At 50.5% G+C, this 57,671-nt stretch carries 51 protein-coding genes and 1 pseudogene (2 of these 52 cut by a window edge); 40 read left to right on the forward strand and 12 right to left on the reverse strand.

Going from position 1 to position 57,671, the window contains the following annotated elements:
- From CVV44_01740 to CVV44_01780, 9 genes are all read left to right on the forward strand, one after another.
- Positions 1–311, forward strand: the 3' portion of a protein-coding gene (locus CVV44_01740) for a patatin family protein (protein PKL41383.1). It extends 547 nt beyond the left edge of the window; the window shows 311 of its 858 coding nt (coding positions 548–858); the start codon falls outside the window, past its left edge; its stop codon occupies positions 309–311.
- Between the two features lie 37 nt (positions 312–348).
- Entirely contained in the window at positions 349–1,284 is a 936-nt protein-coding gene (locus tag CVV44_01745) for an alpha/beta hydrolase (protein ID PKL41384.1), read from the forward strand.
- Positions 1,285–1,642: 358 nt separating this feature from the next.
- Positions 1,643–2,107, forward strand: coding sequence for a hypothetical protein (locus tag CVV44_01750; GenBank protein PKL41385.1), 465 nt, complete (start codon positions 1,643–1,645; stop codon positions 2,105–2,107).
- Positions 2,108–4,060 carry a hypothetical protein gene (locus tag CVV44_01755; protein ID PKL41386.1) on the forward strand — a complete coding sequence of 651 codons (1,953 nt, stop codon included), beginning with the start codon at positions 2,108–2,110 and terminating at the stop codon, positions 4,058–4,060.
- A 46-nt stretch (positions 4,061–4,106) separates the two neighbouring features.
- Positions 4,107–4,646, forward strand: a complete 540-nt coding sequence (locus CVV44_01760; GenBank protein PKL41387.1) for a hypothetical protein — start codon at positions 4,107–4,109, stop codon at positions 4,644–4,646.
- Positions 4,647–4,728: 82 nt separating this feature from the next.
- Positions 4,729–5,502 carry a hypothetical protein gene (locus CVV44_01765; GenBank protein ID PKL41388.1) on the forward strand — a complete coding sequence of 258 codons (774 nt, stop codon included), beginning with the start codon at positions 4,729–4,731 and terminating at the stop codon, positions 5,500–5,502.
- Complete coding sequence (locus tag CVV44_01770) at positions 5,503–6,744, forward strand: hypothetical protein (protein PKL41389.1); 1,242 nt, start codon at positions 5,503–5,505, stop codon at positions 6,742–6,744. It begins immediately after the preceding gene.
- 179 nt (positions 6,745–6,923) lie between these two features.
- Complete coding sequence (locus tag CVV44_01775) at positions 6,924–7,589, forward strand: hypothetical protein (protein PKL41390.1); 666 nt, start codon at positions 6,924–6,926, stop codon at positions 7,587–7,589.
- Between the two features lie 110 nt (positions 7,590–7,699).
- Positions 7,700–8,221 (forward strand): hypothetical protein, encoded by a 522-nt coding sequence (locus tag CVV44_01780; GenBank protein PKL41391.1) that lies wholly within the window; start codon positions 7,700–7,702, stop codon positions 8,219–8,221.
- 24 nt (positions 8,222–8,245) lie between these two features.
- On the opposite strand, the gene CVV44_01785 is transcribed toward CVV44_01780, so the two are convergent.
- Complete coding sequence (locus CVV44_01785) at positions 8,246–8,995, reverse strand: hypothetical protein (GenBank protein ID PKL41392.1); 750 nt, start codon at positions 8,993–8,995, stop codon at positions 8,246–8,248.
- A gap of 273 nt (positions 8,996–9,268) precedes the next feature.
- On the opposite strand from CVV44_01785, the gene CVV44_01790 reads away from it, so the two are divergent.
- The 6 genes from CVV44_01790 to CVV44_01815 are packed head-to-tail and all read left to right on the forward strand — an operon-like array spanning position 9,269 to position 15,362.
- The gene (locus CVV44_01790; GenBank protein ID PKL41393.1) at positions 9,269–10,060 is read left to right on the forward strand and encodes a hypothetical protein; all 792 of its coding nucleotides are present in this window, start codon (positions 9,269–9,271) and stop codon (positions 10,058–10,060) included.
- A complete protein-coding gene (locus CVV44_01795) occupies positions 10,057–11,088 on the forward strand; it encodes a hypothetical protein (protein ID PKL41394.1) in 1,032 nt (343 codons plus the stop codon). The genes CVV44_01790 and CVV44_01795 overlap by 4 nt, the downstream gene beginning before the upstream one ends.
- On the forward strand, positions 11,085–12,125 hold the full coding sequence (locus tag CVV44_01800; GenBank protein ID PKL41395.1) for an ABC transporter permease: 1,041 nt from the start codon (positions 11,085–11,087) through the stop codon (positions 12,123–12,125). The genes CVV44_01795 and CVV44_01800 overlap by 4 nt, the downstream gene beginning before the upstream one ends.
- 14 nt (positions 12,126–12,139) lie before the next feature.
- The gene (locus tag CVV44_01805; GenBank protein ID PKL41396.1) at positions 12,140–13,150 is read left to right on the forward strand and encodes a radical SAM protein; all 1,011 of its coding nucleotides are present in this window, start codon (positions 12,140–12,142) and stop codon (positions 13,148–13,150) included.
- Entirely contained in the window at positions 13,132–14,277 is a 1,146-nt protein-coding gene (locus CVV44_01810) for a hypothetical protein (GenBank protein ID PKL41397.1), read from the forward strand. Before CVV44_01805 ends, CVV44_01810 begins: the two co-directional genes overlap by 19 nt.
- Positions 14,274–15,362 carry a hypothetical protein gene (locus tag CVV44_01815; GenBank protein ID PKL41398.1) on the forward strand — a complete coding sequence of 363 codons (1,089 nt, stop codon included), beginning with the start codon at positions 14,274–14,276 and terminating at the stop codon, positions 15,360–15,362. Before CVV44_01810 ends, CVV44_01815 begins: the two co-directional genes overlap by 4 nt.
- A gap of 45 nt (positions 15,363–15,407) precedes the next feature.
- Here CVV44_01815 and CVV44_01820 read toward each other — a convergent pair whose 3' ends face one another.
- Both CVV44_01820 and CVV44_01825 read right to left on the reverse strand, forming a co-directional pair.
- Positions 15,408–17,207, reverse strand: coding sequence for a hypothetical protein (locus tag CVV44_01820; protein PKL41399.1), 1,800 nt, complete (start codon positions 17,205–17,207; stop codon positions 15,408–15,410).
- A gap of 162 nt (positions 17,208–17,369) precedes the next feature.
- Positions 17,370–17,744, reverse strand: a complete 375-nt coding sequence (locus CVV44_01825) for a sulfurtransferase (protein ID PKL41400.1) — start codon at positions 17,742–17,744, stop codon at positions 17,370–17,372.
- Between the two features lie 198 nt (positions 17,745–17,942).
- Between CVV44_01825 and CVV44_01830 the strand changes: the two genes are divergently transcribed.
- The 3 genes from CVV44_01830 to CVV44_01840 all read left to right on the forward strand — a co-directional run bounded on the left by CVV44_01830 (position 17,943) and on the right by CVV44_01840 (position 21,568).
- Entirely contained in the window at positions 17,943–18,410 is a 468-nt protein-coding gene (locus CVV44_01830; protein ID PKL41401.1) for a hypothetical protein, read from the forward strand.
- Between the two features lie 109 nt (positions 18,411–18,519).
- Positions 18,520–18,696: a 4Fe-4S ferredoxin gene (locus CVV44_01835; GenBank protein ID PKL41402.1), complete on the forward strand. Its 177-nt coding sequence runs from the start codon at positions 18,520–18,522 to the stop codon at positions 18,694–18,696.
- Positions 18,697–19,195: 499 nt separating this feature from the next.
- The gene (locus CVV44_01840) at positions 19,196–21,568 is read left to right on the forward strand and encodes a hypothetical protein (protein PKL41403.1); all 2,373 of its coding nucleotides are present in this window, start codon (positions 19,196–19,198) and stop codon (positions 21,566–21,568) included.
- 248 nt (positions 21,569–21,816) lie between these two features.
- Here the strand turns inward: CVV44_01840 and CVV44_01845 are convergent, their stop codons facing one another.
- The 4 genes from CVV44_01845 to CVV44_01860 form a co-directional block, all read right to left on the reverse strand.
- Positions 21,817–22,407, reverse strand: a complete 591-nt coding sequence (locus CVV44_01845; protein ID PKL41404.1) for a hypothetical protein — start codon at positions 22,405–22,407, stop codon at positions 21,817–21,819.
- A 170-nt stretch (positions 22,408–22,577) separates the two neighbouring features.
- Positions 22,578–23,771 carry an L-2-hydroxyglutarate oxidase gene (locus CVV44_01850; GenBank protein PKL41405.1) on the reverse strand — a complete coding sequence of 398 codons (1,194 nt, stop codon included), beginning with the start codon at positions 23,769–23,771 and terminating at the stop codon, positions 22,578–22,580.
- Between the two features lie 132 nt (positions 23,772–23,903).
- On the reverse strand, positions 23,904–25,022 hold the full coding sequence (locus tag CVV44_01855; protein PKL41406.1) for an epoxyqueuosine reductase: 1,119 nt from the start codon (positions 25,020–25,022) through the stop codon (positions 23,904–23,906).
- Positions 25,023–25,092: 70 nt separating this feature from the next.
- Entirely contained in the window at positions 25,093–25,692 is a 600-nt protein-coding gene (locus CVV44_01860) for a TetR/AcrR family transcriptional regulator (protein ID PKL41407.1), read from the reverse strand.
- Between the two features lie 365 nt (positions 25,693–26,057).
- Here CVV44_01860 and CVV44_01865 point away from each other — a divergent pair, with 365 nt between their 5' ends.
- From CVV44_01865 to CVV44_01920, 12 genes are all read left to right on the forward strand, one after another.
- Complete coding sequence (locus CVV44_01865) at positions 26,058–27,323, forward strand: hypothetical protein (GenBank protein ID PKL41408.1); 1,266 nt, start codon at positions 26,058–26,060, stop codon at positions 27,321–27,323.
- A gap of 154 nt (positions 27,324–27,477) precedes the next feature.
- Positions 27,478–30,090 carry a phosphoenolpyruvate synthase gene (locus CVV44_01870; protein PKL41409.1) on the forward strand — a complete coding sequence of 871 codons (2,613 nt, stop codon included), beginning with the start codon at positions 27,478–27,480 and terminating at the stop codon, positions 30,088–30,090.
- A 157-nt stretch (positions 30,091–30,247) separates the two neighbouring features.
- A complete protein-coding gene (gene recQ, locus CVV44_01875; GenBank protein PKL41446.1) occupies positions 30,248–32,413 on the forward strand; it encodes a DNA helicase RecQ in 2,166 nt (721 codons plus the stop codon).
- Between the two features lie 245 nt (positions 32,414–32,658).
- Complete coding sequence (locus tag CVV44_01880) at positions 32,659–34,014, forward strand: NADP-specific glutamate dehydrogenase (protein PKL41410.1); 1,356 nt, start codon at positions 32,659–32,661, stop codon at positions 34,012–34,014.
- A 109-nt stretch (positions 34,015–34,123) separates the two neighbouring features.
- Positions 34,124–34,969 carry a ferredoxin-NADP reductase gene (locus tag CVV44_01885; GenBank protein ID PKL41447.1) on the forward strand — a complete coding sequence of 282 codons (846 nt, stop codon included), beginning with the start codon at positions 34,124–34,126 and terminating at the stop codon, positions 34,967–34,969.
- Between the two features lie 2 nt (positions 34,970–34,971).
- Positions 34,972–36,369 (forward strand): glutamate synthase (NADPH), homotetrameric, encoded by a 1,398-nt coding sequence (gltA, locus tag CVV44_01890; protein PKL41411.1) that lies wholly within the window; start codon positions 34,972–34,974, stop codon positions 36,367–36,369.
- 75 nt (positions 36,370–36,444) lie between these two features.
- Positions 36,445–37,641, forward strand: coding sequence for a hypothetical protein (locus CVV44_01895; protein ID PKL41412.1), 1,197 nt, complete (start codon positions 36,445–36,447; stop codon positions 37,639–37,641).
- Between the two features lie 121 nt (positions 37,642–37,762).
- Positions 37,763–37,999, forward strand: a complete 237-nt coding sequence (locus CVV44_01900) for a hypothetical protein (protein ID PKL41413.1) — start codon at positions 37,763–37,765, stop codon at positions 37,997–37,999.
- Between the two features lie 244 nt (positions 38,000–38,243).
- Positions 38,244–38,861: a TetR/AcrR family transcriptional regulator gene (locus CVV44_01905; GenBank protein ID PKL41414.1), complete on the forward strand. Its 618-nt coding sequence runs from the start codon at positions 38,244–38,246 to the stop codon at positions 38,859–38,861.
- Between the two features lie 14 nt (positions 38,862–38,875).
- Positions 38,876–39,751 carry a hypothetical protein gene (locus CVV44_01910; protein ID PKL41415.1) on the forward strand — a complete coding sequence of 292 codons (876 nt, stop codon included), beginning with the start codon at positions 38,876–38,878 and terminating at the stop codon, positions 39,749–39,751.
- Complete coding sequence (locus CVV44_01915; GenBank protein PKL41416.1) at positions 39,748–40,278, forward strand: hypothetical protein; 531 nt, start codon at positions 39,748–39,750, stop codon at positions 40,276–40,278. Before CVV44_01910 ends, CVV44_01915 begins: the two co-directional genes overlap by 4 nt.
- A gap of 222 nt (positions 40,279–40,500) precedes the next feature.
- Positions 40,501–40,683: a DUF2892 domain-containing protein gene (locus CVV44_01920; GenBank protein ID PKL41417.1), complete on the forward strand. Its 183-nt coding sequence runs from the start codon at positions 40,501–40,503 to the stop codon at positions 40,681–40,683.
- Between the two features lie 31 nt (positions 40,684–40,714).
- Here the strand turns inward: CVV44_01920 and CVV44_01925 are convergent.
- Positions 40,715–40,909, reverse strand: a pseudogene (locus CVV44_01925) (response regulator).
- Positions 40,910–41,793: 884 nt separating this feature from the next.
- On the opposite strand from CVV44_01925, the gene CVV44_01930 reads away from it, so the two are divergent.
- The 4 genes from CVV44_01930 to CVV44_01945 all read left to right on the forward strand — a co-directional run bounded on the left by CVV44_01930 (position 41,794) and on the right by CVV44_01945 (position 47,408).
- Positions 41,794–42,375 carry a hypothetical protein gene (locus CVV44_01930; protein ID PKL41418.1) on the forward strand — a complete coding sequence of 194 codons (582 nt, stop codon included), beginning with the start codon at positions 41,794–41,796 and terminating at the stop codon, positions 42,373–42,375.
- 68 nt (positions 42,376–42,443) lie between these two features.
- Positions 42,444–43,643, forward strand: a complete 1,200-nt coding sequence (locus CVV44_01935; GenBank protein ID PKL41419.1) for a hypothetical protein — start codon at positions 42,444–42,446, stop codon at positions 43,641–43,643.
- 336 nt (positions 43,644–43,979) lie between these two features.
- Positions 43,980–45,545, forward strand: coding sequence for a hypothetical protein (locus CVV44_01940; protein PKL41420.1), 1,566 nt, complete (start codon positions 43,980–43,982; stop codon positions 45,543–45,545).
- A gap of 132 nt (positions 45,546–45,677) precedes the next feature.
- Complete coding sequence (locus tag CVV44_01945; GenBank protein ID PKL41421.1) at positions 45,678–47,408, forward strand: hypothetical protein; 1,731 nt, start codon at positions 45,678–45,680, stop codon at positions 47,406–47,408.
- A gap of 24 nt (positions 47,409–47,432) precedes the next feature.
- Here CVV44_01945 and CVV44_01950 read toward each other — a convergent pair whose 3' ends face one another.
- Both CVV44_01950 and CVV44_01955 read right to left on the reverse strand, forming a co-directional pair.
- Positions 47,433–47,747: a hypothetical protein gene (locus CVV44_01950; protein ID PKL41422.1), complete on the reverse strand. Its 315-nt coding sequence runs from the start codon at positions 47,745–47,747 to the stop codon at positions 47,433–47,435.
- 4 nt (positions 47,748–47,751) lie between these two features.
- Positions 47,752–49,089: a penicillin-binding protein gene (locus tag CVV44_01955; protein PKL41423.1), complete on the reverse strand. Its 1,338-nt coding sequence runs from the start codon at positions 49,087–49,089 to the stop codon at positions 47,752–47,754.
- 6 nt (positions 49,090–49,095) lie between these two features.
- Between CVV44_01955 and CVV44_01960 the strand changes: the two genes are divergently transcribed.
- Positions 49,096–50,991: an oligopeptide transporter, OPT family gene (locus CVV44_01960; GenBank protein ID PKL41448.1), complete on the forward strand. Its 1,896-nt coding sequence runs from the start codon at positions 49,096–49,098 to the stop codon at positions 50,989–50,991.
- An 80-nt stretch (positions 50,992–51,071) separates the two neighbouring features.
- On the opposite strand, the gene CVV44_01965 is transcribed toward CVV44_01960, so the two are convergent.
- Together CVV44_01965 and CVV44_01970 are read right to left on the reverse strand one after the other, a co-directional pair.
- On the reverse strand, positions 51,072–52,184 hold the full coding sequence (locus CVV44_01965; protein ID PKL41424.1) for an endoflagellar motor protein: 1,113 nt from the start codon (positions 52,182–52,184) through the stop codon (positions 51,072–51,074).
- Positions 52,171–52,857 carry a hypothetical protein gene (locus tag CVV44_01970; protein ID PKL41425.1) on the reverse strand — a complete coding sequence of 229 codons (687 nt, stop codon included), beginning with the start codon at positions 52,855–52,857 and terminating at the stop codon, positions 52,171–52,173. The genes CVV44_01965 and CVV44_01970 overlap by 14 nt, the downstream gene beginning before the upstream one ends.
- A gap of 282 nt (positions 52,858–53,139) precedes the next feature.
- Here CVV44_01970 and CVV44_01975 point away from each other — a divergent pair, with 282 nt between their 5' ends.
- The 5 genes from CVV44_01975 to CVV44_01995 form a co-directional block, all read left to right on the forward strand.
- Complete coding sequence (locus CVV44_01975) at positions 53,140–53,739, forward strand: histidine phosphatase family protein (protein ID PKL41426.1); 600 nt, start codon at positions 53,140–53,142, stop codon at positions 53,737–53,739.
- The gene (locus tag CVV44_01980; protein PKL41427.1) at positions 53,736–53,939 is read left to right on the forward strand and encodes a hypothetical protein; all 204 of its coding nucleotides are present in this window, start codon (positions 53,736–53,738) and stop codon (positions 53,937–53,939) included. The genes CVV44_01975 and CVV44_01980 overlap by 4 nt, the downstream gene beginning before the upstream one ends.
- A 1-nt stretch (position 53,940) precedes the next feature.
- Positions 53,941–55,788: a sodium:proline symporter gene (locus tag CVV44_01985; protein ID PKL41428.1), complete on the forward strand. Its 1,848-nt coding sequence runs from the start codon at positions 53,941–53,943 to the stop codon at positions 55,786–55,788.
- Between the two features lie 104 nt (positions 55,789–55,892).
- A complete protein-coding gene (locus tag CVV44_01990; GenBank protein PKL41429.1) occupies positions 55,893–56,360 on the forward strand; it encodes a hypothetical protein in 468 nt (155 codons plus the stop codon).
- A 220-nt stretch (positions 56,361–56,580) separates the two neighbouring features.
- Positions 56,581–57,671, forward strand: partial view of a carbohydrate kinase gene (locus tag CVV44_01995; GenBank protein ID PKL41430.1) — the 5' portion only. It continues 556 nt past the right edge of the window; 1,091 of the gene's 1,647 nt are visible here — the first part of the coding sequence; its start codon is at positions 56,581–56,583; the stop codon falls past the right edge of the window.

Here is a 57,671-nt window from a genome sequence, read left to right on the forward strand (position 1 = left end):
GGAGGGGCGCCACGGACATAACGGTAATCCGGACACGGCCCCGGGGTTATGTCAAGAGGGGAGGCCCTTCCCGCGTCCTCCTGCCCGTATTTTTCCGGAAATATCCGCGACTGGCCGATGCCTTCAGAAAAAGGGCCGATGCATACATGGAAGCGGTGAAATTCATGGATAATCCTCCGGAAGGAGTGCGCATAAGGGAGATTTCACCGCCGCGGATGTCCGTGGGGAGGACCTGCAGGGACATAGAACTTTTAAACGACCTGTATGCCAGGGGGATTGCCGCCGGGATGAGGCATGCCGGGGGGAAATGAAAGCCTTGGCTGATACGATTATACGGAAAAAAATTAGATGGGAGAGGAGACGGATATGAGACGAGGTATGAAAAATGGTATAATCCTTGTCGTGTTGATTTTTATTTGTTCTTTACTTGTATCATGCACCTCTTCACTGGTTGCTTTATTCAGGACCGTGGAACGCGCCAGGGCCGGTCTCAGTGAGGATTGGCTGCGGGTCGGCAATCACGATATCGCCTACCTGGAAGGAGGGACGGGGGAAACCATTCTCCTCATTCATGGATTCGGCGCTAACAAGGACAACTGGACCCGTTTCTCCCGCTATCTGACGGACCGCTACCATGTACTGGCCGTTGATGTGCCCGGTTTCGGCGACAGTTCAAAATATAGCGATGAAAAGTATGATATCGATACGCAGGTTAACCGGCTTCACGCTTTTCTCGCGGCGAAGGGAATCGCCAAGGCCCATGTGACGGGCAACAGCATGGGGGGATATATCGCCGGTGTGTACGCAGCGCGGTATCCCCGGGAGGTCCTGAGCCTGGGACTCCTGGACCCGGCCGGTATTCTGGGCCCACGGCTCAGCCCCGTGATGCTGGAGATACGTAAGGGCCATAATCCCCTGGTGGCCGGTAACGCAGCACAATATGATGAAATGCTGAAGATCATGTTCGTCGAACCGCCCCGGATACCGGGATTTGTGAAAGCATATCTTGCCGAAAAGGCCGTGGCTTCCCGGGCCATGAACGAGGTGATTTTCGATCAGATCAAATCCACGTTTCTTCTGGGTGAGAGGATGAAGGACATTGATGCCAGGACTCTCATTATCTGGGGCGATGCAGACCGTGTTCTCGATATCTCGGCGGCCCCTGTGCTGGAGAAGGGAATCAGGGATGCCCGCCTTGTCGTCATGAAGGACTGCGGGCATGTTCCCATGGTGGAGCGGCCCGAGGAAACGGCGAATCATTATCTGGAGTTTCTCGGGAAATAAATTCATTTTCAACAGGGAAATCCCTTCGGGCGTGATATTTTTCAGAACGATAGAAAAAAGGCCCGCCCGCGCCTCAGTTTTCTGTTTTACCACGGATTTTTTTGACTTGCCCCGCGATATGTACTATCCTTGAAGATATGCGGGGAATGAATCCCTTTCCCCGCCTTTATCCGCCGCTGGATTGTAATGATCCGGAACGTATAAACTCATTTTTTTATGTAATACACTATTTTTGTTTGATTTTGAAAATGAGTATGCTAGTATATATTCTCCCGGAAATTTAGGATTTTGCGGTAACGCGTATTTCATATCGTTAAAATGGTATTTATTAATTTAATTAAATAAGGAGGAAAGCAACATGAAAAAGGTTGTTGCGATGTTAATCGGCGGTTTATTCGTACTGGTTTTAAGTTCTACGGCTTTTGCCGGGCAGAGGAACTACGGCTGCGGTCTCGGCACGCTTGTTTTCGGTGAAACTGATGCGCTTCTTTCCCAGACCCTGGCAGGAACAACCAATGGATCGTTTTGTTCACAGTGGTTTGGCATTACTTCCGGTACCTTAAATTGTAACAAATACAAATCCATATCCTCCAACGAAAAGATCAACAAGTTCGTTGCCGACAATATGGACAATCTGGCCGTTGATATCGCCCGTGGACAGGGTGAATATCTTAATACCCTTGTTGTTCTCATGGACGTGTCGGAAAGCGACAGGGCAGCCCTCTACTCGAAATTACAATCCAACTTCAAAAACATCTATACGTCCGACGATGTGACCTCCATTGATGTTGTGAAAAATATCGAATTTGTCGTTAAATCATAAGTGATAAAAAATTCTTTCATGCCTTCGATTGAAAAAAAGGGGTATGCTGTCATGGCGATATGCATATCCCTTGTTTTATTCTGCGTATCGGCGAAGAAAACCGCTCATGCCGCCGTAGATGCTGAGCCATGTCCCGACAACGCCTACTGCTCAGAACTTGTTAAAAAAGCCGAAGAATTGAAGCTATGGGATGAAAGATACTGGCATGTCCTGATGCATTACCAGAAGAAAAGGTTCGGCCATGTGAGCGTGATCGATGACCCGAAATTTTTTCTTTCACCGCAAGGTAAGAAGAATCCCAGGGCGGAATTGGTGGCAACTATACGCTCCCTTTTTCTGTCCACCGAGAAGGAGGATGAGCATACCGTCTGCCGTTTTATCGCCCGGTATGCCTGGCTCAGGAAGGAATTGAATATCGATGAGAGCAAGCTTCCCATATCCGTATGTGAAAAATACAGCCGGCTCTTGGAATCGATACAGCCCCGGTCCGTGAATCTTATTTTTCCCACATCGCATATAAACAGTCCCGCCTCCATGTTCGGTCATACACTGCTGACCATTGAAACGGCGAATAACAACAAACTCCTGTCTCATGCCATTAATTATTCCGCCATTACCGATGATACTGTCGGGTCGATTTTCACTTTTAAGGGTGTATTCGGTATGTATAAGGGGTATTTTTCCATTCTTCCTTATTACATGAAGATCATGGAGTACGGCGATTTTGACTATCGTGATATCTGGGAATATGAACTGGACTTTACGCAGGAGGAAGTGGAGCGCCTGGTCATGCATCTCGTGGAGCTTGAAGATGTTTATTCTCACTATTTCTTTTTTGATGAGAACTGTTCCTTTAATCTTCTATTTCTTCTGGAAGTTGCCCGTCCGTCCCTGAGGCTCACAGATGATTTTAATCTATGGGTAGTTCCCGTGGACACCATCAGAAAGGTCGAGGCGATCGGTTTAGTAAAAAAAATAAATTATCGTCCCTCGGAAACCACACGTATAAAATATATGTCATCGGCCCTTGATGATAAAAAGCAGATCGAGGCAAAAAAACTGGCCCTGGGCAAATTGGATTCCAGTGCCGGTGTCCTGGAGAAATATTCCCGTGAAGACAGGATTCGAATCATAGACCTGGCCTCGGAATATATCAAGTTTCTATTTTCCCGTGGCAAAATTTCCCAGGCGGACTATAGAAAGAGGTTTCGTGCCGTGCTGGGGCTCCGCAGCGAGCTGTCAAATGAAACGGTGGAATATAACTATCCCGTGCCGGAGAATCCCCTGAGGGGGCATGAGTCGACGCGGGCGAGCCTCTGGGGCGGGTTTTACGGTTCGAGAAAATACATGGATCTGGAATTCCGTCCCGCCTATCATGAGTTTCTTGATTCTGACCGGGGATACGTGGAAAGCGGGCAGATCGTTTTCGGGAAAGTATCCTGCCGTTACTATCCCGAGGAAAACAAGTTCCAGTTTCAGCGTTTCGATATCCTCGATGTTGTTGCCCTGGCCCCCATGACACGCTTTTTTAAATCATTTTCATGGAAAGCTCAGACAGGGCTTGTTCAGAAATATTTTGACGACGATGAACACCTGGCATACCGGCTGGATCTCGGCGCGGGAGGCTCTGTGCGGCCCTGGCCCGGCAGCATGATCTATCTTCTGGGTGAAACATCATATAACATGAGCACGCATTATCGCGATTTTGTCGACCTGGGATTCGGCGGGACCCTGGGCATGTACCAGAAAATAGTCTCATTCTGGAAGATGCATTTCTATGCACGGGATATCTATAACTTGGTGGAGGATTTCAATAATAAACTGGAACTGGGTGCTGCCCAGCAGGTTCATTTTACCGTCAATACGGCAATGGAGGTAACCTTTGCGGCCTATACACATGAGTTCAGGAACTGGGAAAAGGAGCTCCGGGTGGGGCTTCATATCTTTTTTTAAGGCCCACACTGTCGCGGCACCGGTTTTCATCGCTGCGGTATGTCTTGTGGCGGCTAGCCCCCTGCATCCCGGGGAATCGCTCGTTCCATATGAGGTTCCCCGGCTGGCTCTTAAGCACCTGGCAGACAGCACCGTGGACCCCTGTCCTGTCTGTGTTGAAAAATTGAAAAAGAGAGCATTCAAGGCCCTGGATAAAAGCTTCCCGGCCGGAGCCGTGGTGTGTTTTGACGATGCATGTCCCCTGGTGAAGACGAAGGATTGTGGAAGAAATGAACTGGTCCCGGCATGTTCCCGGGTGCGCGAGGAGTACCGGGGCAGGGAGGAACAGTTGCTGCAGTTTCCCCTTATGCTGTTCCGTTTCCATACCAGGGCATATAATCTTGTGGGCATCGGGGATAAGGATTATTCATCCGATACGGACGGACAGACCATCGAAAAACTGAAAACCGGTTCTTCCTTTACGGGGAAGCTTCGCATAATTTCTTATGAATACGGTGACGGCGCTTCGTTCAATTATTCAGCTCAGAGAAATGTCGTGATCATCCACTGCCAGCTCCTGGATATTATTAAAATAGTAAAAAAATAATTGATTTTCAGATACTAATCTGCTATCCGTTAAGGCTGCTTGCAGCGTATATCTTCTTAACAGTATTTATCCAGACCGAACTATGCAGATTGAAAAAAAATCCCATGCCCTGTATAAGGGGAGAGTCGTTGTTGTGATTGCTGCCCTGATCATTGCTGCCTTGCCTTCCTGTAAAAAAGACAATGCGGCAATTCTCCTGGAACAGAAAGAGCAAGCCGGTGAGGCCCGAATCAACGTGGAACTGCACAGGCTTGAGAAGGAATTGTCGACGGCGGCGGAGCCCGGTGAGAAATGCCGTCTCCTGGAAAAGATTGCCGGGATTCATTTTCGAAAGGGTGATGTTGCTTCCGCCATGGATGCGGCGCGATCGGGACTGAAAATAAATGATAACAATAGTGTATTGCATTTCGTTATGGGGAAATCATATCTCGCGTCCTGCCGATACCGCGAGGCCGAGATGGAGCTGCGGAAAGCCCTGGACATGGACCCGGCTCTGGACAAGGCGCACTTTGAACTGGGGAACTGCCTGTACCTGAAAGGTGATTTGAATGGAGCGGTCCGCGAATATGGCACCTGCCTTGCCGGCGATACGGCACACGGCGAGGCCTTCAATAATCTGGGCATCATGTATGTACGCCTGGGAAAATTCAGGGAAGCCGAAACCATGTTTGAAAACGCCATCGCGGCCCGTAACCCCTTCCCGCGGGCCCGCAAAAACCTGGCCATCCTCTATGAAAAAAATCTGAAGAACAGGGTAAAGGCCCTTGAACAGTACCGCCTGTACCGCGACACGCTTTCCGATGAATATGAGCGCCGTATAATATCCCTGTGGATGTCGGACCTGGGAGGCCGGTAGATGAAAAAAATTGCAGCGGCGGTTTTGCTGCTCGTCATGGGCGCTGTTTTTCATGGATGGACCGAGGCACCGAAACATGGTATAGCCGTGGCTCCCTTTGACAATCCTTTCTGTGAAGCCGTTGAAAAGCAGTGTGTCAGCTTTGCCGCCACCCTGGAAAAAAAATTTCCTTTAATAGACATCTTCAGCCTCAGGAAGGCCGGTGCCGTGGTGGATTATCTGAAAAACCTGGCCCTTATGCAGGCCGGTATCCTCTCCGATAGAAGCCTGGCTTCGGATATGAAAAATCTGAGCATCGAATACATAACCGTGGGCACTATTTCGGTTTTTGACGGCAGGTACGAGGTCGATGAAAGAGTTGTGAATATTGATACCTGGGAGGTCGTTCAGACCTGCGGGGTTTCAACCGACAGCATGGATTATGCCGTTGAGGCCATATGTTACGATATGAAAGAAGCTTTGCGGGGCCCCCTGACGGGAAAGGGAGGATCGACAAGGCCCGTACTGTCGATTCGACGCTTTACCGGCCAGGGCGGAGCCGGCGAAGGGAGCGCCTACGGCGACGCCATGGCGGAGATGATCAATACGGGCCTGGGCAGGGTCGGTGATATCGCCCTTATTGAGCGCAAATTTTCCGGGGCCCTGGTCATGGAAAAAGAACTTGAAATGGCCGGCATTGTCGAACACGGGAAGGTCCTTTCAGCATTCCGGGACAGGGGAATCGGGTACTCCGTTTCAGGTGAGATCCGCATCTTTCCCGATGTGATCTGCGTAACCTACAGGGTCAACAACACGAACTGCGGCGCCCCTGTGTCCATGGGGTATCATGAAATAGCGACAAGCAGGGCCTTCCGGCCCCTGGCTGAACGAATAACAGACGATATACGCAATATACTGGTGAAGAAGATGGGTACCCTGTCCCTGGATATACTGCCCGCCGACGCCCGGGTCTATGTAGATAATGTACTGTATGATTTTCGGGATTCATTTCCTCTCGAGGCAGGGAGTCATGTCCTCGCGATAGAGCGCGATGGATACGAGAATGTGGAGGAGCGCATATCCATCACGGCCGGAAACGTTGAGAGCCGTCAGTTCAGGCTGAAGCGGGACGGGCAGGGGAAAGACTCTCCGGGCAGGAGCGGATTCGGAAACGGTAAAACTGAATGGGAAAGGCGGGTCTGGGGAGAGTACGAAAAACGGAAGGATGTCGGGAAACCTTCCGGCAACGGGCGCGTTCTCTGACCGGGGGAAGGTATATCGGCAATTACTGTCGAAGGCTTGTAGTTGTATCGCAATCAGCCAGGAAAGGATTTCCAACGGTGATTCATGCATGTGTTGCCTGGTAGCTGTCACGAAAGAGGAAATAACAGGCAGAGGATGATTCAAAATAAAGAATACGGGGAGGAGTTATGAAGTGTCCTATGCGTAAAAGTGTATTATTACTGGTGCTTATGGCGATAACAGCGGGAATCACGGGCTGCAGTCATGCCGGACATACGAATAAGTTTTCAATTGTAGACGGTACTGCAAAGATAAAAGAGGGAACCATTGCGGTCATCGCCGGTTCCGGTGATGAAAAGGACATCAAGCTGGCAAGGGAAATTACACGGTTGTTGAAAGAGAGAACGGCCTTTAAAGTCATGGAGCAGAAGGAGATAGAGGAAAGGATACCGCTCTATCCCGGTTACTTCATTGAAAAGCAGGGCGTTGAAACAGATAACTGGTCCATCAGCGGCAATTACCTTTCGGAAAACAACCAGGCAGCTGTCAATAAAATCCAGGAATCATTGAAGACGCAGTATGTGATAGTCGTGTGGACTGAACGATTGGGATTTGTCGTAGGAACGGGATGTTCATTCACGGCGCCCTTTGGTCTTATGGGAGGTGATTTTTTCCGCATAATGATTCCCGTGAGGCTCGTTGCCTATCCGCAGAAGAAGGTTGTTGCCCACTGCAATACCGTTTATGAGAGCTATTATTCCCAGTTCAGGCCCTTTAACAGTTCCATTGACAAGCTCCTGGTTTCCGCAGCCGAGGAAACGGTAAAAAATTTTCAGGCGGTCCTGGAAACGGGACAGGCCAAATAATAAATAAGGAGAGAACCATGTATCGATATAGATTACATATAGTACTGACAGTACTGCTGCTGGTTTCATTAACATCCTGTATGAAGACCTTTACTTTGAAGGAAAAGGACATGAAGCTCGAAGGAGGCTCCATTGCTGTTATCTCGGGACTCAACCACGAGGCGAATCTGTCTATGGCCATTTTGGTCACTGATGAACTGCAGAAAAATTCCCGCTTCAAGGTTTTGAGCCAGAAGGATATCGCCGGTGCTCTTCCCTATTATCCCGTGCGCATACAGGGGCCCTGGACCAGGGCTTATGTGCAAATTGATGAGGACTACACGCAGACCGATATCGAGAAAATAAAAAAAATGCAGAAAAGGCTGGGCGTGAAGTATATCTATGTGCTGTGGATGCCGGCCAGCATCAGCTGGGGCGGTAGCGGCAGCGATGTGGATGAGCTTCACGCTATTTCACAACTCTTTATGTTTCCCGGGGGGAAGGAAATCGGCAATGGCGAGTTTGTCATGAGACTGTTCACGGGAGGCCTGGTAATTGGCCAGAGCGCAAAGTCCAAAAAGGAACTCATGGAACAGTTTGCACAAAAAATATCGACAGACATCGTGACGCAGATGAATATGCAGAAAAAATAGAGGTTACAGCACAGGCAGGGTAAATCAAAATTTCACGCCGATGGTAAAGTAGGGAATGCCCAGAGGCGTATACTTCCATGTCTCCCGGAGATATTCTTTGAAGGCCGGGAAGCAGAACCCGAAGTCGCCAAATACTGTTTCCCCCGCAACGCGCAGGCCGTACAGGATAAACCAGTATTTTCCCGTCATATCGGCACTGCCTGCAGTGCCGATTACCGTTGCAGCTTCAGCCAGGAAGGACCAGGTGCCGTTGATGGAATAGCGATATCCCGCATTCGGTATTATCAAAGCGCCGTTGCTAAAATCGAGACCATAATCTTTTTCGTGCAGTGCCACCGCGGCTATGGTGGTGTTGATATTAAAGAGATGACGGCCATAGGTTCCCGTGGCTGCAAGGTGTCCGCCGGCCATGAATAAATAATACTGTTCGGGATTGTCGATATAGGGGCCGATGATGCCCGTGATGGCACCGCCGCCCACGGACCAGTGTTCGCTGATCCGGGTGTTCAGGGTTATATGGGGAAAGGCGCCGATAACGTAAAAGGGGAGGTTCACATAAGCCCCGGCCGTCAGGTTTTCATTAAAGCTGTACTGTATGTCCCAGAGCCCGGCCGCGTATCCCGTTGCGCTCAGTTCACCCTTGTCGGGACTCAGGGCCGTGGAACTGAAGATGATACGGTCACGGGTATTGGTGACGATTTCTGCGGCAACGCCGTGGAACTCCATGACTGCGGTCAGCATCACCGGCAAAATGAGGTATAATCCCTTTCCCATGAGCCATTCTCCCTTTTAAATTAAATTCAGCACACAGTAATAGAAGGGAATCTGTTTCTGTCAAGTTTTAAAGCTCTATTATGGAACAAATATAGTAAATTAGGGAAATATGGATTACAGTATCTTACAAAAACTTACAAATTGTATCTTCACTTGTATATTTCATTTGACAATATAACTTTAGCTCATGAATTGAAAGGATAGATGAAACCAGGGAAACAGGATATGTTTTTCTGAAGTTATGCTATCATCATTATCAATCCGTGAGGTCTCATGAATGTGGACTGCCGTTTATCGGTGCAGGATCTCAGCTTTTCCTATGGCAGCACCTCTATTCTGAAGGGAATTTCCTTTGAAACGGGCGGGGGAAGCCTCTGTGCTCTTCTGGGGCCCAATGGTTCAGGGAAGACCACCCTTCTTAAGTGTATCTGCGGCATTCTGACGATGGGAAGCGGCGCCGTTGCCATAGGCGGCGAGAATACGGCCGTCATGAACCGCAGCAGAAGATCGGCCGTGATCGCCATGGTCCCCCAGCAGGTCCATGTGCTCTTTCCCTATACGGTGCTCCAGATGATTCTCATGGCCCGTGTAGGCCAGTACGGCAGAATGTGGACCCCGGGCACGCGCGACCACGCTGAGGCGATGCGGATCCTTGCGGAGGTTAATATCCCCCATCTGGGGCATCGGGTCTTTAATGAACTGAGCGGCGGTGAGCAGCAGATGGTGCTCCTGGCCAGGGCCCTGTATCAGGAGCCTCGCGTCCTCCTTCTTGACGAGCCCACCTCGCACCTTGATTTCAGGAATCAGTATGCCGTCATGGATCGTATCGCCGGTATTACCAGGGAGAAGGGGATTATATCGCTCATATCCATGCACGATCCGAACCTGGCGGCGCGATACTGCCGGCGCATGATTCTGCTCCGGTCGGGATCGGTTGTGGGGCAGGGGGGCCGCGAGGATGTTTTCAATGCCGAATTTCTGGGAAGACTCTACGGACTTTCCCTTACTATCGAAAGAACAACGGGCGGTCACAGGATCGTTTTTCCCATGGAGGAGACGATGTGAAAAAAATAACGGTATTCTTGTGCTGGTTCCTGTTAATGTTCTTTTTTACGGCATGCGGATATTCCGATAGAGGAGATGCCGGCAGGGGCCGCACCGTGATTGACGACCTGGGACATGAGGTGCGGCTTCCCGGGAAAATCGACCGCATCGCCACCAACTACGGCATTGCCGCCCACATGGTCATCGCTCTGGGAGCGGGCCATCGCCTTGTTGCCCTGGACACCTATTCCCGGGACAACAGTTTTTACCATGAGGTCGTTCCGGCCATAAAGGAGCTGCCACAGGCAGGCCTCCCTTTTGACGCAGACCCGGAGATAATCCTGAAAAGCAGACCCGATATCGTTCTCACCATGGGAAGAATGGGTGACGGCGGACTCCGTCTCTCCCGGTACGGCATAACGGCTTACGCGGTAAAGGCCGAGACCATTGAGTCTCTTCCCGAATCCATGCTGAGGCTCGGCTCTGTCCTGGGATGCGGGGAGAAGGCCAGCCGGTTTTCCCGTTACTACAATGATAAGATTAAAATGATCCGACGACGTCTCAAGGGAATAGCTGAAAAGGAGCGCCCCCTGGTGTATCTCACGGGCCCCATGGGTCTTTTTTCCACCTGTTCGGGCGAGATGATGCAGCACCATATTATTGAACTGTGTGGCGGGAGAAACGCCGGTGGAGCCCTGCGGGGGATGGGCAGCGGTCATGGATGGACCAGTGTTTCCATGGAGCTGGTCATAGCATGGAATCCCGGGGTAATCCTCATTATAAAGCTGTCCCCCGTAAGGGTGAAGGAGGTGACGGCTCAGCCCGAGCTTGCCGGTGTGGATGCCGTGAAACATAAACGGGTATACGAGTACCCGAGCCGGCTCTATCCCTGGGATTATCCGTCGCCGCAAACCATACTGGGCATGCTGTGGCTGGCGAAAAAACTGCATCCCCGGCTTTTTGACGACATCAATGTTCAGCGGGAAGCCGATGACTTTTTTACCGTTTTTTACGGTAAGAGTTTTTCTGCCATGGGGGGAAGTCTGTGACGGCAATACGCGGCAGCCGGTTCCGTCGGGAGTTCCTGGTATTCACCGGTTCCATTATTCTTCTCGGAGCTGCGGTGATAACAGCGCTCGTCGTGGGGCGGTATCGCGTAGAGGCCGGGACTCTTCTGGACCTTGTGCGCATGGCCTTTTCGGGAGAGGCTATTCCTGAATATCTGGAAACACCGCTTCTCGTCATCCGTTCGGTTCGTATGCCCCGCATTATCATGGCCGTCATCGTAGGGGCTTCCCTCTCGGTTTCCGGGGCCGTGTTTCAGGGCATATTCAGAAATCCCCTGGTCTCACCTTCTATCCTGGGGGTTTCGGCCGGGGCCTCTTTCGGAGCCGCCCTGGCTATCATTCTGTGGAGGACGAATACGGTCAGCGTCGAGGTATCGGCCTTCATCTGGGCCCTCGCGGCTGTAACAGTGGCTTACCGCATAGGGCGGCGCGGGGGATCGTCGGTGACCACCCTGGTCCTGGCCGGGGTCATAGTCTCGGCTCTCTTCACCGCGGCGCTTTCCTTCATCAAATATACCGCCGATCCCTATGAGGAACTGCCGGCAATCGTGTTCTGGATCATGGGAGGGTTTACGGGGATACTCTGGAATGATGTCTTCCGGGTCCTGCCCCCCGCTGTTGCGGGGATAACGCTGCTTATTCTCTTTCGATGGCGCCTCAACGCCCTTTCTCTGGGTGATGAGGAGGCCACTGCCATGGGACTCAACGTACATCGGGAACGCGTCATTTATATTATCCTTGCTACACTCATTGTAGCCACGGCCATTTCGGCCTGCGGCGCCATCGGATGGGTGGGCCTGGTTGTTCCCCATATGGCGCGGCTCATCATGGGTCCCGACCATAATCAGGTCATTCCCTTTTCAGCGGTCCTGGGCGGCGTGTTCATGCTGGTTATGGATACTATCGTGCGCGTTCTTCCCGGCGGAGAGATGCCCATCGGCATAATAACGTCCTTTCTCGGGGCGCCCTTTCTCACCTACCTGCTTCTGCGCAAGCAGGGCGGAGACTGGCAGATGTAAACAAGGAGTATGATATGGAATGTACTTTCTGCGCATGGCAATGCGAAATTAAAGAAGGAGGCACCGGACAGTGCCGCATGTATACACTGGATAACGGTTCAATACGGGAACGCTTCCCGGATCGCTGGTCTTCTCTCATGGTAAGCCATATCGAGTCCGTACCCCTGTATCACTTCATGCCCGGGAGCCGCTGTCTCATCATCGGGTCGGCGGGGTGCAACCTGGACTGTCATTACTGTTCAAACGCCTTCATCGCCAGGGCAGATCCGGAAAAGGCCGTTCTCAGCACTGTCGACGGTGATACGGTGATCCGCCGTATGAAGCAGACGGGAAGCAGTTCCCTCGTGTTCGGCATCAATGAACCGGCCGTTTCCCTTCCCGGCTTTCTCCGCCTGGCCAGCCGCTGCCGCGACGAGGGTATCCCCGTGGGGTCGCTGACGAACGGTTTCCTCACCACCGAAAGCGCCGTGATGCTGGGAGAGGCATGCCAGGCGGTAAATATCAGCCTCAAGGGCTTCACTGATGATTTTTTCCGGCGCCATGCCGGAGGCGGGTCCGTGGAGCCCGTAAAGCGCAGTATAGAGATTCTGAGCAAAATGATCCACCTGGAAATAACAACTCCCGTGGTTCCCGGTGTTAATGACGGAGACCTGGAAAGGATGGCTGAGTTCATCGCCTCCTGCGGGCGCCATATCCCCTGGCATGTATTCCGGCTGCAGCCGGAGTACCGCATGACGGGTCATGCCGTGTCATCCGTGGAGGAACTGGCACGGCGCGTTGAATCGCTGCGGAAAGAGCTTCCCTTCATATATTTCGGAAATTTCGCCGGGTCGCAGTGGGTGAGCACGCGATGTCCTGACTGTGGTGAAACCGTCATAGAAAGGATCAACCTGGGAGGCTGCGGTGCAAAAATGACTGGGCATGCATTGAAAGACAAGAACTGTGCTTCATGCGGGGCCTCCATAGCCTTCAGGGGCAACATAAATTTCTATACAGGAGAGGGGCAATGGACATCGGCATCATAGACGTGGGTGAATGGCAGAAGGTGGTTGACTTCAGATCGGGACGCACTGCCACGGTTCCGGACCGGAGAACGGCTGATGTGGCGGCGGTAAAAGAAATAATGTCCGCCCATCCCTATCCCGGCGACTGCGAAACGGAGTCCGTTGACTGGGCCTTCGCTACAGCGCAGTCCCTTATCGGTATTTTTGATCCCCGCTGTGTGATAATTACCGTGGGAACCCTTTATTTTACGGAAATGTCCCGTTCTCCCGGGGAATACGACAGGAGGCAACTGCTTGACGGTATACTGCAGTCACTGGAGAAGTTTAAAAGTAACTTCGACGGCGATGTGCTGGTTGCCGGAACGGGGTCCATGCTTCCCGTGGAGGGCTTCATTGAATGTCAGAATCTGCAGGGACTGAGCTGTGCCCGGGGCATGGGCCCGGTCCACTGCGGTTTTTATGACCTCTCGGATCATGACATGGCGTATCTGCGGGAACATCCCGGCATGGAACGCCTTCTCACCCGTGAAGAGGCGTTGAAGGACTGGGATGCCGCCGATGATTTTAAAGAACGGTTCCCCGAATATATTGCCGTGGCGCGGCGGGGATGGGCCTTCAGGAACTTTGGGTCGGGCCCGCGCCCGCTGCTTAAAATATCGGCCCGGGACCGGGAAATCCCCATCGTGTCTCCCCTGACGGTGGAATCCATCACGGCAGTGCCTGCGGTGATGGACGGCATCCTTTCCCGGGGCGGGAAGGTTGCCCTGGTCGTGATTGAGGGAGCGGGATGCGATGATATCCCCGGCGGCAGCCCTTGCAGTGCCGAGCTTGACTGGTACACCTACACGGGAGGCGATGATTTCTACCAGGCCCTCATGACCGGGACAGAACTTTACCGGCAGAGTTATCCGCCGGGATTTCGTTATTACTTTGAAGACACGCCTGACAAGCCCTATCCCTATTCGGGGCCGTATAGGGAACTTCCGTCGACGCCCTGGATGTCCCGTGGTATAAAAACAATTGCGGCCGGAAGCCGGGGTATCATCACCCATGTCATGTCGGGCGCCGACATAGCGCTGGAGTGTTTTGCCCGCGCCCTGTACAACTACGGTACCATGGCCGTGATCCGGGGAGACGGGGGAAAATGACCCGCCGGGAGCGGATAACCATACTCACTCTGTCTTTGCTCGTCGTTGTCGTAGCGGGATTTGTCCTGTTCATTTTTCACGGTTTCACCGACGTGGAAAAAAAGAACGGGGGGCGGTATGTTACGGACAGGGTTGGAAATAAAATGCTGATTCCCGAAAGGCCCGTTCGGATCGCCTGCCTGGCGGGACCATCTTATGAAAAAATATTCATGCTGGGAGGCGCAGACAGGGTAGCCCTTATTCCCATTGAGATGCCTTCGTGGTCGTATGTGCTCAACCCGGAACTGAAAAATATCCCCATATCTCCCTATGGCCATGGCGGCGCTGACGTGGAGCGCATGCTGCAACTCAAGGTGGACCTGGTCATCCACTGGCCCTGGGCCGTGAGCAGGGAGAGCCTGGAACGGGCCGGTCTCACGGGAGTTTGTCCCTACACGGACAAGCGGCGGCCTGAAACCATGGAGGCCTTCATTAACAACTATCTTGACGAGATACGTTTTTATGGTGAGATACTGGGAGGGGACGCTCCTGACAGGGCCGGGGAGTATTGCCGGTATTACCGGGAAATCGTAAGCCTGGTGCGCCGGCGGATCGATAGCGTTCCCCGGGGAGAACGGCCCCGCGTCTATTACGCCATGCATAGTGATCTTCTTTCCACGCAGGGGAAGAACAGCACAACGGCCTGGTCTGTAACTATGGCGGGCGGTGAGATGGTTTCACGCGAACTGACGGAGTATTTTGCCGGTGTTTCCGTGGAGCAGGTCATTGCCTGGAACCCGGCGTTTATTTTTGTGGGATATCAGGGCGATACGGATTCGCCGCTTTTCAAGAGCGCCTGGAAATCGGTAAAGGCAGTAAAGGAAAAAAATGTATATAGAATCCCCCGGGGTGCTTTTTTCTGGGACATGGCCAGCACCGAGGGCGGCCTTTTCCTTCTTTTTATGGCTAAAACCATGTATCCACGTCAGTTTTCCGATGTGGATATGGTGGAATACACGTGTAACTTCTACAAGAGGTTTTACCGATATCCTCTTACGGACGGACAGGCCCGCAGGATATTAAAGGGACAGCCGCCGTTATTGTAGGGACAAATAGCGATTTGTCCCTACAATGGCAACGACAGCATTGTATTATTCCAGAAAACTGCCCAGTTCAACCCGCGCCCAGGGTGTCTTCTGCGAGGGGTCAGAGCCGTAATAGCCAAAAAGCCCTTCAAGGACCAGCCCCGTATTGTCAAAGACGGCATGGTGCCCTTCTATCTCGCCGCCCTTCTCATAGTATTCCAGGTCGCCGTAGACGCAGTTGGGATTGAGAAAATCAATAATGTCGCGGGCCGTATCGAAATCGATGGTCCCGTATTCCTGCTCCAGAATTTTATAGAGCTCCCCATAGCGCCATTCCGAATCAGTGGTGTCACGCACAAGTGAAATCCAGGGGTCCATGGAGGTGAAGGCCATGCGCGGAATTATATAGTGGTTCGTGGCCATGACCAGGTCGGACCATGATTCAATCTGCTCGGGGAAATAGAGACCCAGGGTTCGGGAGCCGTCGGGCAGGGTGATGGCGAAACCGATGTCCTGAAACTCTTCAGGATAGATCCAGTCCTGGGTGCGCGTCATGATGCCGCGCTCGGGAAGCGTGTTATCGAGTAGATTTATCCACGGCGCCAGCAGGTACTCCTGCCAGGCGCGCAGGGTATCGGGCCCGTTAATTTCTTCGCCGCTGCTATCGGCACTCATGCCCTCTTCGATGACAATGCCGTTGGTATATGTATCGCTGTACTCATCGTCGCCGAGAATATAAAGCCAGGATACGCCCCTGTCCTGCGTCTTCATGCGCGCCACGGCAGTGTCAAGACCGGGGCAGTTCTGCACGATATCCCGCATGACCAGGAGGCAGCACATGCCCGGCGTGCTCCTGGTGCCGGTGCCCATGACCACATCCATGCCCATGGAAAGACCCTGCGAATTGATGCCCGTGGTCTGTCCAACGAATCCCGGGGCCGTGACGCAGGTGAAGGGAAGGCCGTTGTCGGGGAGATACACAGCCATGCAGGCCACGTCCTGATAGATATGGGCCGTGGGGAACATGAAGTCCCTGCCGTGATAGACCCCGCCGTCGGCAGTCGCGTTTCCCGATATCACGAATTCATTACATCCCAGCACAAAGGGATCGGCCTTCAGGAAGCGAACCGCATCACCATCCATCTCGATCGTGTCGCTGTTGTTTTCTATTTCAGCCTGTACTTCCGCGGGCAGCTCTCCCTTTCCGGCCAGGCTGGGAAGCACGCCGGTCATGATCATGGCAAAAAGTGCGTCTATGCCTTCGTTGAGGAGCAGTACATCGTCGAAGGTCACCTCGTATCCACGGTCCGAGGCCCCGCGGGCCACACCGGCCATCTCCTCTTGCAGGTAACCCGGTATGGAGGGCAGGGCATTTTTGCACGATACAAGGCCCTCGCTTATGATATAGTCGAAGAGGATTTTTGTTTTCACGGGATCAATGCCGCTCAAGGACTTTATGACACCGCCGGTAAATTCCTTTGTCATACGGTAAACACCTTCGGCCATGAGATAGCCCATCTGGTAGCCCATGGCTTCCGCGGAGCCCTGGAGAATGAGGAATTTTTTGCCGTTGCCGTCCACGGCAAGATAACCTGTTGCTCCTTCTGCCGTAACGGACTCGATGATAGTCAGGCCGTTGGCCTCTATGCCGGCCAGGGCATCGGCGGCCACGGTGCCGCATCGGTCCTGGTCCCTGTCACTTCCTGCGGGAGAGTCCTGGAAGCATCCCGCCAATATGGCGGCGAGAAGAAAATGAATGATAAGTAAAATCTGTGCCGGTTTTATCATGATATCCTCCTTTTGGAATATGGGGTCAGAGCCCCTTTTCGGAAAAAATGGGGTCAGAGCATTGCCAGGGGCATACATGCTCTCAGTGTAAGACGGGAACCGCAAAATTGCATTGATAATGATTACTGGCCCGGCCGGCCACAGCCGGCTGGAATTAACGTGTACTGCAAGTATACTCTAATACGAGCATATAAATGACGCGGGGAAAAATCAAGAAAAAACCGTCCAATGGGTCAAAATTCATTTATTTTCCATGGGCAGCTCTTCCTTCTGCCACCGGCCCATACCGCCGGAAAGGTTGTAAACCTCGTCATATCCCCGTGAATAGAGGAACATAATGGCATAGGCCGACTGGACGCTGCCGTTGCAGACGCAGACAATAATGGCCTGTCGGTCAGGGATCAGCTTTTCGTAGAGATCGGGGAGCTCTTTGAGGGGGATATTGATGCTGCCGGAAATCCTGGACTTTTCAAAGGCGGCTCTGTCCCGGACATCTACGATGACCGGGCTCTGACCCTCCCGTGATTGTTCCAGGACCCATTGCGGCGGCTTCATCCTGAATGAGCCGTCCATGACAGCGAGAAATCGGCTGATTCGGTCGGTATTTTTATCCATGCGGAAATACGCCCCTGTATAAAGAATATTTTGATTATATCGGCAACGTCATTATTTTGAAGGTAGATTTTTATAGTAAAGAAACTTTTGTCAATCTCGAAATTAAAAATATAGTAAAATACTAAAATAATCTTGATTTTTTCAACATCGTGGAATATCATATCAATCATTGACGATAAAGGTGAAAAGAGGTTATTCATGAAGACAGCGGGGGAAATTCTAAAAGAAAAGAAAAAAAACGTTGGCAGTCTGATAACGGTTCCGGCCGATTCAACACTTTTTGAGGCGCTGCAGGTTATGGCGAAAAATAATATCGGCGCCGTCCTGGTCCGTGACGCGCGTGATGCCATCGTGGGAATCTGGACAGAACGGGACCTGGTCCATAACTCCGCAAAGGACGGCTTTGACTGCCGTAAATCAAGGGTCAGGGACCATATGACGACCCAGCTCAAATGGGCTCAGCATACCGATTCGGTTTACAATCTCATGGATAAATTTCTCGGCATGAAACTGCGCCACCTGCTCATTAAAAAAAATGATGAATATATCGGTATGCTTTCGTCGGGCGATGTGCTGAAGGCCCTGCTGGTGGAAAAAAACCGTGAGCTGAAGGAAGTGACCACTATTGTCGGGTGGGAGTATTACGAAAACTGGAAGGTTGAATGAGACCCCCGGAATCCGGGCTGTTTAAAGTATTGACATTTCGCTGTTTTCTGTGTAAAATCAATCTGCTGAGTTCTTGAACCAGATAAAAATTCTCCTGTGGAGGTTGACCATGGCATATAGAATCAATGCCGATGAATGTACCGCCTGCGGCGCCTGTGAGCCCGAGTGCCCGGTTGAGTGTATTTCCGCGAAAAATGACGGAATCAGGATCATCGACGAGGATGCCTGTACCAGCTGCGGCGCCTGCGCCGATGTGTGTCCCGTGGAGTGTATTCACGAGGTTTGACGCATCTTCCGGCGGTCGGGTGCTTTCCCTGCCCCTGCGGGCAAGAACGCCCCGGCCGCGGAATTATTACCGCATAACAAAGATCCTTCTCTTGATTTTCCCCGCTTAATGACTGCTTGAGAAAGCCTTTTATTAAATGATGTGTTTTGCCCTGTCTGCCCGGCCCAGGGTCAGAGCCTGTTTTGGGCTCTGACCCCTTGTCTTGCCGGAGGTTCAGCGTTATTATAGAGTAATAATGATACTGGCCGATTTCCTCGCTTCCGCAGCTATCAATGAGAATAAAATACAGCCTGTCAATGCGGTAAAATAGTAAGAAAAAGTAAATACTAGTAATAATTAATAATGTCATTTACAAAATGCAACTATAAATTACAAAAGGTTTGACAGACAATTTTGTCATATTTATTGTGCCTTTTAAGGCATAATAAATGCCGGTGAGTAAAGCGGCGGACTGCTTTGTAAAGAATTCATACAGATAAAAAAACTTTCTTTAAAACAGATGTGCCTTTTTTTAAAAACCGGATTACTCACGGAAAAAAACAAAGATCATTTGGGGGACTTTATGAAGGTGAGATTTAATTCACTGTTACTGGCATTTTCTTTGTCCGTAACACCCGCTTTTCTGTTCGGTCAGGATATTGTTCCGGCAGAAGGTACCGACAATACGGCCAATACCGCCGTGGAGAAAAAGGAAGAAAAGAAGGATACCGGCAAAAAGGGAGCCGGTGTGTTTACCATGGGTGAGATCGTGGTAAGGGACAGGGCCGTGGCGAATATTGAGGACGCCACTTCGACCATTGAGATTACAGCCGAGGATATTGAGGCCCATGGCAGCAAGGATCTGGGAGATGCGTTGCGTCATGTACCCGGTATCAAGGTTGAAGCCGGTTCCGACGGATCAACGGGCTTTTATATGCGTGGTTGGAGGGACTCAAAAGTGAATGTCCTTATTGATGGTCTGCCGGTACAGGACGGCTTTAAGGAATTCATCGATGCTTCCCGAATACCTGTACAGAATATCGCCAGGATAATCGTTACTAAGGGTTCTTCTTCAGCCCTATACGGAACTTCCGGGTCAATCGGCGCTATCAACATTATTACGCAGAAGCCTGTATCGGAATTCGCGAAATTCAGTATTGAGTACGGTACGAGTGATAATAACGCCTTTAATATTGCCATGGGGGCTCCCATGGGCAATTTTTACTACTGGCTTACAGCCTCGGCACGTGTTTCCGATGGATATGATGTATCTGACAGCCTGGATGCTAAAACCAGAGCTGCGTGGGCAAGAAAGCTGATTGCGCCTGTAGTTAACAATCTTGATTTTGATGAAATGGTTAATGATGATGATGTTGATGATAATGATGCATTATATAATTATATCAACAAAGAAGAATGGAGTAAGACCAACTATAAGAAATATCAAGTTGCGGGAAAGGTAGGTTATCAGTTGTCCGATGGTATTGAATTCGGACTTTCGGCTGATTATTATTCCGGTGATCAGTATGGCTATTCTCCGCAGACTAGTGGACTTGCATCTTATAATAATAGTACGCAACTATGGAGTTTACCCTCTGTAAGCAAAGTCTTCAGCGGAGGATATTCAATCTACCCCCGGGATTATAATTATAAAGTTGCACCCTATTTTCTTGTGGATTTAGATAAAGTTTCCGTGAAAGGGAATGTCTTTTTCCGAAAACAATTGAATAGTTATGAACTTTATAATGATCCGGAATATACTATTTTATCCTGGCCTATTGAGCGCTGGACCGATTTTTCAGTCGGATTCAACCTCTATCCCTCATACAAGCTCGCCTCCTGGAATAAGCTGAACGGGGCTATATCCTTCCGGCATGATGACCATCTCGAAGTTGCAACGGATATGGAGGCGTTGCCTGATACTGATGTAACCGGACAGGAGTTGACTCTTGCTCTTGAAGATGAAATGAGTTTTCTTGACAATATGATACAGGCAACTGTCGGCATTTCCTATGATGCAAAAAATATCTCGAAATATAAAAAGAATGTCGCCGGTTCCATGGTTGAACAGGATCTTATTTCAGATGACAGTTACATATGGGGAACTTCTGATTCATTCAATCCTGTTGTTGGAACTGTTGTTGAGCCGCTCAAGGATTTTCTTGTTGTACGGGCCAGCGGTTCAATGAAAACCCAGTTTCCTTCACTCCAGCAATATGCAGGTGTTCTCCCAGGCTATAGTCTCAAACCTGAAAAATCTTATAACACAAGCGGTGGTTTTGAATTATTACTTCTAGACAGAGCTCTGTCTTTTAGAACAGATTATTTTTATAATTATTTTAAAGATAAAATTGAAAGTTATCGGGATTTTCTGCTTGGTAAGCAAAGTTTTAATACAGGTAAAGTACAATGTCATGGAGTAGAGCTTACATTCACAAGTTCTTTCAAAAATATAATGAACTATGCTGATGTTGATTTAGGGTTGTCCTATGCCTTTATAAACAACAGGATTGATTCTGATATTGCCAATTCCAGTGTTAATAAAGGTGACAAGTATGAAAATACTCCAGAGCATCAGCTTATGGCTGATCTGCGGTGTCGACTGAAAACAGGTTTTGCTATGACTGTGTCGGCCATTCATGAAAGAAATGCCATCAAGTATGTGATGAAATCAACTCCGGATACGGCTACTCCTGAAGATTATTCAACACAGTATTTCAAGGAAGTACAGCTACACAATCCTCTGAGAATCGACATCAAGGTGGCTCAGACCTTTGCTGAGAAGTATACATTCTATGTGATGTGCAAGAACATCACCGACGATTACGACACAGACCCCTTTGATCCCGGTCCAGGAAGGATGTGGTATTTCGGCGGAAGTGCACAGCTGTAATATTAATAATGCAGGCAAAGCTGTAATTTTTTGGTAACAGGCATGCAGCTTTTCAAATAACTTGAGGGTTGTTCCGGAGATGATCCCGGGACAACCCTCTCTCCTTTTTTAAAAGCCTGACCATCTTTATCTCATCCAGTTCCATTGCTAATCCGATCCGCTATGCCGCCTCACGGGATTCCATCTCCGGAAACAGGTGCCTGTACGACATTACATCTACCTCCAGGCTCTGACCCCCAGTATCATTTTTAAAAAGGCGGAGCCAGGCGTTTTCGGTACGCCTCCTCATACCTGAGAAATTTTTCGACACAGGCTGAAAAATTATCACCCAGCCGGGTGAAAAAAGGATGCCGGGTGATTTTGACCGGTGCCTTGTAGTTCTCTATCAGATAGACATTGATAAATCCCACATCTGCCTGCCGTGGGTCATGTACAAGTTTTTTACGCACGGGATTATATCCGATATACCATAGCAGCCATAGCAGATACTGCTCTGGATTCTCCGCTTCCTCGATCACGGTTGATCCAAACCGTTCATTCCAGAAGGGTCCCGTGGATTCCGTGGATCGGTTATACATTTCTGCTATGCGCGCCTTGATATACTGCATGATCTTTGATACTGTTTCTTTATCATCCAGAGTACGGATGACAATATGAATGTGATTTGTCACTGGTTCTGCTGCGATTAGTTCAAAGTCATACTTTTCCTGACATTTTTTGACGGCCTCGATGAGGTATTTTCGTACATGGCTGCTTCTCATGAGGTCTTTTTTTCCGTGGCAACGGGTGAAACAGTGGTGTGTCTTTCCCTGGGCGATATTTCTCAGTGGTCGTGGCATTAAGTACGCTCCTCCTTATGAAGTTGTTTCAATTATATAGACGAAGGAGCGGTGTGAAAATTTAAAAGTTTTTGTGATAGAGGAAGTGGGGGTCAGAGCATTTTTTTTGGATAAGAGAAGGCAATGAGGGCTCTGACCCCAGGCTGATAGGAATAAAAGAGAACTACACCTCAGAGATACCGATCAACAACCATGCGGGCGAAATCCATGGAGGCTGTAAAGGCCGGTGAAATGGCATTGAGGATATGCAGGGTCCCGCCGTCTTTGAGCACGATAAAATCCATGACCATCTCACGTTTCTTCCTGTCGATGAGCTGGGGCCTAATGCCCGACTTTTCGGAGTGCATTATATCGCCGGGACGGAGCCCTCGTACCAGTTTTTCCGCGTCCCTGAAGAAAAATTTACCGATGTATTTGACGGGCTCGCTCAGGGCTATATGGCGAAAGCCCGCATTGCTGAAGAGGAGCAGGGCGTCCCAGAGAAGGAGGGTCAGAGCCTCGGAGTCCATGCCCGCCACGAGGCCGTAGTTTTCCCGGCCGAAGGCGGGAATGGCCGTGGGTCCTATATAGGTCGTGCCGTCGACACCCCGGGTAAAGTGAACTCCCAGGAAGGGGTTTCGAATATTGGGCGCAGGATAGATGCTTCCCCTGACGGTTACCCCGCTTGCGGGCGAGAGCTTCCGGTATGTCCCCTTGAAGGGAATGAGCCGGTAATCGCATCCTAGGCCAAAGGCATGGGCTATGCGGTCGCTGTAAGCTCCTGCTGCATTGATAAAAGTATTGAATTGAATGGGGCCTTTATCGGTGATGATTGAACCCGAGCCCTGCTGTTTCAGAAATTGTGTCCCTGTCAGGATGGTGATATTCTTTTGCTTTGTCAGGTCATCATATAGGCTCTTCATTATCGCTTTGGGGCTCACCATGGCCGTTTCCGGTGAATACAGGGCTCTGACCCTGGTTCGGGCCGAAGGCTCCAGTTCGGACAGTTCTTTTTCGCTGAGTATTGATACGGGCGAGCCGTTTGCCAGGGCCCTGCGGTACAGCTCGTCCAGGACCGGCAGCTCCTCTTCGTTTTTTGCAACAATCACCTTGCCCGATTCCAGCAGGGGAAGTCCGTGTTCGCGGCAGTACTCCTTCATGAGACGGTTTCCCCGTAGGCACGATGCGGCCCTCAGGCTGTCCGGGGCATAATAGATACCGGCGTGGAGAACGCCGCTGTTGCGTCCCGAGGCATGGAGCCCCACGGCCTCTTCTTTCTCGATGATCAGTATGTCGGCATTGCCGCGACTGACCAGTTCCCTGGCAATGGTGAGACCGATGATCCCGCCACCGCAGATGAGTATGTCTGTTTTCAGTTCTTTCATGGTAAATTCCTGGTTTATTTACAATGAGATTTAAATGCAGGATAAACGTTATTGTGTCAATACATTATAGCGGTCTCTGACTTCGTGTAGGGGCTCTGACCCCTTTTTAAGTAAAAAGTATGCTCTGACCCTTTATTCTCCGACAAGAGACGCCTCAATCTCCTCGCGCACAATCCCTTTGCTGTCGCCGAGGAATTCCTCCAGGGCGATGCGGGCATCGGAGCCGGTTATGCGTCCCAGGGCCCAGGCAGCCATGGCTCTGACCCTCTCATCGTCGTTTTCCCTGAAAGCGCGCACCAGGTCAGGAACATATACGGGGTCGGCGCTGTTGCCCATGACGCGAGCTACGTTCATTTTCCACCGCCAGATGTTGTTGTAGCCCATGTAGAACATGTGGGGCCACACCAGTTTTTCAAAGTAATCCTTATCCATGTGGAGCAGGCGCGAGAGATTGAAGTTTTCGGCCTTCAGGGCGACGCGCCTGTTCTGCGGCAGTTCCTGGGACATCCAGGCCTCGTTGCGGGGGCACACGTTCTGGCAGCGGTCGCAGCCATAGACGTACATGCCCATGGGTTCCCGCAGCTCCCTGGGGGTCAGACCGTCGCCGTAGTAGGTCAGGTAGGATATGCAGCGGCGCGGATCAATGGTGCCGTCTCCCTTCAGTGCCCGCGTGGGACAGGCTGCGACGCAGGCGTTCCGGCACCAGTCGGGGCACCCCATGCGTACAGTGGGTGTGTCCGGTTCAAAGGATTGGTCCGTCACTACTGCCATGGGGATGATCCAGGAACTTTTACGCGCCACCCGTTCGGCATAGAGGAGGCAGTTTTTACCGAAGGTGCCCAGGCCCGCACGGGCCGCGGCGGCCCGGTGGGGCAGGTTGAAGGGGACCTTTGAGTCGATGCCGTTGTCCCTGAGATAGCTTCGGAAGTTTTTGATACGCAGAGTCAGACCGTCCTTTGTAACACGGTCGTCATCGAGGTAGCAGCGGCCGAAATTATGTTCGATGCAGGCCGGAAAGGATTCCTTGAAGTAAACATCGAGAAGCACGATGATAGACCCGGCGCCGGGAAGTATCTCTGTGGGGTCAGAGCCCTTCATGAGCTGCAGCCCGGCCGACTCGGCCCATCCGTATTCCTCCATGCGGCCCGAAAGAATCCTGCGGTGTTCAGTGAAGGGTTCCGCCGTGGTGAACCCGATATCGTCGAATCCCAGTTCCTTTGCCTTCGTGATTATATCAGCTTTCTTAATCATTGCCGCACCTCGTCGTGTAGTATGTTAATCGTTCTAAGGGTAAAATATCAGACCGTGGATGCCTTTGGTTCTATGCATTTCGTTTTGATTCGATAAGCTCCTTGAGAGAACTTATACACTGGCGCATATCCCTTTCATCCTTGCTCACCCGTGACAGCATGATGCCCCCTTCGAGAAGGGCCACGACATGCTTTGCCAGAGCCGGGGGAACGATAGAAGAGTCCAGTTCGCCGGCCTTTACAGCTCCCTCAATGAGCGATGTTATCATGCTTACCCATTCCCGGAATATACGGCTGATGCGCCGGGAGAATTCCTCGTTCGTATCGGCCATTTCCAGGGCAGTATTACCGAAGATGCATCCGCCCGTGAATCCGCGGCTCCGGTGATAGCGGAACACCGCGTCCACCAGGCTGTAGAGTTTATCCACGCAGGTATCGCCCTTCACTTTTCCCTTCAGGTAATCGTTGTACTGCCGTGACGCCTCGTCGATGATGGCAAGGCCCAGTTCCTCCTTGCTGTGAAAGTGAAAGTAGAGGTTTCCCTTTTTAACGCCCGTGGCCTCGATGATATGGGAAATACCCGTATTCCCGAATCCCCGTGTATTAATGAGGGATACTGCCGTACCCAGGATGTGCTCCCGTGTCATTTCGCCCTTTGTTTTTTCCGTCATGATTGTTTCCTGTAATATACTGACCGTTTGGTACAGAATATATGATCCTGGAGATATTGTCAAACAAAATTTATTGCGGGAGAAAAGACCCGTCGCGGTTGCGACCCCGGTGAAAAATTTACCTGTCTATGAACAGAAATTAGCCACCCCTGGAAGGGGTTTGTGAATTATCATTCTTAAGTCCCCCTCCGGGGGATTTAGGGGGCCGTGTCCCCGTGGCGACATTTATAATGATTTTTCCCTGATAAATATTTCTCTCTCAACATATTTTATGTCTAAAAATAACTTGTCAGCTATGCCTTCCTCTCCCAATGTAGTCATTGGCTTTTACATGAAAAGTGACGGCGGCTGCACGGGAGGAGAGCATGATAAGTACGGGCGTATCTTATATCGACGAAATAACGGGAGGCCTCCGTCTGGGCGACAACGTCGTCTGGCAGGTTTCCGACGGTGTCTCCATTGACAGCTTCATAAAGGCCTTTTTTGATACCAACAGTGATTTCCAGAGCAATATCATCTATATCAATTCGAATTACTCCCCGCATACGATTAAAAAACGGTATGATTATCTTTTTCAAAAAAATATTACTCTCATTGACGCCTTTACACATGGCAAGGGAAACAGTGATCCTGTTTTTCTTGATTTTTACCAGGACAGGAATCTTGATCCTCAACGCTTCATCTGTGTTGAAAATCCCCGCGATGTATCGGTGTTCACCTCGGTCCTGAACAATATAGAGAAGGATAACAAGGATGGTTCCTTTTACATTTTCGACAGTCTTACAGGGCTCTTCGAGCTCTGGAAAAACGAACGGGATGTGATTGATTTTTTTGCCTTTAAATGTCCCAAGCTCTACGATCTGAACACGCTGGCGTACTGGATTTTTGAGCGCGACGCCCATTCAAAGGAATTCATCGCCAGCATCACGCACATCACGCAGGTGATATTCGCCCTGAACGCTTCTCACATGGATTATTACCAGATCAGCATCAACAAGCTGGAAAACAGGTCTTCCTTTCACGATATCGAACCGCGTTATTTCAGGATCATCGACAAGGAGATACGGTTTAAATCGGACCGCATCGATGAAGTTATCCGCATAGGTGAAAAGGTGAAGAAACTCCGCAAGGAGAAAAAGATCACCCAGTCCGAACTCGCCATGGTGCTGGGCATGACTGCCGGGGCCATATCACAGATCGAGAACAACCTGATTTCGCCTTCCCTGCAGTCCCTGGTGCAGATGGCGGCTTTTTTCAACAAGCCCCTGGGCTACTTTATAGGGACAGAACTGGAAAACGAAAAAGACCGGGGATACCAGTTAACAAGAAAGAGCTCCCAGCGGAGCAAGGCGACAAGACCGGTTATGATAGAAGAACTTGTTGAACATCACGATATCTCTATCAAACCCTATGCCGTGACGGTGGCAAAAAACAGCATCATAGAGGGGCCCATCCTGCTGCACAAGGGCACGGAATATCTCACCGTGACCGGGGGGACCATTGACCTGGTCATCAACTCGGACACGGTATCACTGAACAAGGGTGATTCCCTTATCCTTGAGAGCTCCTTCATTTCCCAGTGGAAGACGGCAGGCCAGGACTGTGAGATGGTGTATATTTTACTGAAGTAAAGGGATTATAAGTTTTTATCAGCACTGAATATCACCGCCCGCTCGCTATAGCTCGCTGGTGACACGGAGTTCACGGAGCCTGCCCACGGCTTACGGTTGTTTTTGGAGTTGACTCTTTAATGAATGATTTGATACTCTGGGATTGAAATAAAAAATGTTTATCGGGAAGGACGCCGTATTGAAACCCATCGTCACCGCCAGCACGGGCCTTGAAGGCCTCGATCATATCGTGAACAATCTTAACCTGGGAGACAATGTCGTATGGCAGGTTGACAGTATAGACGATTACATGGAATTTGTAAAACCCTTCCTGGAGCAGTCACTGAAGGAAGGGAGGAAACTCGTCTATATGCGTTTCGCCACGCACCCCCCCGTGGTTGACACCAACGATGCCAGAATTAAAACCTACCAGTTGAATGCCTTTTCCGGTTTTGAGTCCTTCGCTCATGAAGTGTATACCATAATCGACCTTGAGGGGGAAGAGGCCTACTATATCTTTGACTGTCTTTCCGACCTTCTTTCAGCCTGGGCCACGGACCTCATGATCGGAAATTTTTTCGTCATAACCTGTCCCCATCTTTTTGTACTCAACACCGTGGCATATTTCGCCCTCTTCCGGAACAGCCATGATTATAAGACCATCGCCCGCATCAGGGAAACGACGCAGCTGCTCATCGATATCCACCATTTCGGCGGCAGCTATTATGTGCATCCCCTGAAGGTATTGAATCGTTATTCGCCCACCATGTTTTTTCCCCACAAGAAGGAGGGAGAAAAATTTACTCCCATTATCAGCAGTGCCGACGCGGCGGATTTTATTCACTATCTGCATAAGATAACAACGGAGGTTACCAAGAGGAACCTGGATTTCTGGGACCGCCTTTTTCTCGAAGTGGAAGCCCTCAAATGCGGCGATTACTGCGAAGAGGATAATCTCGATATGATTAACCGGCTGTGCCGGATCATTATCGGCCGCGATGAAAGGATTTTTTCCCTGGTGAGGAAGCATTTTATAATCGATGATTTTATCGCCATCAATGACCGGCTTATCGGCACGGGGTTTATAGGCGGGAAGACCACGGGCATGCTCATCGCACGGAAGATGTTGATGAACGACAGCGGGCACAAATGGCATAATCTCATGGAACCCCACGATTCCTTCTATATCGGTTCCGACGTGTTCTATACCTACATTGTGCAGAACGGCCTGTGGAGCCTTTTCATGAAGCATAAGACGAAGGAGGGCTATTTCACGGCCGCTCCGGAACTGTGTGAGCGCATGATGGACGGAACTTTCCCCGATGCCATCAAGGAGCAGTTTCAGCAGATTATCGAATATTTCGGCCAGTCGCCATTCATTGTCCGTTCCAGTAGTCTCCTCGAGGACGCCTACGGGCACGCCTTCGCGGGTAAATATGAGAGCTATTTCTGCGTCAACCAGGGGAGCCCCCAGGAACGCTACCAGGAATTCACCCGGGCCATCCGCCTCGTCTATGCCAGTACCATGAACGAAGACGCCCTGGCATACCGCCTCCAGCGCGGCCTGGACCAGATGGATGAGCAGATGGCGCTCCTGGTGCAGCGCGTGTCCGGCGCCCACCGGCGGAATTATTTTTTCCCTGACATCGGCGGTGTTGGCCTCTCCTACAATACCTATGTGTGGAAGCAGGGCATGGACCCCGAGGCGGGCATGATGCGGATAGTGTTCGGCCTGGGGACCCGGGCGGTCAACCGCGTGGAAGGCGACTATCCCCGCATTGTCGCCCTGGATGCTCCCCAGGTACAGCCCCTGTCGGGGATGGATGACCTGAGAAAATTTTCGCAGCACGATGTCGATATCCTCAATATCGAAACGAATGCCATAGAGACGGTTCCCTTGGGCCGGCTTCTATCGGACCTGCCCGAACTTGACATGAATCGTTTTGCCGAGATGGACCTGGAACTGGCCCAGCGCATCCGCGATATGGGCCTGAAGGAAGCCACGCCCTGGCTCATCAATTTCCGGTATCTCCTGGCCGAGACGCAGTTTCCCGATCAGATGAAGGAACTGATGCAGACCATCGAAGAGGCCTATGACTATCCCGTTGATATTGAGTTCACCGTCAATTTCGCTTCCGACGGCAGGTATAAAATAAACCTGCTCCAGTGCCGCCCCTATCAGGCAAAGGGATTGAAGATGAATGTTGCCATTCCTGAAAACATCGATGAAGCCCGGACCTTTTTTCGCAGCGAAGGGAACTTTCTCGGGGGAAGCATACTGCAGCCCATTACGCGGATCATTTATGTCGATCCGGAAGGCTATTCGCGTCTGAACCAGTCGGGAAAGTACGACGTGGCCAGACTGGTGGGGAAGCTGAACAGGCTCATCGACGACCGCATGAATTTTCCCGCCATGCTCATCGGTCCCGGCCGCTGGGGCACCACAACACCGTCACTGGGCGTGCCGGTCCGGTTCGCCGAGATAAATAACATCAGGGTCCTCGTTGAACTGGCGCAGATGAGCGAGAATGTCATGCCCGAGCTTTCCTTCGGTACTCACTTTTTCCAGGACCTGGTGGAAACGGAAATATTCTATATAGCACTTTTCCCTGAAAAGCAGGGGGTTTATCTCAACATGGATTTTCTCCGTCAATATGAAAATGGTATCCTGAGCATTTTGCCCGACAGCGGGGCCTATGCTGATATCGTACACGTCTACGATGTGGGCAGCGATACTGTAAGCATCGCTGCGGATATCATATCCCAGAGGATTGTCTGCTACAGCTGAGGCTTCCGGAATGTTCCGAGGGGCGGCACTGCAATTCCCATAATGAATTTTTGTTCAGGCCCTGCACATTTTCTTAAAAAATATTTAATCCTTAAGTGGTTTCAGGCGTATTATATTGAGACGTGAATAATATATCAGGAAAAAAGATATGTCAGATATGGGCAGCACCGCTATAGACAGGGCACGGGAAATTTTAGCGGAGGTCTTCGGCTACGAAGCCTTCAGGCCCCTGCAGGCCGAGATAATTGAAGCGGTTATGAAAAAAAGTGATGCCCTGGTGGTGATGCCCACGGGCGGCGGGAAATCGATCTGTTACCAGATACCCGCGCTTATGTTTTCCGGGCTTACCGTTGTTATCTCACCGCTTATTTCTCTTATGAAAGACCAGGTTGACCAGATGAAGCAGCTTGGAGTCGAGGCGGTTCTGCTCAACAGCTCGATCTCGCGTGACGAATACGGCTCCAACATCGCTCTTATCCGGGATGGAACGGCAAAGCTACTGTATGTTGCGCCCGAGACCCTGCTTAAAAATGATATACTCTTACTGCTCACCACCGTTACCGTCGACTGTTTCGCCATTGACGAGGCGCACTGTATTTCCGAGTGGGGCCATGACTTCAGGCCGGAGTACCGGATGATAGCACAGGTACGGAAAAGGTTTCCCCGCGCGGTCTGCATGGCCCTGACCGCCACTGCGACGGAGAGAGTGAGGGGCGACATCAGGAAAAACCTGGAGATGAGTGAGACTTCCGACTTTATAGCAAGTTTTAACAGGGACAACCTGTTTTACCGCATAACGCAAAAAAACGACGCCCTGAAACAGACGCTGGAATTTCTTTCGGGGCATAAAGGAGAATCGGGTATAATCTACGCGTTTTCACGCGACAGTGTCGACCGCATTTATATGAGCCTGAAAAAACATGGATATTCGGTACGGCCTTATCACGCGGGACTGGCCGATGAGGATCGGCGCAAAAATCAGGAGCTCTTTCTGAAAGATGAGGTGCAGATAATTGTTGCCACAATTGCTTTCGGCATGGGAATACATAAAACCAATGTCAGGTTTGTTATTCACTATGATCTTCCCAAGAGCATAGAGGCGTATTACCAGGAGACGGGTCGCGCCGGTCGCGACGGGGTCGATTCCACGTGCCTGCTCCTTTACAGCTATTCTGACATACATAAGATCCGTTATTTCATTGATCAGAAACCCGATGAAACCGAAAAGAAAGCAGCGGTATCACAGCTGAACGCCCTGGTCAACTACGCCGATTCTGAGTGCTGTCGCCGTATTCCCCTCATCACCTATTTCGGTGAGGAATACAGCAGAGAAAGCTGCGGCATGTGCGACAACTGCGTTTCACCCCAGGAACAGGGCGACGACCTGACCCTTGCGGCGCAGATGTTCCTTTCCTGTGTTAAAAGAACGGGCGAAAAATTCGGTACGGGGCATATAGTCCAGGTCCTGCGCGGCTCAGGCGCAGCAAGGATCAGGGAACTGGGGCATAATGGATTGAGCACGTACGGTATCGGCAAAGACTATTCCGTGCAGTCATGGAAAAACATGGCGCGACAGTTTGTAACCAAGGGACTCCTTATACAGGACATGCAGAGTTACGGTGAGCTAAAGCTTACTGAAAAGGGGCATGCTGTGATGAGAGGATTTGAAAAAGTGATGGGGCGGTTTGGCGAGAATGCCACGGCACAAAAAAAGCCCATTTCCGGTATCAGTTATGACGGCATGCTTTTTGAACTGCTCCGTGAAAAAAGAAGGGCTCTTGCCGCTGAAGCGAATGTTCCTCCCTATGTAATATTTTCAGATAAAACGCTCATGGCCATTGCAGAGGCCTATCCACAGAGCAGAGAAAGCCTCATGACAATTCACGGCATCGGTGCGCATAAGATCCAGAAGTTCGGTGAAATAATTATTTCCATCGTTAAAGAGTATTGCGAGGAAAAAGGGATAATTGATAAGACGGTCGAAATTCCCGCTCCGCGTGAATATGTAAAAAAACCGAGACATGTTCAGATCGGCGAGCTGTATAATGCAGGGCGTTCAATTACCGAGATAGAAGCTGCAGAAGGAGTGCAGAGAATAACTGTTATCTCGAACCTCAAAAAATATGTCCAGGACGGATATTCGATTACATCGGCAGGTTTGCGGCCGCTCCTTTCGCTCGATGCGGAGCGTATTTTGTCAGTTATTGCGGCTTTTGACCGGCACGGCCACGAATTTCTAAAACCCGTATTCGAAGAGCTGGGAGGATCCGTCGACTATGATACCCTCCAGATATGCAGGCTCTACTATCTTTGCAGTGACTGAACCCCCGAAAATACCTATAAAATGCCCCTTTTTATCCTGCTTCACCCTTCACTCCCGGTTATGTTACGGTAATGTAAAATTTGCCGTCCCTGGTTCAACTCTTCAAAAAATTAATTGGACAACAGAAAATGACAAAATGATAGTCATGCTAAATGAAATATTAGTTATTCTAACGAATATAAATAAAAATTAAGAATAACTAAATATATAAAATAAAAAACTCAAATAAATGAAGGAGTCATTCAATGTCGGTTCTAAAAGAAGTTTTTGAAAAAGTAAAACAGAGAGACCCTGATCAGAAGGAGTTTCTCCAGGCCGTACAGGAAGTTCTCGATTCTCTTGAGCCAACGGTGGCAAAACACCCGGAATTTGTCAAAGCAGGTCTCTATGAGCGTATCGTGGAACCGGACCGTGTCATCATGTTCAGGGTTCCCTGGGTCGATGATAAAGGCAATGTCCAGGTCAACAGGGGATTTCGCGTACAGTTCAATAACGCCATCGGTCCTTACAAGGGCGGTCTTCGTTTTCACCCTTCAGTAAATCTTGGCATCATCAAATTTCTCGGTTTTGAGCAGATTTTTAAAAACTCCCTCACCACGCTTCCCATGGGCGGCGGCAAGGGCGGTTCGGATTTTGATCCCAAGGGAAAATCAGACATGGAAGTGATGCGCTTCACTCAGTCCTTCATGCGTGAACTCTATCGTCATATCGGTGCCGATATAGACGTTCCCGCCGGTGATATCGGCGTGGGCGGCAGAGAAATCGGCTTTTTGTTCGGCTATTATAAAAAAATAACAAATGAGCATACCGGCGTATTGACCGGCAAGGCTCTTGAGTACGGCGGAAGTCTTATTCGTCCCGAGGCGACCGGTTACGGCGCAACGTACTTCGCCGCTGAAATGCTCGCAACAAGGGGACTGGATCACAAGGGCAGAAACGTCGTTGTGAGCGGCTCCGGCAACGTGGCCCAGTACACGGTTGAGAAAGTCAATGCCCTGGGCGGTAAGGTAATATCCCTGTGCGATTCGGCCGGCACTATCGTCGATGAAAAGGGTATCACCGCGGAAAAACTCCAGTTCGTCATGGAACTGAAAAATGTCCGCAGGGGAAGAATAAAAGAATACGCCGACAAGTATAATTGTTCATACTTCGACGGGAAAAGCATCTGGGATGTAATCAGGGAACAGGGATTGAAAGTTGATATAGCCTATCCTTCGGCAACACAGAATGAGATCAACGGCCAGCACGCGCAGGCACTCATAGACAACGGCTGCATATGCGTATCTGAAGGCGCCAACATGCCGTCAACACCTGATGCAGTGGATATTTATCTGGAGAACAAGATTCTCTACGGTCCCGGAAAGGCCGCCAATGCAGGCGGAGTCGCCACTTCGGGCCTTGAAATGTCCCAGAACAGTCTTCGCATGTCCTGGAGCAGGGAAGAAGTAGATCAGAAACTTCAAACTATTATGAAAAACATTCACAAGGCCTGCCTCGAGGCTTCAGAAGCTTACGGCCAGAAAGGCAACTATGTGATGGGAGCGAATATCGCCGGGTTTACCAAGGTAGCAAAGGCCATGCTCGCCGCGGGGATTGTATAGAAAAATCATATGCCGGGATTCGGTTATGAATCCCGGCATTTTTATCATTCCCCATGCTGTTCCATCAGGGCCTCCGGAAATTTATGAAATGCACTCAGAGGAAAATAACATGCATACCATTCATTCAAATGATCTTGTTCAGCCTACACTGGGAAGAATGGTGGTTGACGCTCCGTATGTCGCCGAGTACAGGAAAGCCGGCCAGTTTATAATTCTGCGGATTGATGAATTCGGCGAGAGGATTCCCCTCACCATCGCCGACGCCGATAAAGATAAAGGTACCATCACCCTCTACTACCAGATTGTGGGGGTGACGACACGGAAAATGTCACTGCTGAAAAAAGGGGACCATCTGCAGGATATCGCCGGACCGCTGGGCCATCCCACTGACGTGAAGCGTTACGGGACCGTGGCCTGTATCGGCGGCGGTATCGGCATCGCGCCGCTTTATCCCATTTCCCGGGCCATGAAGGAGGCCGGCAACAGGGTCGTCAATATACTGGGCGCCCGTTCGAAGGACCTTCTCATCCTCGAAGACGAGCTGCGCGCCATAGGCGATGAAACCATCGTCTGCACCGATGACGGCTCATACGGCAAAAAGGACTTTGTCACCGGCGCACTCCGGGACCTCATGGCGAAAGAAAAAGTCGATATTGTCGTTGCCATCGGTCCCGTGCCCATGATGAAGGCCGTGAGCGACATGACCAGGGAGCCGGCCATCCGAACTTTTGTCAGTCTTAACTCGATCATGGTGGATGGAACGGGAATGTGCGGGGGCTGCCGTGTAACCGTCGGTGGCGGAACGAAATTTACGTGCGTTGACGGACCGGAGTTCAACGGACACGAGGTTGATTTCGGCGAGCTCGTATCGCGCCTGGGCACGTATCGGGGTGAGGAACGCGTCTCCGATGAAAAACATAAGCACGCGTGCAGAATCGGTTTGGACAGGAATTGAATATGAAAGACAGGATACCACGACAGAAGATGCCGGAACTGACACCGGCCGAGAGAAAGAATAACTTTAATGAAATACCCCTGGGCTACTCGAAAGAAACGGCCATGCTGGAGGCATCGCGTTGCATACAGTGCAAGAAGCCTGCCTGCGTCGGGGGTTGTCCCGTGAATGTGGATATTCCCGGTTTTATTAAAGAGATCACCGACGGGAATTTTTCAGGGGCCTTTGCCGTTCTGAAAAAGACCAATACCCTCCCCGCGGTATGCGGCAGGGTCTGTCCCCAGGAGTCGCAGTGCGAGGCGCAATGCATCCTGGGTAAGAAATTTGAGCCTGTGGCCATCGGCAAGCTGGAACGGTTCGTGGCCGATTATGAACGCGAGGTAGAAAATGCCGCGGCCCGTGAAGCGGACGGGAAGAAGGATAAAAAAGTTGCCATTATCGGCGCCGGACCGGCGGGTCTTACCGCTGCAGGAGACCTGGCGCAGCGGGGTTATGCCGTAACGATTTTCGAGGCGCTCCATAGCCCCGGCGGAGTACTGGTGTACGGGATTCCCCAGTTCAGGCTGCCTAAGGAGATCGTGCATTATGAAATTGAAGCGCTGAAAAAACGCGGCGTCGAACTGGTCCTGAACCGGGTCGTGGGAATGTCCCAGACCGTCGATGACCTGCTGGACCGGGATTACCATGCCGTGTTCGTGGGAACCGGGGCCGGGCTGCCGCTCTTTCTCAACATAGCAGGAGAGAATCTCAAGGGAGTTTACAGCGCCAACGAATATCTTACCAGGGCCAATCTCATGAAGGCCTATAAATTTCCTGAATACGATACACCCATTATCAGGGGGAAAAATATCGCCGTATTCGGCGGCGGGAATGTTGCCATGGACGCGGCACGCGTGGCCAACAGGCTGGGTGCCGAGAACGTGTACCTGGTGTACCGCCGGTCACGTGACGAAATGCCGGCCCGCCTCGAGGAGATACATCATGCCGATGAGGAAGGGATCAACTTTCAGCTCCTGACGAACCCCGTGCGCTTTCTCGGTGATGAATCGGGGAACCTGAAGGGCGTGGAATGTCTCCGCATGGAACTGGGCGAGCCCGATGAATCGGGAAGAAGACGGCCCGTTACGGTGAAGGGCTCGGAGTTTATCATCGATATCGACGTGGCCATCATCGCCATCGGAAACGCTCCCAATCCCATCATCCAGAAGAGCACCGTGGGGCTCGACACGACGAAATGGGGAACCATCGTGGCGGACAACACGACAATGAAGACGAGCAAAAAAGGCGTATTCGCCGGCGGTGATATCGTTTCCGGCGCGGCAACGGTCATCGAGGCCATGGGAGCCGGGAGGAAGGCAGCTGCAGCCATCGATGAGTTCTGTACAACGGGTGCCTGGTAGCACTGAATACTACGGTTTTTTATATGATTGAAAGGGGGCTTCGGCCCCCTTTTTTATTATACCGGCATGCAGTAGATGCTGCCCGGGCAATTACCGGGGGAAAATGTATTGAAATTTTACAGCCTTATCGGTACAAGGAACCCTTATCAATCACCTGATGATTTCATGGACAGCATGAACACACGGAAAATACTATCTACATCACTGGTCTTCGGGCTGCTTCCCCTTTCGGTACTGCTCTTCGCGGGATCGGCATGGGTTCCCGATTTTATCGAGCACGTTTACGCACGGTGCCTCTATCCTGCCATGGCTTCTCCTCTGAGCAGGGTCACGGGGGTCTTGCCCTTTTCATTGGCCGAGTTTTTTATCTATGGAGCGGCGCTTTTATTCTTTTTCAGGATTGTGCGTGCCGTGGTGCGCATGGCCCGCCGTCGTGTAAAGATACGGACGCAACTGGGACGTTTTGTGCGACATGCATTTCTGGTACTGGGTATCATATATTTTCTGTTTATTTTTCTCTGGGGATGCAATAACAACCGGTGGACCCTGGAAAGGATCGAAGGGTATGAAACGGGCAGCGTTACGGTGAGTGAGCTGGAACGCTGCATCACCGAGATGAATCGCGGTGCTGCCCTTGAAGTGCCGGCGGTGATGCGTGATGCCGGGGGGATCATGCTGCGGGGAAACCGGAAAGACTTGATCTGCGTTGTTGAGGATTCCTTCGGGACATGCAGTTTCCTGAGTCCCCTTCTGGAAGGAACATACGGGCGGCCCAAGGAGTATTTCTTCTCCACGATTCTCAGTAGAATGGGCACCGCGGGCTTTTATTTTCCTTTTACAGGTGAAGTGACCCTCAACGGCGATATCCCCGCCGTTACCCGGCCCTTTGTCATGGCCCATGAAATGGCACACCAGCGGGGGTTCGCCCGGGAGAACGAGGCCAACTTCATCGCCTATCGGGTCTGCGCCGCGTCGGCCTCGGCAGAGCTCCGGTATTCGGCCCGGGTCACGGCCATCATGTACCTTCTGGGAAACCTGAAGAGGGAAGACACGGCGCGATATGAGGCGATACTGAAGCGCCTTGACCGCCGCGTGCTTGCCGAGATTGATAACAACCGGAAATTCTGGCAGTCCCGCCAGGGACGGGCCCGGAAAATATTCAGCGCCTGGAACGACCTTTTTCTCAGGGCCAGCAACCAGAAGGAGGGGCGGAAGAGCTACGGCCGCTTTACGGACCTCCTCGTGGCGGCCATGCGCAGCGGACAGCTGTAAAAATTTCAGGCGCTTTAGAAGATTAGAATACCCCGCCCCTGCTTGTTTATCGTGGAAATATTGTTTTACCCGACTGCTTTGTGTATATTATAGACAAATACTCTGCAGGAGGTTGAACGCCATGAAAAACATAGCGCCCCATATTGACGAAGGGGATGTTTTTGCCAGTTTCATGCACCCCGATGAATTTTACCGGCATGAGAAAAACATCCCGAAACATATTGATGAAGGCGATGTTTTCGCCAGTTTCATGCATCCTGAAGAATGGTACCGGCATGAGAAAAACATCCCGAAACATATTGACGAAGGGGATGTCTTTGCCAGTTTTATTCATCCCGATGACGGGACCAGGCATTAGATAAAGCATTATGCACACGGTGATTTCCCACCCGATATGCCGCTGTTATAGTGACAGGATGACGTGGTATAGCCTGCCGTTATGAATTCTCAGTCGAGCTCTGTTTTATTTTCCCGGGATGATCATATTCTGTGATGTCCTGTCTGTCCGCGCCTCCCTGTGTTCGGGTTCATGATTGCCTCTCTCATAAATTATTTTTAAAAAAAGAGTTGACTAGAATGATATTCTAGAATAACATTCTAGTATGAAGAAAATGAATTCAGTCCATGGAAGTTCCGGTGAAAGGCGCCGGCAGATTCTCCAGGCGGCTCTTTCCTGCTTTACCGAACAGGGCTTCTCGGATACAAGCATGTCCCACATTTGTGAACGTGCCGGCGCCAGTGTCGGCAGCATGTATCATCATTTCAGGAGCAAGGAACAGCTGGCCACGGCTGTGTACATGGACGGTATCGTGCAATACCAGCAGGGACTCCTCGGGGCGCTGGGAGGAGAAGCGGAGGCCGACAGGGGGGTCAGAGCCATCATAGAATTTCATCTTCGATGGGTTGCCGCAAATCCCGACTGGGCCCGGTTTCTCTTTCGTATGCGCCATGAATCCTTTATGACGGGCACCGACGATGAGTTCAGCAGGCTCAACAGGGAATTCGTCCAGGGCATCTCGCAGTGGTTTGCCCGTCATGTGAAGGCAGGCGTTATCCGTAAAATGGCATGGGATATGTACGTAGCAATCCTCCTTGGTCCCTGTCAGGAATTCGCCCGCATGTATCTCGCCGGGAAAACCATATCATCCATCGACGCGGCCGTGGACGAGCTTTCCCGAACAGCATGGAATTCTCTGGCTGCGGCCGATGTAACAAAATAGAGAGAGGTTCAGTCATGGCCCATATCATCATGCAGTCCTTTCACGATGATCCCTCGGCCCTGGGCACGCTGCTCAAGGCCTTTACTTCGCGGAACAGCACCTTTAAGGCGAAGGAGGAGGTGCCCCTCATACGGATCGAGAGAAAGGGCGTACGGATACGGGAGGGGCATGCCGCGGTATTCAATGAAATCTGCGGTTTGCCGTCTTCATCGGAAATGAATATTTTGTATCCCTTCACACTGGTCTATCCCTACATCATGCGCATTCTCTGCAGGAAGGATATGCCCTTTTCCCTCTTCAGGGTTCTCAACACCGTGAACAATATCACCATGTATCAGCCGCTGCATGTAGGCGACACCGTTGACGTCATCTGCTATAATTCCGATATGAGGATTACGGAGCGAGGCATTGAGACCGATATCACTTCGGAGATTATTTCAGAAGGAATCAGGATATGGGATAATGTCACGACATACCTGTTGCGGGGAAAATTCAGGGACGCCGTTGATGCATCGCCCTTTGTGTCACTGGAACCCATACAGGGAGCACCGAGGACGACGCAGTGGTACCTTCCGGTGAAGGACCGCTTCAGGTTTGCCCGGGTTTCCGGCGATACCAACGGTATCCACTACTGGAAAATATATGCCCGCATGTTCGGTTTTGAGCGGGATTTCTCCCAGCCTATAAGGATTACGGCCCGGTGCGCGGCGGAGCTCCCCCTTCCGGAAGGAGCAGGGCCGGTAAAGATGATATTTTTTCTCAAGGGACCGGTTTATTACGGGCGCCTTCTCGAACTCAGGAGCGCCGGAAACGATAAAGGGTATCGTTTTGATCTTTACTGTGAAGGAAATGAGCGGCCCTGTATAAGCGGGGAGGTAATGAAAATATGAAGTCCATGGATGCTCTGACCCTTCCGGAGACAGTGGATCTTTTGAATAAATGCTGGATGTCCCATGACGGCATGTGGTTTTTCCACTGCTTCCACGAATTGGGGATTCAAAAAGCCAATGAACTGAACAAGGCCGCCATACGCTCCCTGGCACATCTTGAAATTGATAGAATATTGGAAAGCTTCGCCATCGGCAGGAAGGATATTTCATCTTTTCAGCGCTTCCGGGAGTTTTTTATGGAAGTATCAAAAATATTTATTCCTGAATTCATGAATGTCGTCTGGAGTTTCGGAGTTGATGATACGCTTCATTGGGAATTCACCGAGAAAAAATGCTTTGCCTACAAGGGTGTCAGAAGAATCGGTGTCCTGGATCAATATGAGTGCGGCGTAATTTATCGCGTTCAGTGCTGGCTTGATGAACTGGCAATAGAATACAGCATCGATCCGGCCGTGAAGGGCTGTCTCATGCTCACCCGCAATTCATGTTCGGGGACCATTGCTTTGCGGTTCCCGGGAGAGGAGTGACTTTCTCTGCCCTTTTTATTATATTTAAAATGAAAAATCTGAATTGTAGAGGTGCCCAGAATAATATCTGTGAAGTCGCGGCACAAGCTGTGAAAAGATTGCGCAGATAAGTTCAGGGATGAAAATGTATCGGTGTAACTATACCGGTTTTGTAACATTATCCATGCGAGATCTTCATATGCTGCACTAATGAGATGAATATCAAAGCGAGAGGTGGATATTATGACAAAGAATGTGGGAAAAACGGACAAGATAATAAGGATTGCCGCAGCCGTAATTATAGCCGGTGCCGGCATTTATTTTCAGAGCTGGCTTGGTCTCCTGGCCCTGATTCCCCTGGGTACGGCATTCATGGGTTGGTGTCCCCTGTATGTGCCTCTGGGAATCAATACCGGTGGGAAATAAAGTCTGTCTCCCGGAAGAGAAATTATTGCTGTTAGTATCTGTTTTTTAGCATTTTATCTGCGCAGTCGGGGCAAAGGCTGTGGCTGAAATCCGCGTCGGAGTGATCCATGATGTACAATTCGATCTGATTCCAGTATCCGCTGTCGTCGCGGATTTTTTTACACGAGGCGCAGATAGGGAGAAGGCCCTTTAGGGTCTTGACATTGTTCAGTGATTCCTGGAGTTCATTGACCATTGCCGACAGTCCCTCTATGATGGGATTCGTGACTTTAATGAAGAGGAGGGCCCCCAGAAACAGGGAGGCCAGACCGATGATGGCACTGATGATGCCGGCCTTTATGAAAGGGGCCCTTATTTCAGTCATGTCTATTTTTGCAACTATACCAAGATCCAACTCAGCCACGGGTTCATGGGCAGCAAGCACGGTCTCGCCACGGTAATCCTTGCCGATTATAGCGCCTGATTTTCCCGACAGGGCCAGTTTCATGGGTTCGGCCAGGGATGAATTGAAAGGGACGGGTTTTGGCTGGCTCAAGTCATAATGGCGATGGTTCAGGATGAAGACAATGGTATCTCTCTCGCGGCGGGCCAGGGTGAATTCGCCGGTCTTTCCAAAGCCGTTGTAGTTGCCATGCGCCTCAATGATCTGGCTCAGGGTCCCTGCCGTCGGATCGGACTGATCATCGCGGCTGTACTTTTTATCATACCGTGCAATTGCCTCAATGAGTCGGGCCTGGCTGCGGGCGGTTTCCGTGAGACGGGCTGTCTCCTGTTCCAGGGCTGTACGGTAGAGTATTCCAATGGTAATGGATTCAACAATGGCGGTTATAAGAATCATTATGACGATTAATAATATAACTCTTCGCCGCGGTTTCATGCCATTCATTTGCATAGTCTTCATTTCTCCATAGATTGGCTGCAGATTTGAGTTCATTTTTTTTGTTTAACAATTTTATAAATATATCATAGTTCGGAAAAGAATTCAAGAATAAAAGCGTAAAGGCGTAATCAGGATGTGTTGTTACTATTTTGCATGTCCGGTTATTTAATATTTGAAATAATTATGGATTTCCTTCATACTGTGGGAATAACGATAATAGAGAGGTTTTCATGAATTTTCTGTTCAGTATTTTTGCTTATACCGATGGGCCGCATGCCGACACGGGAGGGCATGTCGCCGGTTCAAAACTGAAAGGCCTTCTTTTCGGATTTCTTCTCGTGGCCTTTATTATTATTTTTGAAATAATCTGTGCCAGGCTGGCGCTTCCCGCCTGGCCCGCTTTCATGGTGATGATATTTTTCTTTGTCGTTCACGAGGATATAAAAATGATACCTCCCATTCTTACGGGGGGTGCGGCTGGGATCGCCTGTGTTTTCCTGATTGAAAAATTCGTTGGACTTCTCGGACCGTCCCTGGGTCATGAGGCGGCAAAGCTGGCCTTCATAGGGATATTCGTCTATTCCATTGTCATGCTCAAGGACAGGATCCCCTGGGTGTTCAACAGCTTTGCCTTTATGTTTTTCCTGGTGTCATCACTGGCGGGTCATTCATCGGGAGTGAATGTTCCGGTCTGGATCGGCATTGAGGTCATACTGGGCGGTATATTCATTGCCGGTATTCTGGGGATAAACTGGATTGTCGATGTCCTTATTCGTGGATTCCGGGGACAGGAAGAAGTGTCAGGTCAGTGATCATGCTTGTATATCTTAATGGATATATCCATGTCATAAAGTAACGCGTAAACCGGAAGGAGGAACCGATGGAAAGAAGAGAATTTTTGAAAATTGCAGCGGGAGTGGCCATGACGGCGGTACATCCCCTTTCGGGTTGCGCCGATTTGGGAAAGGGCCATGCACTCCGGAAACCCGTGAAAGAGGGGCTGCCGGCAAAAGTTTTTCTCAGCGGGACTGCCAGAGGAGCTTCTGAAAAGGATATCAGAACCGCGGTGCGCGAAACGGCCCTGGCGGCCACTGATTTTTCCTGGCTCACGAAAAGGGATACGGTCTTCATAAAAACTGTGAACAACTCGGGAAATCCCTATCCGGCGACGACAAGCCCCGTTGCGGTGGCAGCCATGATTGAGCTCCTCAGGGAAAAGGGGGCACGCCGTGTAATCGTGGGAGACATGTCGGGTGTCCAGTTCGTCCGGTTCACCCGGGAGTCATTGAAGGGAAGTTCCCGCAAGCTGATGGAAAAGGCGGGACTGGCGCAGGCCGTGATAAAGGCCGGCGCCGAGCTTCACTGCTTCGAGGAGGCGGGATGGGACGCTTTCCATGAAGACCGTCCCGTGGAAGGAGCGCACTGGAAGGGGCCTATCATGATGCCCAATATACTCAAAGAGGCGGATCATATAATACTCATGCCCCGCTGTTCTCGGCACATACTTGCGGGAAGCACCCTGGGTCTGAAAGCAGCCGTGGGATACTGGCGACACGATACCAGGCTCGAGTATCATCATGACGCTTCGACACTGCATGAAAAAACAGCTGAAGCAAACACCGTTGAAACGCTGAGAAAGAAACAGAGGCTTGTTCTCACCACTGCCGATAAGATCCTCACTACCGTGGGCCCTGATGATGGATATGTGTACGAACCGGAGCGGGGCCTGAATATGGCATCGGAATCGGTTGTGGCTCATGAGATGGTTTCCCTGGCCTGGCTTCTGGCAAACAGGCACGATATGCCGGAGTCGGAGCGGGACGGCTTTCTGGATTCTTCTAAAATGGTTCCCCGCATGGTAAACAGGGTAGTGAATAACTTTCTCTCGGGATGGGGCAAGGCCATCACGGCCGATACATTTATTAAAAATGATATTTCTGGTATCTGGGATGACCGGGTGCTGGCCCATGCCTGCCATGTTTATGGTGGTGTTCCGCGGACTTCACTCGTGGTCCATGGCGGCACTGTTACCGAAGATTTAAAGAAACGACTTGCAGAGATGATTTCCCTGCCGGCATAATGCACAGTATCCCAGGCGACTGTCAGCAAAGGTATAGTCGCCTGTCAGATTGAATAACCAAAACGTTCACCGCAATAAACGAAGTTCAAGAAAAAGATGCAGGTTCCTCAAAAAACCGTCCGGACTGTTAAAAAAAGTTGTAAAAATAAAACTCCTGTTATATGCTAGCTTATGATCCCATGATGCGGAGCCAATGAATATAGCGCTACAAAAAGCATGGAGATATGTATGACTGTAACAATGTGCGAGGTTATAATCGGTCGCTGATAAGTAAGCCTTCATTGTTGCAATATTACTGCGATCACGCAGTTGCAAATAGGATATCGGGAGGCAGTAATGAAAAAATTTGTTCTGATGACATCGGTTATATGTATGATTTTCGTGGCTGTCTTTACCGGTCCAGTGCAGGCGGCTGACGGCCTTTTTACGACGGTCACGGCCGATGGCCTGGAACTGAAAATGAGGCGGTACCGTCCATCGCCTGCATCACCGTTCAACGAACACGGCAAGCCCGTACTTCTTTTTCCCGGCATTGTGGCAAACATGAATCAGTTTATACTGTATACGCCGGAAGAACGTGAGGACGATTATGCCGGTATGACGCTTCCGGAGCCCCTGGCGTCGTGGGCCGAAGGCGATGCTGCCATAGAGGAAGATCCAATGCTGTATTACAGCACGGCCTACTATCTCTGGAAAATGGGCTACGATCCCTGGTTCGGGAATTATCGCGGAACCGGCCGCGGTGAATTTGAAAGCGACAGGGGATCGGGCTACACCAATATCGATGTGTGGTCGGCACTTGATGCGCCGGCCATGGTTGATACGGTTCGTACTGTCACTGGGGAAAATCCCGTAATCGGCGGCCACAGCACCGGGGGACTCGTTGCATATACCTACATGCAGGGAACGATAATCGATGCCTCGGAAATGGGTGGAGATTATATCCCCCATGTGCAGTCCGATCCGGATCTGGCAGCGAAGAGAAACCGTGAAGTGGCGGGTCTTCTGCTCCTGGATCCCGGTGGAATACCGCCCCTGCCAAAAATGATAGATCAGTACGCCATCTGGAAAGCAGCAGGTGAACCGGTCTATCTTGACCTGGACCGCCTCATGGAGGAGATCGTGAATCCACTTTTTAAGGACAGTGATTTCCTTATGCTCACCATCGATACGCTTCTGAAATTTATCAATAATAAACACGCGCTGTACCAGTCATTCCCGGATTGGCTCTATGTTTATGAGCTGGATATTTTCGGTTTCCTCAACTTCTGGATAGCCGACAACACGGATCCCTGTGTTGAGGACTTCTTTGTTCGCTACTGCGCCGCCAGCACGTATCTGCGGGGCCTTGCCCAGTACGGCGATATATCGCTCAACAACGCAATCAGGGAGCACTGGAAGAACGGACCGGAAAACAAGGATGTGGTCATGGGGCCGGAGCCTGCCCGTGATCTTGACGGTTATTACTACTATGATGATCACATGGACCTCATTACCGTTCCCGCCTTTGCCGTGCTTTCCGACGCCGGGTCGCTGGTAGACGCGCAGGAAATTATTGATGACTTTTTTATGCAAAAAACGGCTCATAGTCTCGATGAGTGGCATCAGCTTGCCAATACGGCCCATCTCGATATCACCTGCGGATATACGATGCCGGCGGTATCCTACCCTCTTATAGGTGCCTGGCTTTCAAAGCTTGATGGTCAAAATGGACGGACTACATATGAAAATACCGGTGCCACCGATTCTGCCGCGGGATGCGGGAGTGCGGCCAGAGCAGGCGGAATAGGTGATATGACGCACGACTCTTTCAATGTTGAACTTCCCGTTATATGCTCCGTATTAATGCTGCTGCTCTATATAATAAAACGCCGGAGAAGGGCACGACGGCAAAGGGCGTAGACTCCACACCGGGATATACCGGCATATGATCACTATTGCCGGTATCCCGGGATGTCGGGCTTTTTCATAATAGTCATTGACAATTTCATCGATGAATTACATAAAAGGGCCTGACATGAGCGGGAGGAAACAATGAAATGGGCTTCTCTTCCAGCGGCGCTTATGGCCGCTGTCTGTCTTTATGCCGGCTTCTATTACCTGGGTATGTTCGCCAGGAGGCGCGGTGTACTCCGGAATCTTTTTTTCTCCATGACTTGTTTCAGCATATCCCTCTATGATTTTTTTTGCGCCGCGCTCTATAATGCCTCTTCCCTTGCCGAGGGAATGCACTGGCAGCGCTACCAGTTTGCCAGTCTGGCCCTTTTTACAATCATGCTGTCGTGGTTCATCTATTATTCCGTTGAATACCGGGAAAAACGGATATTCGTTATCAGTACGGTCGTTCTTCTACTTTTTTTTGTACTGGGCCTTACGGTGCGTAATGAGCTTACCCTGTCCCTGGCAAATCCCCGTATGAAACACGTGGAACTGGGAGGTTTTCTCTCGGTCACGTACATGGAAGTCAACCCGGGGCTCATCTATCGCCTTCAGTACATTGTTATGATGTTTATGGCTCTGTATGTTTTTTATATCGGCATGCGATATTTTATAGATTCGGAAATGCGGCCGGGAAATCCTTTTCTTGTCGCCATGATAGTTCTCTTTGCCGTTACCATCAATGATTCCCTGGTGGGTGCCGGCGTCTATCGCTTCATCTATCTCCTGGAATACGCCTACCTGTTCCTCATAGTGTACATGGCCTCGGTCCTCCAGAATAATTTTATCGATCTGAACAGGGAAGTAGAGGAGCTGAACGTCCAGTTGGAAGAGAAGATCAATGAGCGGACCATGGAACTGTTTTTCAGTGAAATAGGGCGGGGCCTCTACGTGGAGATGCTCAAGGAAATTCCCTGCGGAGAGGACCTGAAGGAAATGGAAAGTTCCGTGGCGGAAGAGGTTACAGACCGGAGACTGGAAACGGTGCAGAAACTCAGCCAGGATATCAGTATCATTTCCAACCTTGAAGAGCTGCTAAATCGTGCGCTGAACAAGGCCATGGAAATTTCTGGGGCCATAACGGGATGCCTTTACATGGTGAATGAGATGAATGAAACGGAGCTGAGAGCCTTCCGTTCCATGTCACCCACGGTTCTCTCGGCTGAAATGGAGGAATTGACGGTCCGGGTGTTCCGTGAACAGGCATATATCATAACAGGAAGTATGCGGGAAAACGGTGATGATGGGGCAGCAACCATACGCCCCGGCGATGGACGGAACGTTCTTATAATGCCCATTTATCTCAGAAAAGATATTATCGGTGTTGGATACCTGGAAAAAGCAAAAGAGACATCGATCTTTACCGATACGGACGCAAGGCTTCTCCGCGCCTATTTGGATCAGTCGGCCAATGCCATGGAATATGCCTTTTTCTACCAGCGGATGATAAACCGGAAGGGCGGTGTCACCGGGGGAGAATCAAGGAAACCCAGCATATCAAGCACAACCGAGGACAAAATCCGGAAAGCCCTGGCATATATAGAAGAAAACTACACATCGGACATTTCGCGTGAAGGCCTTGCGGCATCGCTGAACATGCATCCCGATTCGCTGGGAAGATTTTTCAGGATGTACACCGATAAAAAAATCAGTGAATACATCAATGAACTCCGGGTACGCGATGCGGCCAAACGTCTCAGGGAAACCGACGAGAATATAATTGACATCGCCTTCTCCGTGGGCTTTGAAAGCCTGACGACATTTAACCGTGCTTTTCTCAGGGAGATGAAAATAACCCCCACCAGTTACCGGAAGCAGGAAGAATAAAAAAGTCAGTCCTGTCCCGGCGTTTTATTCGATGGTGCATCCGAAGCGCTCGCCGGTGTAGCGCGATGTGCCGCTCAAGCCGAGACCTTTGGCGGTAACGCGTTTTTCCTTGTAATCGACCTCGTATCCCGAAATGGGAATTACCACGCGGGACCAGATGCGGCACTGCTCTTCTGTGCGTCCCTCAACAAAAAGACAGGAACACATGAACTTAGAGTAGACATTTCCGGCCATGGGCCGGAAATTCTTCAGGTCCGTCCAGTTAATCATGGTCAGTATGCCGATGCCCGTGACGAGGAGAATAACCACTATGCCGAGTATTTTCAGGATTGTTTTCATTTGATCACCTTTTATTGATGCTTTCTATTATCAGTTTAAGGAAGGTGTTGATATCAAAGCTCTTGTCCCTGTTGTCGCCGGTATACACCACGACCATGTCCAGAGAGGGGATGACAAAGATAAACTGTCCCCAGTGTCCCATGGCTATGAAGGTGTCGGCAGGCGCGTCGGGATAGGCCCTGGGAAGGTTCTTTTCGGGAACATCCCTGTTGAGCCACCAGAGAGCTCCGTAGGCCGGGTCTTTCTGTTCTTTCTCTGACAGTTCCGTCAGGTAATAGGCGGGAGCGATGCTGGTGCTGTAAGAGACCCATCCTTCGGGAAGCAGCCGTTTGCCGTTCCATATGCCGTCGTTCAGGAAGAGGTAGCCGAAACGGGCCATGTCACGCGGTGAGGTATAGACATATGAAGATCCCACGAATGTGCCGGCGGCATCACGCTCCCAAACGACCTTCTTCATGCCGATCACATTGAAGAGGCGATCCCAGGGATAGCGTTCGTATTCATCGGCTGACATGGTCTTTTTCAGTATGGCCATGAGAAGGTTCGGCGTGGGACTGGCGTATTCCCATTTTGTTCCCGGATCAGCCTCCAGTTCCTGTGATGCGGCATAGGCGGCCATGTCACGGTGCCCCACGGTGAAGAGCATGGCGTTTACCGTTGATTTGATTGGGGATGCCTCGTAAGTTTCATTGGAGTAGAGACCCGAGCTCATTCGCATGAGATGATCAATTGTAATTTCCTTGTGACGGCCGCGGTTCAGGGAAGGATAGTATTTCCAGGCCGGTTCATCGAGTTTCAGGCGTCCCTCCCTGACGGCAATGCCGAACAGGGCATTGGTAAAGGACTTGGAATCGGACCAGGTGATATGCACCATGTCACGGGTGAATCCCCCGGCATATTTTTCAAAAACCAGGTAGCCGTTTTTAATGATGACGACCCCGTCGGTGCGGATGCCTTTTCGTTCAGATTCGGGGCCTGTACGCGTGAAGGCATAGGTCTCCATTTTTTTCAGTATCTTTGAATTCATGCCGGCATTTCCGGGTGTTTTTACTTTCCATTCGCCCGTGGGCCAATAGTCACGCTGTACCAACGGTTTTTTGAAGAGGGAAATACCCGCCGGTGTTTTGGCGGATTTTTCATCGGCCTTACTGCTGACGTAGAGAAACGATAATGCGACAATTCCGCAGAACAGGAGAATGAGCGTAGATGATTTTCTGACTATTTTTTTCATGATTATGCTCCCTGATTGATATGTGAGCAGTATACCCTTTTTAAGGCTCACGTCAAATAAAATATCATGAAAGAAAAAGGGATTGATAATATCTGTTATTATCCGGAACATATGATCATGAAAAAGACTACGCAGCCCTATATCGGATCGGAAACTGAAATGCCGGAACTCACCGTACGGGCCCTTCTCCTGGGGATCGTACTGGCCGTGGTAATGGCCGCCGCCAATGCATACCTGGGCCTGTATGCCGGCATGACCGTATCGGCATCTATCCCCGCCGCTGTTATTTCCATGTCCATCATGCGGGGCATCATGAAAAAGGGGACCATACTGGAAAACAATATCGTTCAGACCATGGCAAGCGCAGGAGAATCACTGGCAGCCGGGATAATATTCACAGTGCCGGCCCTGGTCATAGTGGGTGTATGGAAGGATTTTCAATTCTGGCCTACGACACTCATTGCGCTCTGCGGCGGAATACTGGGAATTATTTTTATGATACCGCTGCGCAGGGTCCTTATCATTGAAGACCGCGAGCTGACCTATCCCGAAGGCGTGGCATGCGCCGAAGTTTTGAAGGCCGGGGAAACGGGAGGTTCCGGTTTTCGCGCCATCCTGGGAGGCCTGGCCGCCGGCGGCGCCGTGAAGCTTTTTGCCACAATTGTGCAGGTACTCAAAGGAACGGTGGAAACGGCATTTTTTCTGGGAGGCCGTGTTTTTTTCATGGGGTGTGATGTTTCGCCGGCCATGCTGGGCGTAGGATATATTGTCAACCTTGAGATAGCCCTCATGGTTTTCCTGGGAAGTTCCGCTGCATGGATCATCGGGATACCGTTTATGGGAATTCCCGTGGACATGGCGGGATCACCGCCCCTGGATGTGGCGTGGCATCTTTGGAGTTCCCAGATTCGATATGTCGGCGTGGGAGCCATGGTGGTGGGAGGACTCTGGTCCATCGTATCGGTGCGCCACGGCATTGTCCGCGGTGTAAAGGGATTGCGCAGAAGCGGCGTTGGTCTCGACATGTCATCAGAGGCTGGACATGAAAAAATCGGTCGTACGGACCGGGATATCCGGCTTACTGCCATGGCCGCTGTCCTGGTTATAAGCATTGTCGTACTTACTTTTCTGTATGAGATGCTCACTTCGCAATGGGGCCTCAGTATTGTCACGGCCCTGTGCATGACCGTAGCGTCATTTTTCTTTGTGGCCGTATCAAGCTATATCGTGGGACTCGTGGGGAGTACCAACAATCCCATATCGGGCATGACCATCAGCGCTCTCCTGGGCGTTTCGGCCCTTTTTCTCGTTCTTGGATGGAAGGGTGATTCGGCGATCCTTGCGACACTGGGCGTGGCCGGTGTTGTGTGCTGCGCTGCCAGTTCCGCCGGCGACGTGTCACAGGATCTCAAAACAGGTCACCTGCTGGGCGCCACACCGGCGCGGCAGCAGACGGCCCAGATTGTGGGCGTGGCTGTATCGTCGATTTTCCTTGCGCCGGTACTTTCTTTGCTGCATAGTGCTTACGGTATCGGTACGGGACTCAAAGCACCCCAGGCCACGCTCTTTGCCAGCATTACCAAGGGTGTTTTCGGCGGAGGGAATATCCCCCGGGGTATGGTTTTTACAGGGATTGTCATCGGCATTATACTTATTGCGGCGGACCGCCTGCTGCAGAAAAGGGGTGCTTCCATCCGTATCCATGTGATGCCCATTGCCGTGGGAATATATCTTCCTCTTACGCTCATCGTTCCCATGCTGGCAGGAGGGATCATCCGCTTTGTTCTGGAGAAAAAAAGGAATCGAAGCGATGCCAGTGAGTCGGGAGACAGGGGTGTACTTCTTTCATCGGGGATGATTGCCGGCGAGGCCCTCATGGGTATAATAGCGGCGGTCTTTATCGTCCTGAATATGAAGATCGTTCCGGCATTGCCTGCGGCCGTACCGGTTGTTTTATCATTAATGGTGATGCTTGCGGTGGTGATATATCTGTACCGGAAAGCGCGAGAGTGACGCCCTCCTGAGCCTGCCTGTACGGACAGGTCGCGACCTGTCCGTACAGGCAGGCTCAGGCTCAGAGGGCAATCAATGATTTATTTTTTAGAAACCCGTGGAATGACCACAATATCCACACGGCGGTTCAGGGCCTTGTTTTCCGCCGTGTCATTGGGGACAATGGGATTGAATTCGCCGTAACCAGCCGCGGCGAAACGCGACTTGTCCAGGTTTTTGTTTTTCAGCATATTCCGTAGAACGGCCAGCGCCCTTTCAGTAGACAGATCCCAGTTGTCCCTGAATTTACCCCCCACAATTTTATCCGTATCGGTGTGGCCTTCCACCATGATTCGGTTTTCGGGATAGTTTTCCAGAATTTTTCCTATTTTGTCCAGGGCTTTGAATACTTCGCTTTTCAGTTCCGCTGAACCGGAATCAAAGGAGATGCGGTTGTCGATATTGATAATGAGCTTATCGTGAAACTTTTTCAGGCGTATCTCTCCGTTTTTAATCTCCTGTTCAAGCTGTTTGGCAAGTTCATTCTCCTGTGAAACAAGGCGTTCCAGCTCGTCCTTCTGATCTTTGGTGAGTTTTTTCAGTGATGAAAGCTCCTCATTCAGATTGTCGACGATCCTCTGAAGGCCGGCTATTTTGTCATCGGAGAGTTTTTTAAGCTCAGCCAGTTCCTTCATGTACCGGTCTCTTTCTTCCTGGAGATCTTTACGGGTCTTGGACAGTTCGGACTCGTACCGGTCCTGCTGTTCCTTTAATTTCTGAAGTAGATCCTGTTCCTTGCTGCTGCTGCTCTGTTTAAGGATGGCGATCGTTTTTTCCAGTTCGTCAATGCGTTGTGCCGCCAGGTCGCCGTCTTCTTTGCTCTTATTGCGGCATAGCTCCAGTTCCTTTGTCAGGTTCTCTATCCGTGAATCCAGGTCCTGGATTTTGCTTTTGAGATTCGTTGTTTCATTGCGGTACTGGCGTTTCAGGGCATCCAGTTCGTTCTCTGCCGTGATCTTGTCCTTGAAACAGTATTTCAGTTTCATTTCAAGGGCCACTTTCTCGTTCATGCATTTTTCATTTTCCGACGGTCCAAACATTCCCGCGCCGGCTGGGATGGAGACGGACAGTAACAGGACCGTCGTCGCCAGCAGGCCGGTAAGCGTGTATTGTTTTTTCATGGCTCTTATCTCCACATCATCATATAATATCAATTATTACGCCCGCGTCTTTCAGTTTTTTCTCGGCCTCTTTGAGTTTCAGCTCCGACTCGGCCTGATCCTTCTGCTCACGCGACAGGTATTCTTTCTGATCATTGAAATATTTTTCATAATCGGCCACATTGATCCTGTTTTTGGCATCCTTTTCATTGGCCGGAGCGCCCATGAGCTTATCCTGGTTTGACTTGCCAATTTTAGCCTGTTCATAATATTTCTCGGCCACTTTCATCGAAAGTTCGGCCTCATTGACATCAATTTTATTTTTCAGGTCCTTCTGTTTCGCCTTCATGTATTCCAGTTTCAGTTTTGCCGCCGCCTGGTCTTTCTTGTTCTTTTCAATCTCACCTTTTACTTCTTCCTGCATTTTTGTATCATTCTGGGTTACATAGAGCCTCTGCTTATCAATGAGAAGAGCCTCTTCGGCTTCGAACTGCGAGAGCTCTTTTTTCATAACGGCCAGTTTCAGATCGGTGATTTTAGACGCCTTCTCCAATTCTTCTTTATTATTGGAGATGTCAATGATTTGTTTTTCGATGACCTCGAGCTTTGTCGATTCCTCGCTTGTTTTGTTGTTCAGATATTCATCGCTGATTTTCGGCGGAAGCGATGCGAAACAACCCGTGAAAAACACGAGTATGCCGGTTAAAAATGAATAATACTTTGTCATGGTTTTCTCCTTTAATAATTGAATTAGTGATAGTAATGTACATTTATTTTTGCAGTTAATATAAAAATACAAGGATATATTTTAGTAAACTAACCCTTATTATTTGTTACGTCAAGAACTATCTGTGGGAATATACTCATATTCTTTCCGATAAAACCAATCTTTTTTTATGGTTGACCCTTGGAGCAAAAAAAGCCATAAAAGGAACATGCAGTGCAAAATGAACATCATTGACTTGTACTTCAAAATGCATGTTTTACCAATCCGGAGCAACGGATAGTGATGCCTCTGCGCAACCGGTATTTTATAATGCGCCATGGTGAAAGCGAAGCCAACAGGGCCGGTCTTATCGTGAGTGATCCCCGGGTTGGTGTGGGTGCTTACGGCCTTACCGATGAAGGCAGTAAACAGGTCAAGGCTTCGCTGGAAAAGCACGCATCGGTGCCGGTAACGGTCATTTACACATCGGACTTTGCCAGGGCACGGGAGACCGCGGAGCTGGCAGGGGAATTTTTTAAAGTGGATACATTCGTGGTGACGGATCTGCTCCGCGAGCGTTTTTTTGGCGATTATGACGGTCGGGAAGACCGGTATTATCATTCAGTCTGGGAAATAGACAGCCGTTCGCCCCGGGAATATCCAGCCCATATTGAATCACCCGTCCGCGTGAAAGATAGAATTCTCAGACTTATAAGGGAGATTGAGCACAGGCGTGACGGAGATGTAGTTCTTCTCGTTTCTCACGGTGATACGCTGCAGATACTCATGGCCGTGCTTGCGGGAATCCCTGCCCCGCATCATCGTTCGCTGCCACACCTGGAAAAGGCTGAGATAAGGGAGATCGTTCCCGCTGAATCATTTACCGCGCAGGAGGTATTATGACGGAATCACCGTGGTTTCCCTTTTTCTATCAGTTTATCATAGGCGGAGCGGTTTTCATTCTGGGCATTGCCCTTGCCCTCAGGAAAGGGGCAATCTCAATGTCCGTCAGGAAGGACCGTAGAACGATCTTTCAGCTCATTGTCGGCTACCTGGCCCTGGCAGCATTTTACGCAGTAATGATATTTTCTGCAGGAGTCTGATATGGTTAAGGGTTCACTTATCGATATCGCCGTTATACTGATTTATTTTTTTGCCATATTGCTTTTTGGCTCATGGTTCGGCAGGTACGTCAAGTCGACGAAGGATTTCTTTTTTGGCGGTCAGCGCTTCAGCTGGTGGCTTATCGCCATGAGCTGCATCGCCACGGTCGTGGGATCCTACAGCTTCATCAAGTATTCCGCCGTGGCTTACCAGTACGGATTTTCTTCCACCATGTCGTACCTTAACGACTGGTTTATTGTACCTCTTTTCGTCCTGGGATGGCTTCCCATTATTTACTTTAACCGGATCATTTCCATCCCGGAGTATTTTGAAAAACGTTTCGACAAAAAGACAAGGATTGCCGGTGTCATCATTTTGCTCGTATATCTCATCGGTTATGTGGGGATCAATCTCTATACCATAGGCACGGCCCTGGAGCCCCTCATTGATCCGATCATGCAGGAAAATTTCGGGATGTCCGTGGGTGTTATGGAAATAGCCGTGATCATTTCCATTATTTGCGCTGTATATATGCATGCAGGCGGGCAAACCGCGGTAATCATGACCGATCTTGTTCAGGGATTCATTCTGCTTACGGCGGGCATAATTATTTTTATTCTCGGCATATATCACATCGGCGGGCTGAACAGCTTCTGGCAGTCCCTGGACAGTGCTTTCCGGCTGCCCATGGCCTCCTTCAATACCCCGCCGGAATTCAATCATGTGGGCGTATTCTGGCAGGATGCCTTCGGCAGCACCATAGCCTTTTATTTCATGAACCAGGGAGTCCTCATGCGATTCATGAGCGCCAAGTCTCCCGACGAATCGAAGAAAGCCATTTTAGTCGTGGTCCTGGTCCTCATGCCCCTGGCAGCTTTTGCCGTTTCAGACGCCGGATGGATCGGCAGGTCCATGGTAAACCTGGGCCTCCTCGATAAGAGCGTGAACCCCAATCATATTTTTGTCGCTGTTGCCAGCCGAATAGCCGTGCCGGGCCTTTTCGGGTTTCTTCTGGCCGCCCTCACTGCTGCCCTCATGTCAACCATTGATACGCTTATAAATGCCGTGGCTGCCATCACGGTGAACGACATTGTCCGCGAGGCCGCTCCCGGAAGGGATGACGCCTACTATCTCCGGTGGGCGCGTTTCGTGTCTCTCGTAGCGGCTGCCCTGGGTCTGCTCCTGGTGCCGGTTTACACGCAATTCGATTCCATCTACGTTGCCCATGGCGCCTTTACCGCGGCTATTACGCCGCCCATGATTATTACCATTCTCCTTGGTGCTTTCTGGAAACGTTTTACGACGCCTGCGGCCTTTGCCGTCATGGCGGGAGGAAGTGCACTGATCATCCTGTCCCTGTTTAAACCGGGGGTCATAGCCCCCTTTGATCATGGCGTGGCCCTGAAGGGGTACACGTACATGCGCGCCCTCTACGGCTTTGTCGTGTGCATGGGCCTTGGTATTATCGTGAGCCTTGTCACAAAGCCGAAAAGCGACGGAGCCCTGGCAGGCCTGGTCATCGATTCCATTCGTGATGCAAAAAGGCTTTTCAAGGGGTCAGAGCCCAACGATGGCGAGACTGGAGAGAAAATATTTTGCCGATTAATGACTCATGAACACGACGGGATATCCCTGAACCGGGAATCTATGGATAAACTGAAGGCAAAACCAGGCGATATCCTCTATATCGCCGATGACCGATGGTGGTTCGGCGGCATCCGCTCCGTTCAATGCCGGGCCCTGGAGCACCATGACGGTGATGACGATGTCTGTTATATGAGTGAAAACCTCATTTGCCAGGGAAATTTAACCCCGCAAAGAATGGCGGTGATCGAAAAAGTCATTTGATAAAATTCCCTTTCCCTGCAATCATCCCTGCCGGCCCTCTGTAATTCTTCAATTTCTGATCTGTCAGATTTTGATAGGAAATCCTGCTGGAAATCTGGTATTGAATGTATATGCACAATGCCTATCAACAAAGGGGAAGGGCCAGATCTGTGCCATATAATCATGCAGTAATGAAACCGACAACATGCCTTACAGATACCGGATGTGCTCTAACACAGGCCACCGTGGAGAAGCTCAAGAGGGCCATCAATTTTATCGGGGAGAACTATTCGTCGGATATTTCGCGGGAGGGTTTGGCTGCCCTGGTGGGGATGCACCCCGATTCTCTGAGCCGGTTTTTCAATATCTATACCGAGAAGCGAATCAAGGAATTTATCAATGGATACCGGATACGGGAGGCTGCGGAATTCCTGCGCAGCAGCGATGAAATGATTACGGTAATAGCCCTGAAAGTGGGATTTGAAAGCCTTTCCACATTCAACAGGGCCTTTCTGAAGGAAATGAAAATATCACCCTCGGCATACCGCAACAGCGTGTCCTGCAGAAAAGAGAATAGTGTAAATAAAGAGTAAATCAGCCTGTCAGGAAAGGGGTGTCCCGAAGCGGGTTCATTCCATTTTCTGATGAATCAGAAAATGACCGGAATAAGAATGCAAATATCCGTATCATTACGTTGATTATGAGACTGTCGCAATTTTACCTATTGAAAGGAAATATGGTTGATAAGAGCCGCGATATGTGGATTAATAAAGCATCGCGGGAAAAAAACGGGAAGGTGGAGAAGGAACTATTATGGATGCTACCTATATTCTTACACATGACGTGGGAACCACGGGAAACAAGGCCTGTATTTACCGCATAACCGACTGCATCACTCTAATAGATTCCCATATCGCCGAATATCCGCTTTACACGCTTCCCAACGGGGGAGTTGAGCAGAAAGCCGATGAATGGTGGCATTCCGTATGCGTCGCGACAAAGAGCGTACTCGGAAAGTCGGGCATCAGGGCCGACCAGATCAGCGGCATGGCCTTCTGTGCCCAGATGCAGGGACTGGTCATGGTGGACCGCGAAGGCAAAGCCCTGCGTAATCCCATGAGCTATCTCGATGGGCGTTCGACGGCCCAGATAGATAAACACCTGAATCACGGGCTTGTGAAGATCGACGGCAAGTATAACCTGCGTAAAGGACTCCAGTCTCTCTATGTTACCGGGGGGTTGGCCGCCACGGCTAAGGACCCGCTGTGGAAGTACCACTGGGTCAGAGAAAACGAACCGGAGATTTTTGAAAAAACATATAAGTGGCTCGATGTGAAGGACTATCTCAACATGCGCTGCACCGGCGAGGCCACCATGACGCTCGATTCGGCCCATATAACCTTCATTTATGACACCAGGCCGGGCAAGCTGGGATGGAACAAGGCCCTGTGCCGGCTCTTCAACGTCAACATGGATCACCTTCCCCGTGTCATTGAGGCGACGGACATCGTGGGACATCTCACCGAAAAGGCCGCCCGCGAGATGGGACTTATTAAGGGGATACCCGTTTTCGGCGGCGTGGGCGACGTGGCCGGGATCTCCATCGGGTCCGGATGTCTGGACCTCTACGATACGCATGTATATACGGGAACATCGGGATGGGTTTCATCCAATGTGGACAAGCGGATGGTGGATATAGGCCACTTCATCGCCTCCATCCTGGGTGCAATTCCGGGACGATACAATTACACGGCTGAACAGGAAACCTCGGGCGTGTGCATGCAGTGGTTCCGGGACCACCTTGCCCTTGATGAGATCGGCATCTATCTTGAAAAGCAGCATGTCTGCGACAAGGAATCGGAGTTTGCCAGTCTCTATGACTTTCTCAGCCATGTTATCAAGGA

This window comes from Spirochaetae bacterium HGW-Spirochaetae-1 (assembly GCA_002839375.1).
Lineage (GTDB): Bacteria > Spirochaetota > UBA4802 > UBA4802 > UBA5550 > PGXY01.

Coding starts and splice junctions, on each gene's coding strand:
- CVV44_01745 (PKL41384.1), top strand. CDS start 349: ATGGGAGAGGAGACGGATATGAGACGAGGTATGAAAAATGGTATAATC.
- CVV44_01750 (PKL41385.1), top strand. CDS start 1,643: ATGAAAAAGGTTGTTGCGATGTTAATCGGCGGTTTATTCGTACTGGTT.
- CVV44_01765 (PKL41388.1), top strand. CDS start 4,729: ATGCAGATTGAAAAAAAATCCCATGCCCTGTATAAGGGGAGAGTCGTT.
- CVV44_01770 (PKL41389.1), top strand. CDS start 5,503: ATGAAAAAAATTGCAGCGGCGGTTTTGCTGCTCGTCATGGGCGCTGTT.
- CVV44_01775 (PKL41390.1), top strand. CDS start 6,924: ATGCGTAAAAGTGTATTATTACTGGTGCTTATGGCGATAACAGCGGGA.
- CVV44_01780 (PKL41391.1), top strand. CDS start 7,700: ATGAAGCTCGAAGGAGGCTCCATTGCTGTTATCTCGGGACTCAACCAC.
- CVV44_01785 (PKL41392.1), bottom strand. CDS start 8,995: ATGGGAAAGGGATTATACCTCATTTTGCCGGTGATGCTGACCGCAGTC.
- CVV44_01790 (PKL41393.1), top strand. CDS start 9,269: ATGAATGTGGACTGCCGTTTATCGGTGCAGGATCTCAGCTTTTCCTAT.
- CVV44_01805 (PKL41396.1), top strand. CDS start 12,140: ATGGAATGTACTTTCTGCGCATGGCAATGCGAAATTAAAGAAGGAGGC.
- CVV44_01810 (PKL41397.1), top strand. CDS start 13,132: ATGGACATCGGCATCATAGACGTGGGTGAATGGCAGAAGGTGGTTGAC.
- CVV44_01815 (PKL41398.1), top strand. CDS start 14,274: ATGACCCGCCGGGAGCGGATAACCATACTCACTCTGTCTTTGCTCGTC.
- CVV44_01820 (PKL41399.1), bottom strand. CDS start 17,207: ATGTATGCCCCTGGCAATGCTCTGACCCCATTTTTTCCGAAAAGGGGC.
- CVV44_01825 (PKL41400.1), bottom strand. CDS start 17,744: ATGGATAAAAATACCGACCGAATCAGCCGATTTCTCGCTGTCATGGAC.
- CVV44_01830 (PKL41401.1), top strand. CDS start 17,943: ATGAAGACAGCGGGGGAAATTCTAAAAGAAAAGAAAAAAAACGTTGGC.
- CVV44_01835 (PKL41402.1), top strand. CDS start 18,520: ATGGCATATAGAATCAATGCCGATGAATGTACCGCCTGCGGCGCCTGT.
- CVV44_01840 (PKL41403.1), top strand. CDS start 19,196: ATGTGCCTTTTTTTAAAAACCGGATTACTCACGGAAAAAAACAAAGAT.
- CVV44_01845 (PKL41404.1), bottom strand. CDS start 22,407: ATGCCACGACCACTGAGAAATATCGCCCAGGGAAAGACACACCACTGT.
- CVV44_01850 (PKL41405.1), bottom strand. CDS start 23,771: ATGAAAGAACTGAAAACAGACATACTCATCTGCGGTGGCGGGATCATC.
- CVV44_01855 (PKL41406.1), bottom strand. CDS start 25,022: ATGATTAAGAAAGCTGATATAATCACGAAGGCAAAGGAACTGGGATTC.
- CVV44_01860 (PKL41407.1), bottom strand. CDS start 25,692: ATGACGGAAAAAACAAAGGGCGAAATGACACGGGAGCACATCCTGGGT.
- CVV44_01865 (PKL41408.1), top strand. CDS start 26,058: ATGATAAGTACGGGCGTATCTTATATCGACGAAATAACGGGAGGCCTC.
- CVV44_01870 (PKL41409.1), top strand. CDS start 27,478: ATGTTTATCGGGAAGGACGCCGTATTGAAACCCATCGTCACCGCCAGC.
- recQ (PKL41446.1), top strand. CDS start 30,248: ATGGGCAGCACCGCTATAGACAGGGCACGGGAAATTTTAGCGGAGGTC.
- CVV44_01880 (PKL41410.1), top strand. CDS start 32,659: ATGTCGGTTCTAAAAGAAGTTTTTGAAAAAGTAAAACAGAGAGACCCT.
- CVV44_01885 (PKL41447.1), top strand. CDS start 34,124: ATGCATACCATTCATTCAAATGATCTTGTTCAGCCTACACTGGGAAGA.
- gltA (PKL41411.1), top strand. CDS start 34,972: ATGAAAGACAGGATACCACGACAGAAGATGCCGGAACTGACACCGGCC.
- CVV44_01895 (PKL41412.1), top strand. CDS start 36,445: ATGCTGCCCGGGCAATTACCGGGGGAAAATGTATTGAAATTTTACAGC.
- CVV44_01900 (PKL41413.1), top strand. CDS start 37,763: ATGAAAAACATAGCGCCCCATATTGACGAAGGGGATGTTTTTGCCAGT.
- CVV44_01905 (PKL41414.1), top strand. CDS start 38,244: ATGAAGAAAATGAATTCAGTCCATGGAAGTTCCGGTGAAAGGCGCCGG.
- CVV44_01910 (PKL41415.1), top strand. CDS start 38,876: ATGGCCCATATCATCATGCAGTCCTTTCACGATGATCCCTCGGCCCTG.
- CVV44_01915 (PKL41416.1), top strand. CDS start 39,748: ATGAAGTCCATGGATGCTCTGACCCTTCCGGAGACAGTGGATCTTTTG.
- CVV44_01920 (PKL41417.1), top strand. CDS start 40,501: ATGACAAAGAATGTGGGAAAAACGGACAAGATAATAAGGATTGCCGCA.
- CVV44_01930 (PKL41418.1), top strand. CDS start 41,794: ATGAATTTTCTGTTCAGTATTTTTGCTTATACCGATGGGCCGCATGCC.
- CVV44_01935 (PKL41419.1), top strand. CDS start 42,444: ATGGAAAGAAGAGAATTTTTGAAAATTGCAGCGGGAGTGGCCATGACG.
- CVV44_01940 (PKL41420.1), top strand. CDS start 43,980: ATGAAAAAATTTGTTCTGATGACATCGGTTATATGTATGATTTTCGTG.
- CVV44_01945 (PKL41421.1), top strand. CDS start 45,678: ATGAAATGGGCTTCTCTTCCAGCGGCGCTTATGGCCGCTGTCTGTCTT.
- CVV44_01950 (PKL41422.1), bottom strand. CDS start 47,747: ATGAAAACAATCCTGAAAATACTCGGCATAGTGGTTATTCTCCTCGTC.
- CVV44_01955 (PKL41423.1), bottom strand. CDS start 49,089: ATGTTCCGGATAATAACAGATATTATCAATCCCTTTTTCTTTCATGAT.
- CVV44_01960 (PKL41448.1), top strand. CDS start 49,096: ATGAAAAAGACTACGCAGCCCTATATCGGATCGGAAACTGAAATGCCG.
- CVV44_01970 (PKL41425.1), bottom strand. CDS start 52,857: ATGACAAAGTATTATTCATTTTTAACCGGCATACTCGTGTTTTTCACG.
- CVV44_01975 (PKL41426.1), top strand. CDS start 53,140: ATGCCTCTGCGCAACCGGTATTTTATAATGCGCCATGGTGAAAGCGAA.
- CVV44_01980 (PKL41427.1), top strand. CDS start 53,736: ATGACGGAATCACCGTGGTTTCCCTTTTTCTATCAGTTTATCATAGGC.
- CVV44_01985 (PKL41428.1), top strand. CDS start 53,941: ATGGTTAAGGGTTCACTTATCGATATCGCCGTTATACTGATTTATTTT.
- CVV44_01990 (PKL41429.1), top strand. CDS start 55,893: ATGTATATGCACAATGCCTATCAACAAAGGGGAAGGGCCAGATCTGTG.